The sequence below is a fragment of the Methanococcoides burtonii DSM 6242 genome, from assembly GCF_000013725.1.
Taxonomy (GTDB): domain Archaea; phylum Halobacteriota; class Methanosarcinia; order Methanosarcinales; family Methanosarcinaceae; genus Methanococcoides; species Methanococcoides burtonii.
This window is the reverse complement of sequence record NC_007955.1, coordinates 2244143-2301813: the sequence shown is the minus strand read 5'-3', so window position 1 is coordinate 2301813 and position 57671 is coordinate 2244143. Positions and strand designations below refer to the sequence as shown.

Sequence of the window (57671 nt, the reverse complement as noted above, 5' to 3'; positions counted from 1 at the left end):
CCTTGGATCGCGGCGTTCCTCCACACCCGTACGGAAGAACTTGCGAGCAAGCCTTGTTATTTCAACTTCAGAGTCCTCTTCTACAAAATGAGGAATGTTAATGTTCAAAAGATCGACATTTTCAGGCAGACCGTTTTTAAGGACTTTTTTTGCAACACCGTTCACAAATTTGATACCAACATCGAAGTCATGCTGGAAATCCCGGAGGTCATCGAATTTCAATCCCTCTTCGGTCACCTGCAAGGATGCGGCAATGGCAGGAACACCATAACTTGCACCTTCCAGTGCAGCTCCGATGGTCCCGGAGGTCGTAATAGTGTCTGTGCTGATGTTCTCACCTATATTGAAGCCAGAAAGGATCAGGTCGGGCAATTCCTTCATGATAGTAAAGATACCCAGAATAACAGAATCAGTAGGAGTCCCACCGATCGCATGTACCTCAATACCGTCAATGGTAGTACGAGTAATACGCAGTGGTTCGAATATGGATATGGAACGACCCACACCACTTTGCTGCTGAGCTGGTGCTGAGACAGTAACATCACCAAGGTCGGACACGCTGCGGTAAGCTGCTCTGATACCGGCAGCATACACACCATCATCATTGGTAAGAAGTATTCGTTTTGACATTGTGCATTCTTTGTTCTTTGGAGTGTTATAGTTAATGGAACAAGAATGAAAAAAAGAAGGAGTAGGAATCTAAAATTAACAGGAACAGAACAGTCCCAAGCAAATTTATTTCACATTGAGTGCAGTAACTCCATCTCCGGCTTCACCTTGTTATAGTGTGCATTGAAGGAGCTTTCAAGAAAACCAACGAACTGACCACCATTTGCCTCAAGCTCATTTTCATTGATAGATTCCATTACCTTAGGATCATCGATAATAGGATCGCATATATAGATCTGAAGATCACCGGCAGCATCCATAAAAACAGATGGTCGGACACCCGTATTGTCGTATTCTTCTACTACGCCTCTGAAAACCAATGACATATATTTTACTGCTTGCATCATGGACACTTCCCTTCCTACTTAAGTTACAGAATCTATGGACATGCATATATCAAGCGTGTCCATGAAACGAAGACAATCGTAGCAAATTGTGTACACATATGTACACACCGAAGAGAGAGGACATTGATTATCGCTATCTTGCGCCATTGACAAGAAATATACAAATGTAAAGTTTTGAAGATAGACTACTCAAATGAGAAATGTATTTAAACCATTGAAGGATACGGATAGAACACGTTTCACTAATTATTTAATTTACACATTATGATTATAGAATAACGACTACAGTTGGAATCATTATGCTTGAAGATGAATATCAAATCGATTTTTTCTCTGATAACGGTTTTGTTAGAAAACAGTGCCCTACGTGTGGTAACTTCTTTTGGACACGAGACATAGAAAGGTCTACGTGCGGAGATGCGCCATGCGACCCTTATTCATTTATTGGAAATCCAGTGTTCAAAAAAGAGTTAGAGCTTCCAGACATGCGAGAGTTCTACCTGAACTTTTTTGAAGAGCAGGGCCATACCCGTATAGAAAGATACCCAGTCATCGCCAGATGGAGAGATGATATATACCTGACAATTGCGTCAATTGCTGATTTTCAGCCATTCGTTACATCAGGCCAGGTTCCCCCACCGGCAAACCCATTGACGATCTCCCAGCCATGCATAAGGCTTTCTGACCTTGATGCGGTTGGGAAGAGTGGAAGGCACCTTACAACTTTCGAGATGATGGCACACCATGCCTTCAACACGAAGAACGAGGAAATATACTGGAAAGAGCACACTCTTGAACTGTGCGATGGACTTCTCAATTCCCTTGGCGCAGACCCTATGGCTGTTACCTATAAGGAAGAACCATGGGCAGGCGGTGGAAATGCAGGAGCATGTGTTGAAGTACTCATTGGAGGACTTGAGGTCGCAACCCTTGTGTTCATGAATCTCAAGAAGGACAAAAATGGAGATATCGACATCAAAGGTGACATGTATTCCAAGATGGAAAATTACATCGTGGACACTGGGTACGGACTTGAAAGGTTAGTCTGGGCTTCAAAAGGTTCACCAACCATTTACGATGCAATTTTCCCCAGTATTGTGAACGAACTTATGGGACTGGCAGGTATCGAACACGAACTGGAGAACAATGAATATTCACATATCCTCTCACAGAATGCACGCCTTGCAGGACTTATGGACATAAGCGAGAAGGCAAACCTATTGGAACTGAGAAAACAGGTTGCGGCAAGCATTGGCATCACTGCGGACAAGCTCAGCTCCATCATGGAGCCTGTGGAAAATGTCTATGCCATAGCTGACCATACAAGATGTCTGACGTTCATGATCGGTGACGGCATCATACCATCCAATGTGAAAGCCGGATATCTGGCAAGACTTGTCATACGCAGAACTCTCAGAATGATGAAGGACCTTGGTATAATGATCCCTATTTCTGAGATAATACAGATGCACATCAACAACCTGCCCGAATATCCGGAATTCCAGAAAAGGTTCGATGTAATCAAGGATATCCTGGAACATGAGGAACGTAAGTTTGCAGAAACTCTCGAACGTGGAAGAAGAATGATGGAGAAATCCGCCAGACATTACAAAGAGAGCGGTGAGAAAATGCCACTGGAGACGATCATCGACATGTATGACAGCCATGGCATACCACCAGAGATATCGAAAGCAGTAGCATCTGATGTAGGTGTCGAAGTCGATCTGCCAGACAATTTCTATTCACTTGTTGCAGACAAACATAGCCAGTCCGAAGAGAAAGAAGAGAAAGTTGTGCCTTTTGCTGACAAGATCGCGAGGTTACCTAAGACAAAGAGGTTGTTCTACGATGAGCCTAACAGAATGGACTTCGATGCTGTTGTCCTTGAAGTGTTCGATAACCATATCGTCCTTGACAACACGCTCATGTATCCGGAAGGAGGAGGACAGCCTGCAGACCACGGAACCCTTACTGTCGAAGATGTTGTGCTGAAAGTTGTTGATACCCAGATGTATGATGGCGTAGTTGTACACACCATAAACGAGATAGAGGACGAACTGCACATACGAAAAGGCGATATGGTGGTCGGCAGAGTCAATGAAAAGCGCCGTATGGCACATGCAAGACATCACACTGCAACCCATATAATCAATGATGCTGCAAGAGAAGTTCTGGGTAGCCACATTTGGCAGACAGGTGCACAGAAGTTCGCAGACCGTGCACGTCTTGACATTTCACATTACAAACGTATCACCCAGGAAGAGGCAAACCAGATCGAGATTATTGCAAACCACACCGTTATGAAGAACAAGCGGATCATAAGCGACTGGATGGATAGGACAGAGGCCGAACAGAAATACGGTTTCCGACTGTATCAGGGAGGAGTTCCCCCGGGAAAGATGATACGTGTACTTCAGGTAGGAAACGATATCGAGGCATGTGCTGGTACACATTGTACGAACACTGGTCTGGTAGGTCCAATAAAGATACTGAAGACAGAGCGCATACAAGACGGTGTCGAACGCCTGGAATACGCAGCAGGAGAAGCAGCTATTATTGCCATGCAAGATATTGAAACCCTTGTGCGTGATTCATCTGAAACATTGCGCGTATCAGCAGAACAGCTTCCTTCGACCATCGAGAGATTCTTCGATGAATGGAAGGAACTTAAGAAAGAGAATAACAAACTCAAAGAAGAGCTTGCTCACTCAAGGGTCAGCCAGCTTGTCAACGACGCTGAAGATGTGAACGGAATTCGTATCATCACAAAAGCAATACCACATGCAGACAGTGAAGAGCTTACAAAGACAGCCGGAGAACTCACACAGGAAAGTAATGTTGTCGCGATCCTTATCAGTGAGATGGATGGCGTTAAGATCGTTGCAACTGCAGGAGATGATGCTGTGAAAAGGGGTGTTAACGTTGGTGCTATCGTCAAGGAGATGTCAACGATGGTCGGTGGAGGCGGCGGAGGCCGTCCTAACATGGCACGCGGTGGAGGAACAGATCCTTCAGGCATGGACAATGCATTATCACGCAGTGTCGAACTTTTGAAAGAACAGCTCAATTAAGAACATTGGTAAGATACATAGGTACCTTTATTGGTAATTGAAGCCAAACGCCCACAGGTCAGTGTTCCTGACCTGAAGGCACTTTTTTATAATTATATCGTTGTAATGCAAATACATTCTTTTCTTTGAGCCATATGCCCCAAATAGATCATTCACAAATATCTTATCGATATAATGGAATATTTGTTGCCGATCTGAAAGTGTATATTCACATCTAAAAAGATAGGTTTTTTTGAAAAGGTTAATATTACAAAAAAACAATAATGACCTAAGTAATTGGATGAGGGTAAGATGTCTGTAGAAGAAACAACTAAGATCATAGAAACACTTTGTGAAGAACTGGCATCGAAGAACACACTGATGCTGGCGCCTTTGAATGTGTTTAGCGAGAGGATGATCTATTTCTACACGTATTCTGCACTGAAATGCAATCCAGAAAGGAACATTGTGTGGTTATGCCTGAAGACCTCAAGGAAACATGTGCTCGAAAAGTTCGAGGAGTACGGGTTCAAGATCAATGACCACATTGAGAGAATGTGGTTCATTGATATCGAAGGACCAGGCAAGAACGACCCAAATACCTTCTATTGTGGTTCTGCAAGCGATTACATCAAGATAGGGTCACACGCATCGAGGATATTCGATGATAAGCCGGGTTCCATCATGGTCCTTGATGACCTTACAGTACTCTCAAAGGATAACCTCCAGGTAGTTGAGAATTTCATCAAGTTCCTCGAGAGAAAAGTTCGTGATACCCAGGGAAGTATTATTTCAATGCTTGGCAAAGGCATACTTCCACCCGAGACAGAAGGACTCATGCGCTCGTTCTTCGATATTATAATAGATATTACGGAGAAAGGCAACTTCCACACTGATATTGGAATGAAAAGCCTTGATGTTCATTACACCATCGTGGACGGGAAGATAGATCTCGAATATACCCAGAAGAAGATAGATAAGGAAAGGCTCAAGATACTTGTAGTGGATGATGAGCCGGACATCCCTGAACTTATCAGGCTTTCACTTGCAACTGAACCTTACGATTTCATTGTGGCATACAATGGAGAGGATGCGGTCAAGAAATCCATTGAGGAGCTTCCAGACCTTATATTATTGGACATTATGATGCCGGACATGGACGGATATGAGGTTGTCGAAAGATTGAAAGAAGACCCATATGCAAGGGATATTGCGGTCATAATGGTATCTGCAAAGACCGAGATAGAGGACAAGCTTAAAGGAATGGAGCTTGGAATTGATGATTATATCTCAAAACCGTTTGACAAGAGGGAGATCAATGCCCGTATCAAGATGGTCATGAAAAGATTTGGCTGGGAACCGGAACTGGCCGAACAAAATTAATCATCTTTTCAACTTTTTTGGAACAAGCAATGATAATGTGCAATATTTGAGTTCCAACCAGATATTTTAAATATTCTAAAACCTCTCAATCTATCAAAATACATAGATACTTTTCAATAATAATTGGAGTGTTTTAATGACAATTCCTAAAGAATACGATTCTCACGAAATAGAAGAAAAATGGCAAAACGACTGGGATATGTCAATGTATCATTTTGACTGGAAAGACGAAAGTCGTCCCCAGTATATCATTGATACCCCACCCCCATACCCTACTGGAAATTTCCACATAGGAAACTCTCTTAACTGGTGTTATATCGATTTTGTTGCCCGATACAAGAGGATGCAAGGCTTTAATGTGATGTTCCCGCAGGGCTGGGACTGCCACGGCCTCCCTACCGAAGTAAAGGTAGAGGAAAACCACGGCATTACAAAGAATCAGGTACCACGTACAGAATTCAGACAAATGTGTGAAGAACTGACCGTAGGCAACATCGACAAGATGAGAAAGACAATGCACCGCCTCGGTTTTTCAACTGACTGGAGCAATGAGTTCGTCACAATGGAACCTGAGTACTACGTCAAGACACAGACATCTTTTGTCAAGATGAAAGACATGGACCGTGTGTACCAGTCAGAGCACCCAGTAAACTGGTGCCCAAGATGTGAAACAGCGATTGCTTTTGCAGAGGTCGAATACGATTCAAGGGATACCAAGCTTAACTTCCTGCACTTCGACAAGCTGGAGATAGCCACAACAAGACCGGAACTGCTTGCGGCATGTGTTGCCATTGCCATCAGTCCGGAAGATGAGCGTTATAAGCAATACATTGGGCAAACAATGAAAGTACCACTGTTCGGTCATGATGTAGAGGTCATAGCTGACAAGGACGTTGACCCAACATTTGGTACAGGTGCAGTCATGATCTGTACCTTTGGTGATAAACAGGATGTCAGATGGTGGCTAGAACACAACCTTCCGCTGAGGAAGGGAATTGACAAGAGCGGGATCATCACAGAGATAGCCGGTAAATACGCAGGAATGACAATACCTGAATGTAAAGCTGCTATTATCAAAGACCTCAAGAGCGAAGGAAATCTCTACGAGCAAAACACGCTCAAACAGAACGTTGGAATGTGCTGGAGATGCAAGACACCTATAGAGATACTGTCCGAGAAGCAGTGGTTCGTCAAGATCGACAATGATGAGATACTCAGGACAGCAGACGAGATCGAATGGCTGCCTGAATACATGAAGGTCAGGCTTCAGAACTGGACCAACACCATGGAGTGGGATTGGTGTATCTCACGCCAGAGGATCTTCGCAACCCCAATACCTGTCTGGTATTGTAAGAAGTGTGGCGAGGTCATGGTCGCTGAAGAGGAATGGCTTCCTATCGACCCAACACAACAGCAGCCACCTGTGGCATGTAAGTGCGGCTGTGAAGATTTCGAGCCTGAAGAGGATGTCCTGGATACGTGGATGGATTCATCCATCACTGCATTACATGTTGCAGGATGGCTCAGCGATAAGGAGATGAGAAACCCAACACAGTTGCGTCCACAGGGACACGACATCATTCGTACATGGTCTTTCTACAGCATACTTCGTTCAATGGCACTTACTGGCAAGAAGCCCTGGGAGTCCATACTCGTCAACGGAATGGTTCTCGGAGAGGACGGACATAAGATGAGTAAATCCCTCGGAAATGTCATCTCACCTGAAGAGGTCATCAAGGACCATAGTGCTGATGCATTCAGGCAGTGGGCAGCAGTAGGTGGCTCCACGGGCTCCGATGTGATGTTCAGATGGAAAGACGTAGTATCAGCATCCCGGTTCTTTACTAAGATGTGGAGTATCTACAGGTTCTCCATGTCACATATCGAAGACGAGCTTGCAGAGATCACGTCCGGCAAACCGGAGAAACTCAATGTCATTGACAAATGGCTTTTGAGCAATCTTAACAGGCTCATCAGTTCGGTCACCGCAAGTCTTGATGCATACCAGTTTGACGAAGCATACAAATCCATAAGGGGATTCGCATGGGAGACCCTTGCAGATAACTATATCGAGCTTGTGAAGTCCAGGCTGTATGGTGAAGATAAGGAAGCACGCAGGTCAGCACAGTACACACTGTATGTTGCCATTGATGGACTCTCACGCATGCTTGCACCATTTGCTCCGTTCTTTGCAGAGGAGATGTACTCAAGGATAGGTGAGAGAAGCATACACGTTCAGGAATGGCCAGTTGTTGATAAGACACTCATCGATGAGGCTATCGAGAAGGACGGAGAGCTTATCAAGGACATTGCAGGCAGTATCAGAAGATACAAATCCGAATCTGGCATGGCGCTCAACGCACCCCTTGAAAAGATCGAAGTATATGCATCCCTTGGAGATGCTTCAGACCTGACAGGTGTCACGAACTCGACCGTAGAGGTAATTAGCGGGGAGCCGGACTTTGAGCATGTGCCTGTGAACGTTAAGCCTAACATGGCCATCATAGGCCCGAAGTTCAGGAAACAGGCAGGAGCCATAATCAAGACCCTGACATCCATGGACCCTGTGGAAGTTGCAAATATCATCTCAAAAGGGAACATCAACATCAATATAGATGGCGAGGATATCGAGCTTGAGCCGGAAAGTGTGGCCATTGAGAAAGAGGTAATCTCTGCCGGAAGGGCTGTTGATGTCCTTGATGTCAATGGAACTGTCGTAGTGATAGTTCGCTGACCAAAACAGTTATTTTCTGCCCCGCGATAGTTTTCTATAACTATTGCGGAGATATTATTATGAATTGTAAAGAATATAAAACTATTTTGATAGCTACCGACGGGTCTGTAAATGCAGAGAAAGCCGTAATGTCGGGTTTGAAGATCGCATCATCGTGCGGTGCCAGTGTTCTTGCGCTGTACGTTATAGAGATAAATTCCGTCGGGATAACTCCTGAATCAGTGCACAGAGACAATCTCACTGCAATGGAAGTCGCTGCCACTGAACACATGACAAGTGAGCAGTGGAGGGAATTTGCCCGTGTCGCAGATGAGAGATGGAAAACTGAAAGGCACAAACTTCTTATGGAGAAGGGAGAGAGGATAACCGCCTATGTAAAGGACATGGGAAAGCCCCTCAATATAGATGTAAGGACAATTATCGAAGAAGGACACCCGGCAGCTACGATCCTGAACACAGCCAAGAAAGAGAATGTGGACATGGTGGTTATCGGTACGCTTGGAATGACCGCAGACGGTACGTTCAAACTTGGTAGTGTCGCTGATAAAGTTATCAGGAACTCACCAGTGGAAGTACTGGCAGTCAGATAAAAAGAGAAGAAATGGATAATAGCAGGCTCATTTTAAATTATGCCTGCTCTTTTGTAAGACGTGCTGCGATCTCCAGAGCAATTCCTGCCACTTCCACTGCATCCCTCCCGAGTACACGGACCATTGGTTCTTTGCCCACACCGCCTTCATCATAGATGATGACAGGCACACGACCATACGAGTCGATGGCATAGGTCACACCCCAATCCATGGTGTGTGTGTCCTCAGGCTCTTCCTGACGACTGAAAGATGATATGGAAAGCCCCATGTCCTCACAGATGGCAAGCACGTTCTTAGAATAGGAGATATTCACTGATGCACGCATATTGGAATCGAATTCCATCGCAGCCAATACTATGCGTGCCACATGACTGCTTGCCCCTAAGCTGACACATCCTACGACCTTGGGTTTGCCCTGAAGCTTCACGATCCTTCCATTCACTGCAGCTACATCCTTCACTTCCATGGCATGAGGTATTGCCATGGCGATATTACAACCGACCTCTGCAACAAGGCTGGCGAAGTTAACATCATCTTCCAGCATCCTGACAGCTTCCCCGGTGTTCCTCAACACACTTTCTTTTGCTGCCATTGTATGGAGATAGCCCATCTGGTTCACCGGACCCACGCCTTTGCCAATGTTCTTGCTCAAAAGGATGCCGGATTCTACGAACTCCTTGGCACCAATTGCGGCATCCTGAAGGGAATAACCCCTTGCAAGATAGGAGGTTAGCGCTGCTGAATAAGTGCAACCTGAACCATGGGTCCCACCTTCGATCAGTTTACCAGATACTTCTGTGAACTCATCAGTAACTGAATCATAAACAAGGTCCACCCCATCAGAATGACCGCCAGTGATGATAACTGCATTCAATCCAAGGGAAGCTATAGCTTTTGCAGCTTCCATGGCATCCTCACGGGTAGTTATAGACATACCAGAAAGAATCTCTGCTTCGCTGATGTTAGGAGTTACAGCATAGCTTATGGGTAAAAGTTCGTCTTTAAGGATAGATACAGCATCCTTCTCGAGAAGATCTCCACCTGCCTCTGCGGCCATCACAGGATCAACGACAACTTTAAGGCCATACTTTTTTACACGATCTGCAACTGCCCTGACAATATTAGCAGATGAAAGCATACCGGTCTTTGCCCACCTGACGTCCATATCAGTGCATACTGCATCCATCTGGTCGGATACCACGGTTGGAGGTAGCTCATAAGCACTCTGAACACCAGTTGTGTTCTGCGAGGTCACTGAGGTAATAGCACATGCCCCATGTACATACAGGGAAGCCAGAGTCTTGATATCAGCTTCAATGCCTGCACCGCCGCCGGAGTCAGAACCGGCGATAGTCAATACAACGGGAATGATCCCCACCTCATCCATTTTTAAGCCTTCTCTTATCATAAAGTCTAAGATTGAACTTTTTGGATAAAAAACAAGTGGTTATTTAGAAGTGTAATTAGTAACTCGAAGAGTAGGAATGATATATGACCTCAACTATAATAGGTTTGAAATGATATTGCGTATTTCGATAGGTTTATATATTGTATTTACAACATTGGAGCTTCAAGTTAAGAACTAAACGCTTATCAAGTTCAAATACAACATAAGGAACTATAAATTATATTTTCATTACCACAATTGGGGCAATAGATATGGGAAACAGACCTCTGGATATATTGAATGATGCATTGAACACATCAGTGATTGTAAGATTGAAGGGCGCAAGAGAATTTAGAGGCGTACTTCAGGGATATGATGTCCACATGAACCTTGTTCTGGACGAAGCAGAAGAATTAAAGGACGGAGAGATCGTTCGCAAGATAGGTGGAGTTGTTATCAGAGGGGATAACGTAGTCTACGTGTCTCCGTAACCTATATGAACAATAGATGCGTCAGGAGAAATCCACGTCATTGTTATTACAATTTATCAGCAGTAGTGATAGGCTGCAAAATACATATTATATAATACAAAAGGGTGATTAAAAGATGTCAAAAGGTACTCCATCAATGGGTAAGAGGCAGAAACGCACACATGCAAAATGCAGGCGCTGTGGAAGCGTTTCACTCAATATCCATACAAAACAATGCACATCATGCGGATTCGGAAGAACATCACGTATGAGAAGCTACCAGTGGCAAAGAAAGTGCAAATTCTAAATCGAGTTTTCTCATTTGGAGCATAAATGAAAGAAGAATGTGGTGTTGTCGGCGTATTAATGCACAAAGCTGATACGAAGGCAAAACCCGCTTCACTCCAAATATATTATGCACTCTATGCATTGCAGCATAGGGGACAGGAATCCACAGGAATTACGGTAAAGAACGGTGATAAACTCAAGTCCATCAAGGGTATGGGTCTTGTCCCGGAAGTATATTCCAAGGATGAACTGTTGAAGCTTGAAGGTAGGCTCGGTGTCGGACATGTTCGATATTCGACCACCGGAGATTCTAACATAGTCAACTGTCAGCCTTTAATGGTAAACTACAAGAATGGAAATCTTGCAATTGCGCATAATGGAAATCTTGTGAACGGACAGGAACTTCGGGATGAGCTGGAATCCGAAGGACGCATTTTTATAACTAGTTCTGACACAGAGGTCATAGCTCACCTTCTTGTCAAAGCATTGCTAATACACGACCCTCTTGAATCCATCAAGGAAGTCATGTCAATGCTCAAAGGTTCATATTCACTCGCCATTATGATAGACGATCGACTTTTCGCTGTGAGGGATCCACTGGGATTCAAGCCACTATGCGTAGGAGAGATCGACGGCGGATATGTAGTTGCATCGGAAAGCGTTGCCATCGACACACTCAACGGTAAATTGACAAGGGATGTTAAAGCCGGCGAAGTTGTGGAGATAACGGAAAATGGTTTTGAAGGCCATCAGATGCTAACGGAAAAGAACTGTGCTCATTGTGTTTTTGAGTACATATATTTTGCAAGACCGGATTCCATCATTGATGGTCAGCTTGTTTACAAGGTTCGTGAGCAGATAGGCAGAGAACTTGCAAAGGAACACCCAGTAGATGCGGATATCGTTTCCCCTGTACCAGACTCAGGCATCACCTCTGCAATAGGTTATTCTGATGAGTCAGGCATCAATTATCGGGAAGGATTGATGAAGAACCGTTATATAGGACGCACTTTTATCCTCCCGGGACAGGAAATGCGGGAAACAGCAGTTCGTCTTAAGATGAACACAATCTCTGAGAACCTCAGGGATAGAAAGGTCATCATCCTCGATGACAGTATCGTTCGCGGTACAACGTCCAGACGCATAATCGAGATGGTACGTAACGCAGGTGCAAAAGAGGTACATGCAAGGATAGGAAGCCCTGCCATTATCGCACCGTGCTATATGGGCATCGATATGGCTTCAAGGGAAGAGCTCATTGCCGCTAAAAAGCCTCTTGTTGACGTGAAAAATGCTATCACAGCAGATTCACTCGGATACCTCAGTATAGAAGGTCTTATTAAATCAATAGGAATTCACAGGGACGAACTTTGCCTGGGATGTCTTACAGAACGATATCCGATAAAGATAGTTGGCGAAAAGTGTTCTCGCTAACAGCTCAGATCTGAAATATCAGAGAGCAAAATCAATTAATTCACATACTCTTTTTTTGGAAATAGGCTTCAATTTGTAACCATAAGTAGCCTATCATTATACCGAGCACAACTCCTGCCATCACGTCAGAAGGGTAATGCACACCTGCAAACACACGACTTAAAGCCATTGCAATTGCACCTGACCAAATAAGAATACCATATTTTATTGCCACATGATGCAAGAACATCGCTGTTGCAAAGGCAGCTGTCGAATGTGCACTTGGCATTGAATAGCCCGAGGATTCCACAACAAATCGAACATCTTCGGGACGGGGTACCATTAACTGTGATTTGATCAATGCGACCGCCCCCACCAGGAAAAGCATCATCGAACAATAATAGAGAACTTTCTCCTTTGAGGTCGATAAGAACAGAATAGCAGCTATCAATATCCACAATATATCATCCCCTGCCACTGACAAAAATACCACAATGGGGTCAAAACCGGCATAAGAGTTCAGGATATGCAGTATCTGAACATCCAGGGATGAGAACAACATAAATAATTGTAAGAGCTGTATAGATAAACAATTTTGCAAGATATCGAGGTTTAACATGTTCGAAAAGAACAGATGGCAATTCTGGATAGATAGGGGAGGAACATTTACAGACGTTATTGGCAGATCCCCCGATGGAACTATCGTCACCCATAAACTACTTTCGGAAAACCCGGAACATTATGAAGATGCAGTAATTGAAGGGATACGCCAGATGCTTGACCTCGGGGCAGATGAGCAATTGCCAACAAGGGAAATTGAATGCATAAAGATGGGAACAACAGTGGGCACAAATGCACTTCTTGAAAGAAAAGGCGAGAAATTTGCACTTGTGGTTACCAAGGGGTTCAGAGATGCCCTAAGAATAGGATATCAGAACCGACCGGACATATTTGCACTTGACATCAAGCTCCCCGAAGTCCTTTATAAAACTGTGATAGAAGCTGAAGAGCGCTACAGCTCCAGGGGTGAAGAGCTGATACCCCTTAATGAAGACAAATTAAGGAGAAACCTTAAAGAACTTCATGATTCCGGAATATATTCCCTTGCAGTAGCTCTTATGCACTCTTATCGTTATCCGGAGCATGAAATTGCCATTGAAAGGATTGCAAAGGAGATAGGATTTACACATATTTCCCTGTCCCATAAGATCAGCACCCTCATCAAAATGATAGGACGCGGGGAAACGACCATGGTGGACGGGTACCTTTCGCCTGTATTAAAGCGCTATGTTGACAGGATACATTCAGCATTGCGATCCAATGGAGATGACACCAGCCTTTTGTTCATGCAATCCAACGGAGGGCTGACACAGGCTACCTCTTTCAAAGGTAAGAATAGTATCCTGTCAGGTCCTGCCGGAGGTATCGTGGGGGCAGCAACTGTATCAGAAGTTGCCGGATTCAAGGAGATCATAAGTTTCGATATGGGTGGGACTTCCACGGACGTAGCACACTATAACGGAGAATATGAGCGCTCATTTGAGAACGAGATCGACGGAATACACTTATATTCCCCGATGATGCACATCCACACGGTCGCCGCAGGTGGCGGGTCTATACTGCACTATGAAAATGAAAGATTCCAGGTAGGACCCGATTCTGCAGGATCCGAACCCGGACCTGCGTGTTACAGGAAAGGTGGACCATTGACGGTCACTGATTGTAATGTGATGCTGTCAAAAGTAATCCCGGAATATTTCCCACAGGTTTTCGGCGAGTCAGGCACATTGCCCCTCGATACAGGAACCGTTCACGCAAAGTTTGAGGAAATAGCATCGAAGGTCTCGGAAGGGTCGGGCAAGAGCATATCCCCCGAAGAAGTAGCAGAGGGATTTTTGACGGTCGCTGTCGAGAACATGGGAAATGCCATCAAGAAGATATCAACACAGAGAGGATACGATCTGAAAAGCTATACACTCTGTTGTTTTGGAGGAGCTGGTGCACAACATGCCGGCCTTGTTGCTGATTCACTGGGAATGAGCAAGATCTTCATCCACCCGTATGCAGGAGTCCTTTCAGCATATGGCATGGGGCTGGCAGACCAGAGAATGATACTTGAAAGGTCCGTGGAAAAGGACCTGAATGCCGACACCACCGAACAAATGCGAGAACTCTTCATTGAAATGGAAACTGAAGGATATCAGTCAATGCAGGAGCAGGGTGTCTCACCTGACAGGCTCATCGCCAAAAGGAAAGTGCATGTGCGATACAGCGGCACGGACACTCCCATGGAGATCGAGTTCGGCAGCACGAAGGACATAAGCATAAGATTTTATGAGGCCCACAGGAAGCGTTTTGGTTTTGTAATGGAAAAGGAACTTGTGGTTTCAGCAGCATCCGTGGAGATGATCGGAGCAAATGAGGTCCATGTGGAAAGGAACGAGATGAAAACTTCCGAGAATGGGTCAGGACCATGCGGAACAGTACAGATGTACACCGGCGGGAGATACCAGACCGCAAATGTTTACGAACGCTGCTGTCTAGATAATGAACATTCAGTAACAGGACCAGCCCTTATAATTGAAGATAATACTACGATAATTGTGGAACCAATGTGGAAAGCAGACATAACTGCTCTTGCCAATATTGTACTCACACGTACAGCGCCTCCAGAGGAGCATGTTGCCCTCGGCACAGAGGTCGATCCGATCATGCTCGAAGTGTTCAGCAACCGCTTCATGTCAATTGCGCAGCAAATGGGATATAGCCTTCAGAACACCGCATATTCGGTCAATATCAAAGAGAGGCTTGATTTTTCCTGTGCGATCTTCGACCATGAAGGTAATCTCATCGCTAACGCCCCTCACATACCGGTACACCTGGGATCGATGGAAGAATCCATCAAAGCAGTGATCAGGAACAGAAAAGGGAGAATGAATAAAAAGGATGCATATATGCTGAACTCCCCATATGCAGGCGGCACACACCTTCCTGACATCACTGTTGTATCCCCGGTATTCTGCGGCTGCGATGAAGTGCAGTTCTATGTTGCATCAAGAGGTCACCATGCCGATATCGGAGGGATCAGCCCGGGGTCGATGCCACCTAAGAGCAGGTCCATCTTCGAAGAGGGGATATTGATAGATGATATCAAACTCATGGACAGGGGATATTTCAGGGAAACGGAAGTTACCGAACTCCTGAATAGTGGTGAACATCCCGTACGCAATCATCATCAGAACATAGCAGACCTCAGGGCACAGGTCGCTGCGAATGAAAAAGGCATACAGCAACTCGAGCAGATGGTGGAGAAATATTCGCTGCCAACAGTTGAGGCATATATGCAGCATGTGCAGGATAACGCCGAAGAAGCTGTAAGGAAGGTCATAGAGGTCCTGCATGACGGAGAATTCACTTACAAACTTGATGATGACAGCCATATCCACGTAAATATAAAGATCGATAAGAATGAGCGTTCAGCAACCATCGACCTTACAGGAACGTCACCGCAACAGGAGAATAATTTCAATGCCCCTGCATCAGTATGTAAGGCTGCCGTACTCTATGTTTTCCGCACGCTTGTAAAGGACAATATCCCATTGAATGCAGGATGTCTGAAACCTCTCAATATAATAATACCGGAAGGATGTTTACTGAACCCGTCCCACCCCGCAGCAGTTGCAGCAGGAAATGTGGAAACCTCGCAGTATATCGTGGATACCCTTTATGGAGCACTGGGGATCATAGCAGCATCACAGGGAACCATGAACAACTTCACCTTTGGAAACCAGGAAATCCAGTATTATGAGACCATCTGTGGCGGTTCAGGTGCAGGAGACGGATTCAATGGTACCGATGCCGTACAGACCCATATGACAAACTCCAGGATGACAGATCCCGAAGTCCTCGAATTGCGTTTCCCGGTGCTCCTTGAAGAATACTCCATAAGGAAGGAAAGCGGAGGGGAAGGAGAATACTGCGGAGGAAATGGTGTTGTCCGAAAAGTGCGATTCCTTGAGGAAATGAAAGCAGCAATAATATCCTCGCACCGAAAATATCCTCCTTTTGGTTCAAATGGCGGTTCCGAAGCGGAATGCGGTAAGAATATGGTGATCAGGAAGGATGGAAGGAAGGACACAGTAGCTGGAACCAACCGCCGAAGTGGACATGAAAGAAGGGGATGTGTTCGTTATAGAAACTCCCGGTGGCGGCGGATTCGGGAAAAGCATGGGAATTAAGCCATCAGCTTGCAGGGAAGAGAAAAACGATTGAGTTTAGTAAACCTGTTTATGTGGATGAAAGGGATGATACTGATTTACTGAGGAAGATGATCATTGACATACCTTATGCTAAATGGAAGAAGATGGGTTTCTCTAAAGGTACTTTGCATTACATGAAGCAGAAAGCAAAGAGTGTAAGCCGTTTACTCTCAATGCTCATGTTCGGGAGAGATTGGAGAGTTGGGAATGTAAATTATAATGTTTGACAACATCTCCAATCTAAATAGCTTATTTGATTTTCGCTAAATTTTTTAATGATCTCTTTGCAGCATCCTGCACTTTTTTGTGCTTATCATTCAGACATGCTTTAAGTGGTTCAATGGATTTCGGATCACCCATTTCTCCTAGTGCGAGACAAGCAGATTCTTTAACAAACATGTCTTTAATTGAAAGAGCTTTAATGAGCGAATCCACGACTTTTGAATTTTCGATGAAACCCAAGGCATTTACAGTTGCTCTTAAAAGTCTCTTTTTACCGAAAGTGTTTTTGTCATCCAAAATTTGAACCAAGGGTTCTATACTATCTTCTCCAATGTTTCCTAGTGCTTGAGCTGCATAATTCCGAATACGAATATCTTCATCATCTAAAACATAAATAAGTGGTTTTATTGCCATCTCATCAGCAATTTCAATAAGACCCATGGTTGCATATTTTCGAACATTAACGTCTTTATTTGCCAGAGCTTCTATAACAGAGTCAATGTTTTGTTGATCGTATAAACGATCCGAAAAATAGAGAGCGTTTGCTGCAGATAAACGAACTCTTTCGTCTTCGTCATTCAATGTTTGGAAAATCATTTTAGTTGCTAATTTACTTTCAGACTCACCCATTCCCCCCACAGCATTTTTTCGGACTTCTACTTTTTCACTTTTTAAGTTTTGAACTAAGCCTTCTAATGCTTCTGGAGTATCTATCTTCCCAAGCGAGCATGCAGCATTTCGCTGAACAATTTTAGATGGATCATTGAGTGATTGAATAAGAGCATCTACTGATTTTTTATCATTTAATTCATAAAAACATTTAGAAGCATATTCCCTAACTTCATCGTTTTCATCATTCAAATATTCTATAAGGGGGTCAATTGATTTTGATTTCTCGAATGTTCGGAATGCGTTTACAACATTTTTAAGATGTTTCGGAATTTGACTTTCATGATATTTATTTAATTCCTCTGTTGCTCTGTCATCATCAAATTTTTCAAGTGCCTCTTCTGCATAATATCTTACCTCATGATATTTATCATTTAAAGTTTGTACTAGTGGGTCGATTGCTCTTGAATCGCCGATACATCCAAGGGACAATGCTGCTGAGCTGCGGGCTGCCCAGTATTTATGAGATAGCACTTTTATAAGTGGATCAACTGCTCTTTTGTCTTGTAAATTCCCAAGAGACTCTGCTGCATAATCTACCACGCATTCATCTTCATCATTCAAAGATTGAATAAGAGGTTCTACAGCCCTCAAGTCATCACATCCACCAAGCACTCTCGAAACGAATCGTCTTATGTTCTCATCATCACTTTTCAAAGCTTCGATAAAAGTTTCAAGTTCATTAAAATTTGCGACTTCATCAAAAGTTTCTTCTGCTTGGAATCTAATTTCAGCGTTACTATGACTTAATGCATTGAGTATTCCTTTAAGGTCTTTATTATTTACTAAAGATTGTATATCAGGGTCTATAATTTCATCAATTGAATCCATGTTAAATTCATATATTACTTATTAGATATTAAAATTTATAACAGACACAGAATTAAAGTATTATTTTCCTCAAAAATGTATATTCTAGATTTTCATATTGAAATATCCATCATTAAACAGATCAAATTAAAAGTAAGAGTTCCGTTTTTTGACGTTACCTATATCCCCAACTTTCTATGCGGGGATATAGGTAACGTGAATTTTTTGTACGGTCTTGTGTGAATTCCTTGCATAACTGTTGTTCAAACATCTAAGAGAAACTGCCTTTTTTTGTAGACTATTGTGATATCTACAAAAGTTGAACATTTACTTTTGATCAAATCACACTATAGATCTCTTGCTAACAACTTTGTGTGCCTTAAATCTAAAAGATTTTTTTCAAAAGAATTATATCCAAAAAAATGTTATTGTTTAGCGATTCAAATGGAGACCGAGAAATTATTCTATAAATATCTAAAATTTAAAGCTGATGATGAGAATCATACTATTGATAACTTAACCAAAAACCAACTATATTTTAGTGATTCTACCAAATTTAATGATCCATTTGACTGTAAAGTTAACCTTGTTTATCAAGGCAAAATAGAAGATTGGGATAATTTGTTAATAAGGAAAGGTTTTCGTCCTAATAAGTCAAATGAAATTAAATCTCCCTATATTGAAAAAGATGGTGATTTATTTACATTTGATCCAATGAATGAAGTCTATCATTCCAAACATAAAACTGTTCTTCACGGCGGCATAAATAAGAAACATTTGCCAAGAGTTTGCTGTTTTAGTGAAACAAATAATAGAGAATTGCGATTAACTGCTGATTTTTTTCAAAGCAAATATTTCCAGCTAAAATTTTGAGCTTTTCTCTCTATTTCCAGCAGTTTGCTAGTATCTATTTATATACTTTCCAACTTTTTTGAATAGCTACCGCTATTCATCCTAATGATTTTCTTCTTATTGTCCTCAATTGATAGAGATTATAGCTGAATGCTGTAATCGCCATTTTGACATTTACTCTTGCCAACGTTGTTACTCTTACAAATCCTGACGTAAACACATTTTTGATAACAGCATAAGGTCTTTCTCCCTTTGCTCTTTTCCTGCTTATTCTTTTGTTTCTCATCTTATCCCTAATACCAATAGGGTGCCCTCGTACTCCCCTTTGCATAGTTGCATCATATCCTTTTGAAATTGCACCAAAGTAACCTCTATCTCTGTAAACAACTTCGCCTTCTTCAGAAAGATCCACCTGACTATCATGAACTGAGGCAGTAGTTGTCCTATATCTCCTTATCAGATCATATTCGGTATCTTCAATGGTATGTAGTTTATATCCAAAATGTGACTTAGATGCCTTTTTTGTCCATGTACCGTCCTTACATCTTCTGGTCTTTGCTTCATTTCCACGAGGAGTATCAAGATTTGCATGTCCTGGATCAGCATGTATAAATGTTGCATCCTGAATCATACCTTGCTTGATCTTCAGACCTTTCTTATTAAGTTGTCTTTGCATTTCATTCCAGATTTCATCTTCTTTTCCTGCCTGGGAAATTCGTTCTCTAAATGCCCAAACAGTAGTATGATCTGGAATTTTTGCAGGAAAGCCCAAGAATTTCCTAAAGGAAATTCTATCAGTAGCTTGTCTTTCAAGTTCAGGGTCAGATAGGCCATGCCATTGTTGCAATACTAACATTTTGAGCATGACGATTTCATCAACGTTTGGTCTGCCACCGAACTCTGTTTTATTGATATACATCTCTGCTATAATTGGACGAAATGGTTTCCAATCGATGAGAGATTCAATTTCAGAGAGCTTGTCACCGAGATTTTCAAGACGTTTGTACTCTTCTTTAAAAGCAAAGTTTGTTAAGGACATAATACAAAATTATTGTAATAGGTTATAAATATTGCTTCTGTTTGAGGGGTTTATCGGAATTCTCAATAATATCTTAATGTGGAGTCATTATGCCGATAACCATAAAGGTATTTGTATTTGTTTCAGATCTAAAAAAGCAAAAGATGGACATTATTTACATCTAAAATCATCTGCTAAATTAGTTTCAAGCCCGTTTTTTGATATAAACTATGAAGACAACCTTCCACCAGCAATAAACATGTTTGGTAATCAAAATCTTACCATATTTTTGTTAACTAAATACACTGAGTGGGAATACGAAAAAGAATTCCGAATGTTAATTTTTGAGGATGAATTTGATGATGGAATTACAAAATATGAAAAAAATGATTTAGAAGGAATTATTTTTGGTTTGAAAATAAACCGAAAGACTGTTGAACAAATTCATAACGTCATTAATGAAAATTATCTAAAAGAAGGAATCGATGTACATTTTTATGAAGCTAAAGAGGTTCAAGGAAAGTACAAAATACAAATTGAAAAAATTAATGATTTTGATGCATATTTAGAGTCTTTAGAATAAATATAATAATCTCATCAATAACTTTTTGGATTCGCCATTCAAATCATCTTCCTTTGCTTTTTTCTTCAGATAAGCTAAGCACTCCTATGCTTGATTCCAATCTCTCTTGCTTTTTCAGGTATAAGCTTCAGAATGAAATCATAGACTAAATTCTCATCAACAAACTCTGAGCATTCTTCACATCCAATTCCTGTTCATTAATATTGTTAGCTTCCTTCCCAATGTAAACCACAGAATCAGCATAAATATGCTTTCTTTCAAGAACTCCAATCTCACCAGTGAAAGAAAAGAATATGAAATATATACTTCAAAAATGATATACCACTCTATAGAGAATTCCGATAAACCTCGGAAACAGACGCAATATTTATAATATATTACAATAATTTTGTATTATGTCCTTAACAAACTTTGCTTTTAAAGAAGAGTACAAACGTCTTGAAAATCTCGGTGACAAGCTCTCTGAAATTGAATCTCTCATCGATTGGAAACCATTTCGTCCAATTATAGCAGAGATGTATATCAATAAAACAGAGTTCGGTGGCAGACCAAACGTTGATGAAATCGTCATGCTCAAAATGTTAGTATTGCAACAATGGCATGGACTATCTGACCCTGAACTTGAAAGACAAGCTACTGACAGAATTTCCTTTAGGAAATTCTTGGGTCATGTTAAATCAGAGATTTAACAGGAGTTGCAGATTATCAATCTGCAACAATTTCCTGCAAAAATTCCAGATCATACTACTGTTTGGGCATTTAGAGAACGAATTGCTCAATCAGGAAAAGAAGATGAAATCTGGAATGAAATGCAAAGACAACTTGATAAGAAAGGTTTGAGGATCAAACAAGGTATGATTCAGGATGCAACATTTATACATGCTGATCCAGGACATGCAAATCTTGATACTCCTCGTGGAAATGAAGCAAAGACCAGAAGATGTAAGGACGGTACATGGACAAAAAAGGCATCTAAGTCACATTTTGGATATAAACTACATACCATTGAAGATACCGAATATGATCTGATAAGGAGATATAGGACAACTACTGCCTCAGTTCATGATAGTCAGGTGGATCTTTCTGAAGAAGGCGAAGTTGTTTACAGAGATAGAGGTTACTTTGGTGCAATTTCAAAAGGATATGATGCAACTATGCAAAGGGGCGTGCGAGGTCATCCTATTGGTATTAGGGATAAGATGAGAAACAAAAGAATAAGCAGGAAAAGAGCAAAGGGAGAAAGACCTTATGCTGTTATCAAAAATGTGTTTACGTCAGGATTTGTAAGAGTAACAACGTTGGCAAGAGTAAATGTCAAAATGGCGATTACAGCATTCAGCTATAATCTCTATCAATTGAGGACAATAAGAAGAAAATCATTAGGATGAATAGCGGTAGCTATTCAAAAAAGTTGGAAAGTATATAAATAGATACTAGCAAACTGCTGGAAATAGAGAGAAAAGCTCAAAATTTTAGCTGGAAAAATTTGCTTTGAAAAAAATCAGCAGTTAATCGCAATTCTCTAGATTATAAATTTTAAAAAAGTAACATTTTTCAAAATAAATATAGGAAGTTTGGTTTTTGTTTTTACATGCATATTCGACTTGGTAGTAAGAGGAAGAAATACAAACCTTTGTATCGAATATCAAAAGAAATTTGTCAGAATTTTTGGACATATGTTTTCATGCAAGTCCACATGCACCAGAAACTGCCGGTGGCGGCGGTTTTGGTAGAAAGGAATGATACTGATTTTCAGAGGAAGAAGATTCTTGCTATCGGTTACAAAGAATGGAAGAAAATGGGATTCTCTAAAGGTACATTACACCACATGAAACAGAATGTTAAAAGTGACAAGCCGTTTACTTTGAATACTGTCTCCGTAAAAGTTAATTAAGAAGAAGAGACCTTCATAGAGAAGGGAAAAAATAAAGGACTTGATCATAATGAAACTTCAAAATATAACAGTGTTTTTTAAAATTATAGCAGTAATCATGCTAGGAATTTATATTGCTTATCATATTAAGATTGCACTAAACTAATTATTGATATCCTGCCAATATTAAAAGGGAAATTATAGCCAACACAAAGAGTTTTCAGTTCGAAGATTTCATTGTAAAACACTCATCAATAATTTTATTCAGAGTACAGAGTGGCATATCATTTTTGAAGTATATATTTCATATTCCTTTCTTTCACTAGTGAGGTTGGAGTTCTTGAAAGAAAGCATATTTATGCTGATTCTGTGGTTTACATTGGGAAAGAAGCCAACAATATTGATGAGCAGGAATTGGATTTGAAGAAGGCTCAAGAGTTTATTAATAAGCTAGATATCATGGAAAATATTCTCAATATTTCACAAAAGCAGGCTGGAGCATTAGGGATTTCAAAGAGCAGGTTTCAGGGGATTAAGCAGAGGATAAAGGAAAATGGAGATTTGAATTTGAATACTCCAGCGGTGAGGAGGTTAATAAGCCATTCACTCTAAATGCTCATGTGAGGGATAGGTTAGGGATGTGGGTATAAATTTTAAAGCTAGAGTTCCATGCTCAAAATTGGTTGGAAACAATAAAAGACTCAGCACTGGAAAGTGCTTAAGAAAATATTTATGATTTGTTATCACACCGATAAAAATAAACTTTAATATCAGATTTTTGAATGCCAGCATCACTGTATAGCGGGAAATTAGCAATTACATACTCTCTTGCTTCATATATTTTATTCCGTTCACTATTGGATGCTTTATCATCAATACATTTTTTTGCAATTCTAAACTGGCGAGCAAACATTAACAAATCATTTGATGAATTGAAACCAGATGTATCTAAGAAATCAAAATACTGTTCAAGATCAGCTTGTTTCCAATTTAAATCCATTATTACATTCATGTCTTCAACATTATCAAGTACAAACGTTCTGTTTGCATCAGAACGGTTCATTGGAACATTAGCCTGTATCATACTATCTCTGAATTTAGCCCACGTGTCTATTATTTTAAAGGCTCCTCTTAACCTGTCTTCATGTTCCTTTGACATACAATGATTTAAAAGGATGTTTCTGGAATATATGATACAATTAAGTTGTTCACCATCAACACCATACATCGGTGTAAATGCAGAGGATACAATTGAATTTAGATGAGACCTGCTATAATTCAGTTCACCAAACTCTTCGATTTTATTCAAATCAATAAAATGAATTGGTGTTCTATTAAAGTGGATAATTGCTTCTGTGTACTCTACTTTAGCCCTTTCACTTTCATTCATATAAAAGACTTCTTCATCAAACACATAAGCTACATTAGGCTGACTATAATAATCCATTACTTCCATTTGGCATATATATGATGCCATATCTCCGGCTTCGTCAAGTTCTTTATAATTATTATTTATAAAAAGTATATCTTCTTCACTGGTGATATCTTCCACACTTACTTCTTGTTCGTTTTCTATACATCCCATGCAAAATATCACTAGAACAATACATATTGTACATCTGAACATTTTGTTCACACTTAGCAACACCCTTGTATTTTTCTTTATAAAATTATGCAAAGTAAATAAGATTTGATATGCCTTAAACCTTTTGAGAATTATTTCCAAAATTTGATTTAATCTTTTTTACTTTACTATTTTCTAAAGAATGTAATTTGTGAATAAGTTATTTAGTCCCATTTTGTGGATTTTCAATTCAACAATACATAATAAATTTTGAATAAGAGTTCCGTTTTTTCTTCTTACCTATATCCCCGACTTGCTATGCGAGGGGAGAAATCCGAACCTTCGCATCCTAATATCAAAAGAACTCAGCCAGCGTTTTCTGACCCTTGTTCTCATGCAGGTTCCCCACACGCACACCAATGCGGCGTATATTGACAGTACTGCTATCCAGCAATTCCCCCATTATCTGATAGGAAACTTCCCTGAGCACTGCCTTTTCAGCCATTGGATGATTGAGCGTATGGCTTTTGGTAACGGTCTTGAAATTAGAATATATGACTGTTACAGTGATCGATCTGAATGAAACATTTCTTGCAGTGACCTTACTGAACACATCATCCAGAAGCTCATCAAGCAGGGAGAGCACCAGATCGCTTTTGCGGGTATCATGGGTAAGAGAGGCCATCCTGCCGATCTGGTCAGAACTTGTCTTCTCCTTCACAGGGTCGTCATCGATGCCTGATGCAGCCATCTTGAGCCACGTACCCCGCGTCTTCCCGAAAGCGGAGATCAGTTCCTGAACATCGTGGCCGGCAAGGTCTTCCACGATATCGATACCCATATTGGCAAGTTTTTCCTCTGTGACCTTTCCGATACCCCATAATTTTGCCACAGGCATCTTCCTGAGGAAACCATCCACCTCATCCTCCCTGATAACAGTGATACCGTCCGGCTTCTGACGGGATGATGCCATCTTGGCGATTATCTTGTTAGGACCTATGCCCACCGAACAGGTAAGACCCTCCAGCTCCTTTACATCATCCTTGATGCTCTGTGCGATCTGTTGTGCCTTATCAATATCTCCCCTAGAGGTGGCCGTCACTTCAAGGAAAGCTTCATCGATGCCTAGCTTCTCAAAAAGTTCCCCGTCATTATCAGCATAGGACCTGATGATCTCCATTATCCTTTCCGAAACCTCAGAATAGAAGGTTTTTCTCACTGGCAAAAAAACAGCATCCGGTTTGACAGCCTTTGCAAGACGACAGGGCATGGCGGAGTGAATACCTGCATCCCTTGCAACATAGTTGCAGGTACTGACAGCACCTCCTTCCTCGCCACGATTGGAATACATACAGACAACGACCGCTTTTCCCTTAAGGGAAGGGTCCTCACGCTCTTCGATGGCAGCGTAGAAATAATCCATATCTACATGGAGGATAATGCGGGACATTGTAAGAACTAGTATGTGTAAAGGCAGTTTAAAGGATTTGGTATGTGGAATGAAAGTGGAAAAAGCTACGAACTCCACTCTTAAAAAGTAGGAAAGGAACAAGCATTAACAGAGAAATGCTTGTTGAGGTCCCTGACGATCACTCTGTTACTACCACACTTGCATCCTTATCGAACGGATTGGTCCTCATTGCAAGGGAGAACAAATAGGGATAATTGGCTTTCTGATATTGCATATATTTCAACCAATCGCGGGAAAGCAAACTGTATACCCTTTTGACATCCCCTGAAAGATGGAGCCTGTCAGAATTGGGAAGAGATGAAAGATCTCCGCGATATTCCAGCTCTTCGGTCAGATGGAAAACAGCCCTAAGAAGTTCAGTAAAGGATTCATGCTCGAACATCACAGGATTCTGGAGCAGGGACACAAGGTAATTTCTTTTACTGATAATAGATGAAGCAAAAGGAACCAGATCTATCTTATTCATATCAACTTTATAGATGTAGCCTTTGAGAAAGACCTCAAAATCAGCAAACTCCTTTTCTGACCATACATCCTTTATCACGAATTTTTCCCTTACATGGTCAAGGTGGGGATCAGCATCAGAGATGACAGCCAGAAGATCATTACCGACCTCACTGAAAAAACTTCCAATTATCATGTTGAGCTTTTCCATCTTATGCTTGTTCTCGATACGTTCAAGAAAATGATGGATTATCAAAGAAGCCAGCAGTACCTCTATGGGAACGAAGGCAATCCTCCCAATAAGATAGATAGAAATGTGATGCATGTCATGGAAGATCAGATAGTGGATCAGGTGGATGACAGCCGATACCAGCACAAGAGCAGAACCAAATATCACATATTTTGAACGCATATTCATTTTATTACCACAGATCCATTTTCAACTTACAGATAATTTATAAATAATTTACAGATAATTTACATATGAAACATATTCATTCAAACCAGACTCGAAGGGCATAGCTTCGAAAGCAGACAAACGATACACTGAGGTTTTTTTGCATCACATACCCTGCGTCCATGAAGTATGAGTGTCATTGACAGATCTTCCCAGTCCTTTTGTTCTGCAAGCTTCATAAGGTCCTGTTCTATCTTCTTCGGGTCAGTGTTCTCAGTAAGCCCCAACTTTCCAGAAACCCTTTTCACATGCGTATCCACTGCAATGCCTTCCACCTTGCCGAATCCCCTTGCAAGAACGATATTGGCCGTCTTTCGGGCAACTCCCGGAAAGGTTGTAAGTTCTTCCATTGTGTCAGGCACCTTGCCATTGAAATCAGAAAGTATCAGTTGAGATGTCCTTTTGATGTTCTTCGATTTAGCACGGTAAAAACCGGTGGAATATATCTCTTTTTCAAGCACGTCCAGATCAGCCGCTGCAAGAGCCTCCACATTCGTGTATTTCCTGAACAGCTCATTTGTCACTTTATTGACCTGCACATCGGTACACTGTGCTGAAAGGATAGTAGCTATCAAAAGCTCGAACTCATTGCTGTAATCCAGCTCAGGTTGAGGGTCAGGATATTCTTTTTTCAGGATAGACCATATACGATCAAAGTTTGCAGTATTGTCCATCGCTATCGCCGGAGAATCTTTGTTCATGCTTCCCCTTCCACCACCTTCACCCAAGGATGCGACTTGATCTGTCGGATGCACCCCTGAATCTCTTTATCATTCTTGAGACGCTGGTACACCCTTTCGATAACTGTCATGTTCCTCTCTTCTAACGCCTGCTTTTCCTTCATTTCCACCCCGGTCAGTTTATCTTTGAATTCGAGTTGCGCCCAACGGTCGTAGTTTATTGGTTCGAGGTAGGAGGCAATTTTATCTACGAGGTCTGTGGGGATGCCAACGGTGGTAAAATTAGAGGAGAAATAGAGAGAATAAACGAGAGAGTCAAGAATATATTGATCAAAATAATTTGATATAATAGCATTCTTGTTTGGCGGATTAAAGAGTAAATAGTAAACAATCTTAACAATTGAATCTGAATAACTTAATTTAACTTTGGTAGATATTGGAAAATTTCGTACATGCTGAGGATAAACATGCGAATATGAACCCTGAAGACTCCCAGTTGCATAAACGTTTGCGTAAAAAAAAGACATTAATTTGGAATTTAAGATTCCTAAAAGCAATTCAATCTGGTAATTGTGTTTAGAATCAACTGTATAATCCGAAAAAGATGTTCGGTTTTTACTATTTAAATTTTCATAATCTGTGGACATGATTAATCCATGATCGCTATAATATCCCATTTTATCAATGGTGAAAATTAATGAATCATTTTTACCGGATACATGCCGTGTTATTAATTTAGGAGATTCAAAAAATTCAGGAACCCTTGGACCATACATCATTTTTGGCAAGTAATCTAAATAGAGTCCTCGATCACTTATTGAATATCTGGATAAATCTTTTCCTTCAATAAATTTCTTCGGATTTTCTTTTGGATCTTTTTCCAAAAGATATTGCTTTCCAAATTTTCCTTTTTCTTTGCTGGATATTTGTGCACCGTAATTTACATAATAGATATTCCCAAGCCGAACCTTTAATTTATCAATGTGCGAGATGATATCAAATGATGTAGAATCCATTTCATATCTAAACTGACACTGAAAAAGATTGTTCCAGTCTGATTGTTTAGTGGAATTAAGAATTGAAATGTTATTATCTTCATCGATGTAATTTATAGAAATAATATTATCTACCTTTTTAGGCTTGCTATTTTTTATAATCAACACAATGCTTTGACGTGAAACGCCTTCGAAAACATTTCGCACCCCGGATGTTAAAATGTTTTTAATGTTTGTGTTCTCTAAGATATATTTACGAACCTCAATCCCATACTTTTCCCTACAAATGGGATTTGGCAAAATATATGAAAAATACCCTTGCTTACTATTGATTTCTAATGCTTGAATGATAAAAGGAATATATAAATCCCAATGTGATTTAAGTGGGCATTTGTCGTTAAATAATTTTGGTAAAATAGTACGTATTAACTTGCTCCCCTCTTCCATTTCCCAAGCATTTACATATGGCGGATTCCCAATAACCACATCAAACCCACCTTTCTCAAAAACATTCGAAAACTGCATCACCCAGTGGAACGGTTTGAGCTCCTTCAGTTTATCCTCATCAATATCAATCCCCTTATTCTGTAACTCCTTCAACAGCTTACCATCTAACAGTCTATTGAATTCATCTGTCATCTGCTTGATTTCAGACCTCAAGCGCTCAGCCCGTTCTCCGCTTGCATTCCTGTACTCCCTGATTTTATCGTTGCGCTGTTGGAATAAATAAAAAATCCCCTCTTCTCCCCAATTATCTATAGTAAATTGTTTGTGGGTTAGAGTATCCCAGCGCGCTTTTGGTTTATTTTTAGGCTTAAGATCTACAACCTCTTTTTCATCCACATACCCAATCAGCGAATTTCCCTCAAAAACATTAAATTCAATATTCGGCAGTGCCTCAATCTCTTTCTTGGTATCCACCGAGGCAATCAACCACAACCACAACCTCAGCATACAAATCTCCACAGCACCTTCCATGATATCCACGCCATGCAAGTTGTTTATGATAATCTCACGGCGCAGGTGGTAATCATCCAGTTTTTCCCTACACTTGCGCCTCCAGTCGAACAGTATGTCCGCAGCAGCCATCGGGAACGCACCGCTGCCAACAGCAGGGTCCAAGACCTTGATATGCTTCAATGCTTCATTAAACCGATTTAATGTATCTGCATCATTATTGTGGGCTTCATGGAAATCAGCAAAATTCTCGTATTTTTTATCAAGTTCGAGTTTATCCATCGCAAATGGGAAAATCGTGTTCTCAGCAATGTACTTAGTAATTGCTTCTGGAGTATAATATGCTCCGATCTTCTTGTTACCCTTCTTAAGCTCGCCTTCCTTTGTTTTTTTCAGGTCATCAACATCAACATCGTCAAGTTCACTCACTGAGATAACAAACTTTTCGTAGATATGACCAAGTATCTCAGGCGTCAGGTTGCCGATTGTATCCTCAGCTTCAGTATCCGTGTATCCGTCAATGATCCAGTTGTACTCATTAAGTGCATCGATGAGATCGTTCCATTCAAAACCTTCAATTTCAAGTTCAGACTCTCCAATGGATTCACCAGTAGGGGTTGTAATTTGCCGCTCCCTGAACAAACCACCGTTTAAGTACGGAATAAACAGAGAGTAACCCTCAGCACCTTGAATTGGCATATCGTTTTTCTTAGAATCGTTAAGATAATCAAAAAATAACACATTTAAAAGGCTGTGAAAGTCTCCAGAAACCTCTATCAGATACCTAAAGAGATTTCTGGCACTGAGTTCCTGCCGGTTGCCTCGCTTATCTATACCATATATAATCCCTTTCTCTGCAATGAAGTATGTAAATATCAACCTATCCAGAAGCCTCTGGGCAGCAAGAATCTTGTCTCGATCATCCAATTCATTGTTTACTGCCTTTGCAAGCTTCAACCTTAAATTCCACAAGTTGCGGTAGAATCGTAAAATGACATCTTTCACATCAAAAAGTGCAGTTGGATTATCAGAGGAAAACTTGGAGAGCTTATCCTTCTTGCTCTTTATGTATTCAGTTTTCCTGCTATGCTGGGTATTAAAAATAAACTGCTTATTTTCTCCAAATGTGCGGAATGTGTAAATTCTGCCTTCCTTCCAGAACCAGTAATAATCAAAATTGCGTTTTTCTCTTAAAACCTTGAGAATAGAAGCAATGTCTTCCACATTAAAATCAACAAAATAAGCCAGTCGATTCTTAGAATCAAAAAGATAAGAAACAAACTTTACAGTTCCTTCTGCTGTATCGTACTTATCCTCCATGTTAATTGAAGTTTCTAAAAACCCTTTTTCCTTCAGGAAATCCAGATCATATTCTGTCATTTTAGCCACCAGTGTATTTTATAAATGCTTTAAGTTCAATCCCAGCAACAGATAAAGACTTTCGGGAAATCTCAGTAAAATCATCCCAGTCCTCTGTATTTCTAATAGAATCATCAACGCTCTCTTTAAATATAGACGGATGCGAGATTATGTGCTCAACCACTTTCTCAACCTTGCCAGATTCATCCGGCAAAAGTGCCTGTTTCTCGACAAGTTCCCGCACCCTATCCAAGCAATCGCACATATCCTGAGATTCAAGTTTCACTTTTGCTTCTTTTATATTATTCAGAAGTTTTTTTGATTTCCTCCCTATCAAACTACTGGAGGTCCTCTCTTTTTCAATCTCTGCATTTGCACTTGTTATTTGGGACTCGATTTTCGAGTAATCAGCAGAAGCCAACCTGCGCGCATCTTCAGGCACATATTTAAGGGATTCCCTGATCTCATTAATCGTCTTAATCCTGCTACCCGTTTTTCCTATCAGGAACAGGTCATCTTCATCATTTAGCACAGTGTATATGGGCTTTTTAATTTCAGGATTTATAACTTCAAGAACATCCTCTGTAATATGATATCTAAGGATTGCTTTTCTCAGCACCTTATCCAGTTTTGACTCATCCGGTAGAGTTGCAGAGAACAATTTATCTGGATCTGTTGTAGCGAGCCTCTCCTTGTACTCGCCGAACTTTTCAAGATACTGCTTTTTCTCCTCTTCGTGCACCTCCTTAATGTTCTTCTCATCCATCAGCCATACAATAAAGTCCAATCCAACAATATCCAGAATTGTCTTTAAACGAACTTCGAGTTTATCATAAAGTGCGAGCTCCTTATCAATTTCGGCCTCTGGTTTAAAGTTGTATATCAAAAGTTTCTTTGGATTTGTGATTCTGAGCGCTCTCCCTGCTCTTTGCACAAGTAACACAGGATTATAAGGTAAATCAAAATTAATGATTGACACTGCTCTTGGTATATTCACACCCTCTGAAAGAATATCAGTCGTAAGAATAATATCGACATCCCCTTTCTGGAATTGATCTATCAATTTATCCTTTGATTTGTCACTGCTACCGTGGATGTAATCAATCTTTTCGATATCACCATTCAATGACTTGTAAAGATAATCAATAGTATCTTTGTACTGAGAAAATACAATCGTCGGTTTTCCATCACGCAGGTTATTCTTAAGTATATCTTTTAAGTTCTGGATCTTGTTATCATCCTTATAGGGTATCTCTTCAAGTTCACCAAAAACTTCTTTGAGCGTATCAAGCATCTCATCTATTGATGCAAGATCATTGGAATGATTAAATAAAATCTGTTCTTGGATCGAACTGTCCTGTTCATGGAACGAATCAAATATCACACGGTGACGTGTTTCATCAATAATAGCGTGATACTCTTGTTTGCCAAGTTCAAAAGGCAGGATATCCAGATTATCCCCATTTATCCATGTACCTTTCTCAAGAGATTCTCTATAAAGAGCAAAACGAATTTTCAGGTAATATACGCTTTTGTAGAACGCATAAAGACTGCTTTCAAGTCTTTTATATAACTGCCATTTGTACCAAAATTGCAGATTTTTATCATCTTTATAGCCCTGCCCATCCCACAATTTGGCTGGCTCATATTTTAGATTCTTCAGAAAAGTTACTATGTTATCAAATATTTTCTCTTTATATTCATCAGGATAAGTAAATGATACTTCTCTTATATCAGGTTCTTCATATTTCGATTTCACCCCTGAAAGTTTCCATAGGTCTTCTTTAAAATGATCCTGCACAATGCGCCACGTTATCTTCAGGTTTAGTTCCTTTTCAATTCTCTTAATCTTTTCAAGTAAATCCTTATTGAATTTATATTTAGAATCTTTGAGTTCCCTGCTGGTCGTATCATAAAGTTCCCGAATTCCCTGACTTTCAAAACGTGTAACATTCTCACCTTGATAGAACAGATCGATTAGGTTGAAAAGGTCCTTCGAACTCAAATTGACCGGAGTTGCAGTTAGGAGAAGCACCTCTGCTTTTCCATTGCTCTTAATAAGATTTACAATATTTTTTCTTCTGTTATTCTCATTTCTGTAGTGGTGTGCTTCATCAGCCACGATTAAAGAATATTTATCTGTATATGCCCTATGATCAAAAATCCCCTCGTCTGCTTCCCCATATGATGGTTTCTGAAGGATTCCCATCGAAATCATGTCCACCTTATCAGATATCCCAAACTCTTCTAGATAGCTATTCCATTCCGTTTTCATTCTAGGCGGATAGATAAGCAAACACTTTTTATCTGGATTTTGCTTAAGATAAGCTTTCATAGCCTGCCCGGCAACATAGGATTTACCAAGGCCCACAGAATTTGCAAGAATATAACCACCGTATTTCTGAAGGCGCTCCATTACTATGTAGTAGCTCAGGTTTTGGAATTCGAGGAGGATATTCTCATCGCCTTCAACTTCATCCTCAAGCAGATATCTTTTGTTCAGCAGGTGAATAAGTTTAGTAAAAAAGTTCATGGGATGTAGATAAATATACTTAGACTCTTTTACATCCTTGATGATAGTAAGGAGATTCAAATCTTTATTTGCCTTTCTCCAAAGTACATCGAACCACTCTCTGAACAATTCCCGCGTCTCTCCAGTGACATTCATTGGTATGCAGAGTTCAATATTGTCAGTTAGCCCGCCTTTTGAGAAATTTGCAGAACCTGCCCATAAATCATCTGGAAATACACTACTTTGATAATAAAAACTAAAAATCTTCACATGGAATTTTCTATCAAGAAACACCCTGAACTCAATAAGATTATTTTTAATAAGATACTCAAGCAATTCAACAGTTTCATCATCATAAGTACTTATGTCGTCTTTAATAATAGACAATAAAATTTCCTTTGTAAATTTACTTGTCTCACGCCCCATTACAATTCGTATTGGTGCTTTACTATCCCATTCCTCGTCATCTGTAATCGTCTTTAGAACCTTATTATCAATAAGTCTTTTAAAAACATCATGCGTCTCTTTAAAGCCAGAAAAAAAAAGATAGCCTGTTCCTATATCCATTCGAAAAAAAGAATCTACTCGTTCTTTGAGATGCACACCTTTTTCAGCATAATGTTCAAAAATATCTACAACTGAACCCTCTTTATATTTATCAAGCAACCCAGCATTATTATCAAATACTTTCATCGATAGGTCAGACATCTTTCATACTCCTGCTATCTAAAGAAAATCAATTTGATTATATAATAACTTTTGGAGATTCTTCTTTTGGTTTGTTCTATACCATTATTAAATCTCCAAAACTAAAAGATAAGTTATATGTGAGGTAAATGTCGTCAAACTAGACGGGGAGGATTTGTGAGTGAATTTGAAAATCTCAGAGAATTGCGATTAACTGCTGATTTTTTTCAAAGCAAATATTTCCAGCTAAAATTTTGAGCTTTTCTCTCTATTTCCAGCAGTTTGCTAGTATCTATTTATATACTTTCCAACTTTTTTGAATAGCTACCGCTATTCATCCTAATGATTTTCTTCTTATTGTCCTCAATTGATAGAGATTATAGCTGAATGCTGTAATCGCCATTTTGACATTTACTCTTGCCAACGTTGTTACTCTTACAAATCCTGACGTAAACACATTTTTGATAACAGCATAAGGTCTTTCTCCCTTTGCTCTTTTCCTGCTTATTCTTTTGTTTCTCATCTTATCCCTAATACCAATAGGATGACCTCGCACGCCCCTTTGCATAGTTGCATCATATCCTTTTGAAATTGCACCAAAGTAACCTCTATCTCTGTAAACAACTTCGCCTTCTTCAGAAAGATCCACCTGACTATCATGAACTGAGGCAGTAGTTGTCCTATATCTCCTTATCAGATCATATTCGGTATCTTCAATGGTATGTAGTTTATATCCAAAATGTGACTTAGATGCCTTTTTTGTCCATGTACCGTCCTTACATCTTCTGGTCTTTGCTTCATTTCCACGAGGAGTATCAAGATTTGCATGTCCTGGATCAGCATGTATAAATGTTGCATCCTGAATCATACCTTGCTTGATCTTCAGACCTTTCTTATTAAGTTGTCTTTGCATTTCATTCCAGATTTCATCTTCTTTTCCTGCCTGGGAAATTCGTTCTCTAAATGCCCAAACAGTAGTATGATCTGGAATTTTTGCAGGAAATTGTTGCAGATTGATAATCTGCAACTCCTGTTAAATCTCTGATTTAACATGACCCAAGAATTTCCTAAAGGAAATTCTATCAGTAGCTTGTCTTTCAAGTTCAGGGTCAGATAGGCCATGCCATTGTTGCAATACTAACATTTTGAGCATGACGATTTCATCAACGTTTGGTCTGCCACCGAACTCTGTTTTGTTGACATACATTTCTGCTATAATTGGACGAAATGGTTTCCAATCGATTAGAGATTCAATTTCAGAAAGCTTATCACCAAGATTTTCAAGACGTTTGTACTCTTGAGAATTGCGATTAACTGCTGATTTTTTTCAAAGCAAATATTTCCAGCTAAAATTTTGAGCTTTTCTCTCTATTTCCAGCAGTTTGCTAGTATCTATTTATATACTTTCCAACTTTTTTGAATAGCTACCGCTATTCATCCTAATGATTTTCTTCTTATTGTCCTCAATTGATAGAGATTATAGCTGAATGCTGTAATCGCCATTTTGACATTTACTCTTGCCAACGTTGTTACTCTTACAAATCCTGACGTAAACACATTTTTGATAACAGCATAAGGTCTTTCTCCCTTTGCTCTTTTCCTGCTTATTCTTTTGTTTCTCATCTTATCCCTAATACCAATAGGGTGCCCTCGTACTCCCCTTTGCATAGTTGCATCATATCCTTTTGAAATTGCACCAAAGTAACCTCTATCTCTGTAAACAACTTCGCCTTCTTCAGAAAGATCCACCTGACTATCATGAACTGAGGCAGTAGTTGTCCTATATCTCCTTATCAGATCATATTCGGTATCTTCAATGGTATGTAGTTTATATCCAAAATGTGACTTAGATGCCTTTTTTGTCCATGTACCGTCCTTACATCTTCTGGTCTTTGCTTCATTTCCACGAGGAGTATCAAGATTTGCATGTCCTGGATCAGCATGTATAAATGTTGCATCCTGAATCATACCTTGCTTGATCTTCAGACCTTTCTTATTAAGTTGTCTTTGCATTTCATTCCAGATTTCATCTTCTTTTCCTGCCTGGGAAATTCGTTCTCTAAATGCCCAAACAGTAGTATGATCTGGAATTTTTGCAGGAAAGCCCAAGAATTTCCTAAAGGAAATTCTATCAGTAGCTTGTCTTTCAAGTTCAGGGTCAGATAGGCCATGCCATTGTTGCAATACTAACATTTTGAGCATGACGATTTCATCAACGTTTGGTCTGCCACCGAACTCTGTTTTATTGATATACATCTCTGCTATAATTGGACGAAATGGTTTCCAATCGATGAGAGATTCAATTTCAGAGAGCTTGTCACCGAGATTTTCAAGACGTTTGTACTCTTCTTTAAAAGCAAAGTTTGTTAAGGACATAATACAAAATTATTGTAATAGGTTATAAATATTGCTTCTGTTTGAGGGGTTTATCGGAATTCTCTCTTCTTTAAAAGCAAAGTTCGTTAAGGACATAATACAAAATTATTGTAATATGTTATAAATATTGCTTCTGTTTGAGGGGTTTATCGGAATTCTCCTCAATATATCCACAGAAAACATCATTGAAATAAATATACTTTAAGAGCTTATAGAGAAGAACTATGGATTTACTGAACCTTTTTGCTGCCGAAACTGGTATTCTGAAAAGCATTGACGAGATAGTATGGGGCATCCCCCTTCTTTCACTACTGGTCGGGACCGGGATATATCTTACATTGAGCCTTGGCTTCATACAGATATTCAAGTTACCATTGGCACTGCGTTATGTTGTCAAGCCGAACATATCAGACAGGAAGTACACCGGAGACATTAGCAGCTTTGCAGCCCTTATGACCGCACTTGCTGCTACTATCGGCACAGGGAACATCGTGGGAGTTGCCACAGCTATTAAGATCGGAGGTCCGGGAGCATTGTTCTGGATGTGGCTGGCAGCTTTTTTTGGTATGGCCACCAAATATGCCGAATCCATGCTGGCTGTCAAATACAGAAATATCGATGAGAACGGACAGATGTCCGGTGGTCCGATGTACTACATCACAAAGGGACTTGCCGGTAAGTTCTATGCACGCCCTCTTGCGGCTTTCTTTGCATTCAGTGGGATAGGAGTTGCATTCTTTGGGATAGGTATTTTCCCACAGGTAAATGCGATCGCGGATTCAGCTGCGATCACATTCAATGTGCCCCCTATCTACACAGCTGCTGTTGTTACAGTTCTTGTGGCATTGGTCACCATCGGAGGGATAAAGAGCATTGCAAGAGTTGCACAGGTAGTTGTCCCGTTCATGGCAATAACTTATGTTCTTGGTTGTCTGCTCATCATCTTTACCAATCTGGACATGCTCCCTGACACCATAAGACTGATAATAACATCTGCGTTCACCCAAACAGCAGCCACAGGAGGCTTTTTAGGAGCTTCGATGTTACTTGCGGTACAGATGGGGATTGCAAGAGGGGTATTCTCCAATGAATCAGGTCTTGGAAGTGCACCCATAGCAGCCGCAGCAGCAAAGGTGAAAGAACCTGCAAGACAGGGGCTTATTTCCATGACAGGAACATTCTTTGACACCATCATCGTCTGTACGATGACAGGAATAGTGCTTGTGATGACAGGCTCCTGGACAAGTGAATATGAAGGTGCCTATATGACCTCATACGCATTTTCCACAGGGCTTGAGAACGTTGGAGCCTATATTGTAGGCATAGGTCTGATCTTCTTTGCATTTACCACCATACTTGGATGGAACTATTACGGGGAAAGATGTGTGGAGTTCCTTGTTGGTGTCAAGGGCATACTTCCTTACAAGATAGTTTACATATTGCTAGTTGGAGGTGGGGTCTTCCTTACCCTTGAGACCATCTGGATACTGGCAGATATCGTGAACGCATTGATGGTGATACCCAACCTCATAGCCCTTCTTGCTTTGCGGAAGGTGATCGTCAATGAAACAAGGAAATATTTTGAAGGTCTAGAAAAAGAGAACTAAAGCTACTGATATTATTGAGAATTGATAGAACTGAATGTCGATAGGAAAAATAAGAAAACAAAACGAAAAGAGGAACGGGTTTACTGTAACCCGAACTTCTCAATATTAGCGTCAGCGAGTGCCTGTATCTTCTTGATCATCTCGTCTCCACCTTCCTTTGTGAAAAGGTGTTTGAAACGGCGCTGCATCTTAAGATAATCCTCGACTGGTTTAGGGTTCTTGATCTTCTTAGCCTTGGTGAGCTCACCATCTTCCATTTCATAGAGTGGCCAGAGACATGTTTCGACTGCCAGCTTTGCGATCTCTATGGTCTTGGAGGTGTCGAATCCCCATCCGGTAGTACATGGTGAATGTGCATGCACATAGGTAGGACCTTCGACATCGACAGCTTTCTTGACCTTCCTTATCATATCCTTTGGATATCCGATGGATGTTGTTGTAACGTATGGAGAACCATGTGCTACCATGATGGCTGGCATGTTCTTCTTTGGACGAATGTTACCAAAGGACACCTTACCTGCAGGACTGGTTGTGGTCGAAGCTGCAAATGGTGTTGCACCACTTCTCTGTACACCGGTGTTCATGTATGCTTCATTGTCGATACAGACATATGTGAAGTCATGTCCACGCTCGAATGCACCGGATATGGAACGTATACCGATATCAAGGGTTGCACCATCACCACCCATTGCAATGATCTTGGTCTTGCCTAACTCGCCCTTCGCTTTGAGAGCTGCCTCAATGCCTGAAGCGACTGCTGCATTGTTCTCAAAGAGGGAGTGTATAAATGGGACATTCCATGAAGATTCAGGATATGGAGTGGTCATGACCTCAAGACATCCGGTAGGACTTACAACGATACAGTCCTCACCTGCTGCCATGAGAGTGAACTTTGCAGCTATTGCGTCACAGCAACCTGCGCATCCCCTATGTCCAGATTCTAAGAGTGATTTCATAACAATTCCTCCTTCAGGTCAGTGAACCGGCTTTCGACAGTGATACCTGAATCGATTACTTTCTTTGCTTCGTCAACGATGAACTCCATGGTGCTCATTGGGATATCACGACCCCCATGACCTATCATGAAACCGATTATAGGAATATTGATATTTGTGTTGTACAAGCTTCCCTTTGTCTCGGTGAACAGTGCACCCTCATTAAGACCAAGAGAAATGTTCTTGTCAAGCGCAACAACTACTTTAGCACCTTTGATAGCGTTCTTAATAGCTTCTGCAGGGAACGGACGGAAGGACCGTACCTTTAAGAGGCCTACTTTGACACCCTGTGCCCTGAGCTTGTCAACAACATCCTTGATGGTACCAACGATAGAACCCATTGCCATGAGAATGATATCAGCATCTTCTGTCTCGTATGTGTCGATAAGACCACCATAATGTCTGCCAAAGAGATCATAGAACTCATCTGCAGCATCCCCTATTGTCTTCAATGCTTTGTTCATTGCCTGCTGCTGCAGGTATCTGAACTCAGTGTAGGAATTAGGATCTGCAAAAGCACCGAAGGTCTTAGGGTTCTTCGGGTCGAGCTTGAACTTTGGCTCAAAGGGTGGCAGATATTCTGCTACGAGATCTTCGTCAAGAAGGACCACAGGTTCATAGACATGTGACAGGATAAAACCATCCATACATGCCAATACAGGAAGCAGTACATCCGGATCTTCAGCTATCTTGAATGCCTGTGCGGTCATGTCAGCTGCTTCCTGAGTATCCTCTGCGTGAAGCTGTATCCATCCGGTATCCCTCTGGGAAATGGAATCCTGTTGGTCGTTCCAGATGTTGATAGGAGCACTTACAGCCCTGTTCACAACGGTCATTACAACAGGTAACCGCATACCTGCGACGTTGAACAGAACCTCGTGCATAAGTTCAAGGCCCTGTGATGTGGTCGCAGAGTAACTCCTTGCACCTGCTGCGGAAGAACCGACAAGTGCGGAAATTGCGGAGAACTCGGATTCCACATTGATGTACTCACAGTTTGGTATCTCGCCGTCAGCAATGAACTGGGAGAGATCCTCTACAATATGAGTCTGTGGTGTAATAGGATATGCTGAAATGACATTTGGTCTGCATGCTTTTACAGCGTCTGCAACAGCATACGATCCTTCAACAACAACCATGTTCTTCTTGTCATTCTCAAAATCACGTTTCATTTATTTCTCCTCCAGAACCATCTCAATAGCGTCCGTTGGACATTCGTTCGCACAAATACCGCATCCTTTGCAGAAATCGTAGTTGAACTCAAAGAAACCGTCATCTCTTGCATCGACTGACATGTCCGGACAAAGGAGCTCACAGAGTTTGCATTTGATGCATTTGTCATAATCGAAAACTGGTCTGAATGTTCTCCAGCCACCGGTTTTGTTGACAAGAGTGGATCCTGGTTCACAAACGCCGCCTGGTGTAATTGTCATAATTTAAGCCTCCGTCATCATATCGTAAGCTTTCTGGATAGCCTCTGCGTTCTTTTCACCGATTTTACCCGGGAAACGCTCCTTAACAGCATTCTTGATGGATTCCGGATCGATAAGACCGGAAGCACCGGCGAAAGCACCTAAAAGAACAGTGTTAACAATAGGTCTGCCGATGATGTCAAGAGCGATCTTCGTAGCGTTGACGGTCATGATCTTTGCATTTGTGTTAAGATCGAAATGTTCCGGCTCAAAGTCACTGTTAATAAGAATAACACCATCATCTTTTGCACCGCTCTCTACATCGACCACTTCAAGAAGGGTCGGGTCCTGAACGATAACATAGTCCGGCTCGTATACCTGTGCCCTTAGCCTGATTGGGTCGTCATTGATCCTGGTGAATGCCTGAACAGGTGCACCACGGCGCTCAACACCGAATGCTGGAAAAGCCTGGCTGAACTTTCCATCAGCGAAAGCTGCAACCGCAAGCAATTCAGCAGCAGTAACGGAGCCCTGTCCACCCCTACCGTGTATTCGTATTTCTTTCATGTATTATTCTCCTATGACAGTGCGTGTATAATTGTACGATATTAGCAGTCAAAGTGTTTTTCAGATGGCAACGGGTCAATAGCCAAGAGGAATCGGCAAAAAAGTTACCATCGTGGAGTTGACTGTTCCTCCACATACATAGACTGCCAAAAATACATATAGCAGTCTAAATGCAATGTTTAATTGTGTACAATCCTAATCTTATTTAGTCTTTTGGTGAATTGATCGAACAAAGTTCTCAGAAAAAACATCCATTTTTGTTCAAAAACACAATGTAAAGACCATGTTAGACAATAACACGCATATACACGGGAATAATATAAAAATACACCAAAATATCACACCAATTCTTTTTCACACATATTCTTAACAAACTCTACAATAGAGTCTCGTGAATCCGCATATCCAATATCGGAACGCATCCTTCGACTGCCCTTCAACCCTCTCGTGAACCACTGTACATGTGCTTTCAAATTAATATGTGAGGATAGATCGAATTTCTCCAGAAGATCAAGATATTCCAGAAGGTCATCCCTTTTCTGCTCACATCCACACCCAATTACCTCACCATCATCCAAATATCTGGATATACGATGGAACACGTGAGGGTCACCCATTGCAGCCCTGCCTATCATCAATCCATCACACCCAGTATATTCCAGAACCTTTTCAGCAGACACACCATCCCTGATATCGCCATTGACGATCACTGGAATGGAAAGTTCTTCTTTGATCAGTTTTGCATAACTATGGTCAGCAGTCCCACTATAACCCTGTTCGCAGGTCCTTCCGTGAACGGTTATAGCACAAACCCCCGCATCCTCGAGCCTATGTGCCATATCAAGAGTAGCTGCACGACTCTCCAGCACACGTATCTTTGCAGTTACAGGAGTATCCACCCCCTCACAAAGAGTTGAGAATATATCACTAACAAGCTCAGGAGATTCAAGCAGTGCAGAACCACATCCTGCATTAGTGATCACCGGAGCCGGGCATCCAAGATTAATATCGATCATATCTGGATAGAACATGTCTTCGAGAACAAGTGCAGCTTCTGTGATCACTTCCGGAGAATTGCCGAACAACTGCAAACCGAAAGGACGCTCTTCATCACAGGTGATCCCACGCATAGCGGAACTGGCATTTCCATAAACAACAGCGTCCGAACTTATCATTTCGGTAAAACAAAGGGATGCACCATATTTCTTACACATGAGACGGAATGCAAGATTAGTCACCTCAGCCAATGGTGCAAGCAAAAGATTTCCGGGAAGATCAACTCTGCCAAGTCTCATATTCAGTTCACACAAAGACATACTAATATATAAAATCAAATACTTGACAGTTCCATTCACCCTAATATACTATAATCCATACAAATGTAGTATAATAAGAGAACTACAGGTATAACCATTGCAGGATGTGCTAAAATAAAGATCATAGCTTTTGTAGGAATGCCGGCATCAGGAAAATCCGTAGCATCCGAAGTAATAGTCGATTCAAATGTCGATGTTGTTAACATGGGCAATGTCATACGCGAAGAAGTGAAAAAGAGAGGACTTGAGCCGACCGATAGTAATACAGGCGGTGTTGCGAACGACCTTAGAGCAAAGGAAGGAATGGATGCAGTTGCCAAACGCTGCGTTCCAATGATAGAGAGCCTGAACAAAGAACTTGTTGTAGTCGACGGAGTAAGAGGTATTGCAGAAGTGAATTTCTTCAAGGAACAATTCGGAGAAAACTTTACCCTTGTTTTTATCGATGCACCCCTGGAATTGCGTTTTGAAAGGGTTGCCAGTCGTGGAAGAAGCGATGATATGACCGACATTGAAGCTCTGAAGAAAAGGGATGAGCGCGAACTTGGGTGGGGATTGGCAGAAGCTATCAAAGTGTCCAATATCACCGTTGATAACATCAGTACTATCGAAAATTTCAAAGCAAATATAAATATGATACTGGAGCAAGCATGATCAACGTCAGGGTCAGTGTTATTGTCAATCCTACAGAAAATGAGGGAAAAGTTGCCAGCGCTACCGGGAACATGTTCCCGGAAATAGAGCTCGAGATGCATGAGAGAAAATATGGCAATTTCCTTGAAGGAGAAGGGGATATCAATTCACTGAAGAATATCCACGATCTTTTTAGAAAGGAGCGGATCATAGACACCGCTCGGACCCAGATACAGAAGAATCGATGGGGAGAGCCTGAAAAAACCTTTTTTATGATCAACAAGCAAGTTGCTACAATTGGAAGACTGAACTTTCCGGCAAAGGAAGAACCCCTCGGTTCCATCCAGATCGAGATAAATGCAGATAATGAAGAAGCAATGGATATTCTCATGGAGTGGCTGACACCACCGACCGAGGACGGAGTTCCCCTCTTTGAGCCAGACATGCCGGAGCTATAAGGTACTAACATGAACATCGAGAATCTGAGCTTTTCCTCTAATTCCGTCCTTAGCGACCCTTTCGAGTGGGTCTATGAGCTCGAGGAAATCGGATATACCGGATGGGAGATCGTTCAGGAAGGAAGCCAGTGCATCAACCGTGAGAACCTGCATAGGATAGAGGAAGTCCTCGAGACCACCAACCTCTACCTCACGATGCATCTGCCATTCTCTGACATGAACCTCGCAGGGCTTAATCCCGGCATACAGGGAGAAGTGCTCAGGCAGATGAAGCACTACCTTTCAGTGGCATCAGACATTGTTGAACTTGCAGTAGTTCACCCGGGATATCTGTCCCCCTATGGCGGAAAGATACCTGAGAAAGCGTGGGACATGAACATAAGCTCCATACAGGAACTCTGCGACACTGCTGATGAATATGGGATGTCGATAGCTGTTGAGAACATGCCGAACTTTCCCATGATATTTGGCAGGGAACCCGATGAAATGCTCAGGATGCTTTCAGATGTCGATAGAGACAATGTAGGAATGACACTGGACGTAGGTCATGCCAACACCTCTGCAATGGTAGAAGGATTCCTTAAAAAATGCAACAAGGAGATAATTCATGTGCATATCCATGATAACATGGGAAAAAGGGACGAACATCTGCCCACAGGAAGTGGAACCGTCAACTGGGAACATGTGAAAAAGGGATTGGAAAACTATGAAGGAAGAATGGTGACCGAACTGAGCGATCTAGAGGAAGCAAGAAAGAGTGTTGAGTTTCTCAAACAGCTCTGAAACTGCCTTGATCAATACCTTGAAACCCAAAAACGACCCTTATCAATATCTCAATCATCCATTCTGCCGTGACGCCTGTCTATATCATCCATCATATCCAGCATCTTCCTTATAGCTGTACGGATGGCATCGGACTGGTTCACAAACTTTTTATCATCACCAACGTGCTTGTTAAGATCAGCAAGCAGCTCCTGGGGAATGTCGACACTTACTTTTGGCATTGTTCTCACCTTAGTTCAAAAGAATTTAAAGGAATTTTGTTCTATTATAAACAACGATATATTATAATAATATGCCATAACGAAATGTAAAAACTATACGTATTGGCAATTGTGATATGAAAAATGATGTAAACTATAATGCATGGAACAAAGATAAAAGAAAACCACATAAATTAAGCGGGCCGGAAGGGATTTGAACCCTCGGCCGATGGATTAAGAGTCCATCGCTCTGCCTGACTAAGCTACCGGCCCACGCAATGATTGAGTAGTCCCCCCATACGTATTACCTGTATATATACATATCGGGAATGAGGAGGAAAATCCCCTCAAACATGTTTCACAACACACGTCGAAAGACCGATTATCTCCACAACATCACTGTTGTCCGGGCTCTGAATGATCATTTGGCCTTTTTTAAGATAAGGGATGCGTTTCTCATACTCTTTCTTCACTTTCATAGCAGTTATTGCTGCATCGTTTGAAAGGTTCAGGATCACCCTGGAATTGATCTGCTTGAAAACCGTATCATCGATATCCTGAGGATCCTGTGTGATAAGGAACAGCCCCAGTCCCTCTTTACGTCCCTGACGAGCAGCATCTGCGAACTTGGAAATGATGCGCTTTGAGTGTTCCCCCGAACCTCTTGCAAGGTAACGATGAGCCTCATCCAGCACCAATATAAGAGGAGTTTCCTTTACGACCGTCTCACCGGAGGTATTCAATTTGTTATCCACAGCTACGGTCATAAGTGTCAGAGTGATGAGATCACGTATTCTCGTGCTGGAGATATATTCAGTTGGGAAGACACATACCTGCCCTTCTTTGAAGATATCGGCAAGCATTTCGGTTATAGGGGTTGCCGGCTGGTCGAACACCCTTTTGAACGAATTGTTATTCACCTTCCTGACAAGACCATCATAGGAGGCTTCATGAACCTTTCCACTATCGATATAAGTGCCTCTGACACCCTCATCACTGATGTGGTCGATAAAACCACCATAGGTATGAGCTCGCGGTCTTTTAAAGAAATCCTCAAGCAACAGTTCCAGTCCGATGCCCTGTAGCTCCGTGAGTCCGGCAGCAGCTATGAGCCAGGAATTGTTCCTCACCATCTCGAAAGGAATGGTGAATTCCACTTGCTGTGCACGGGACCTGCCATTGTATGAATGACCATCCACCTTCGCTACGAAGGTCTTTGTGGAAGGAACGCCACCAAACTCCACATCCTCCGAGTGCATGTTGTGCTCATCCGAAGAGCTTATTTCCGGATTGTCCTCAAGGAACTGCGAATATTCATCCTGCGGGTCCATTATAACGACACATGGACGCAGCTTCTTCTTGCTGCCGTCACCGGTATCGCGGACATTATATCGGTTATCCGGGCTCATGAACTGGCGCAGGATGTTCTTTGTAAGGAATGTCTTTCCGGTACCTGTACTGCCACAAACCAGCATATGCCTGAATATCAATGGATCACCCATTGAGTAGTCGTTCCTAAGATAGTAAGGCACTGTAGGAGGGGAAGCGAGGGTTCGCACGACCTCACCACCGACACTCAAGTGCCCGAGGAATATACCTTCCCTTGGAATGTTCAGACCGGTCTGTATCTTCAGTTTTTCCGTCACAGGCAAAATGGGTGTGTTCGGACGCGGGATACGGTCTGCCATGCGGCGCGTCAATGAATCATCATTTCCCGGAGACTGTTCGTATAGTATGCAGATGGGTTCAAGGTATGCAAGGAACTTGTAGTCCAGTTCTGCCGTCGTATTGCTTTTGAGCATACGGCGTGAATGTATCTCGGTAGCGTCATCGACTTCGAACTGCTGCTGATATTGAAGCTTCCATATCCTTGCAAAAAGATTCTCATCGCCATAGGGAACGATCACATATGTCCCCAGACGCACCACATTCCTGTGGGAAGTGGTGATGTAGCCAGCGATCTTTGAACCTGATTCGGTGACCTCCAGAGGTTCGAACCCGGTGGTCACGATACCAAAAGCAGCATCTACATCACTTGCATCATGCGTCACTTCAACACTATATTCCTCGAAGTCGAAATTACCGGTCTGTTCCGGTGCATCCTTTGCATCCGACCCAATGCTATTGTTCTTCGCATAGGCCAGCAGGTCTGAATTATCATTCATCTGTTAGGTCACCCCATCTCTCTATATTATAAGTATTGTCGAACCGTTGCCCTTTGAACATACCTTTTATCAACTCCTTTTCCGACCGTCCGATCTTCGCAAGGGAATCAACCTTTGAGAGAGTTAGAGGAATGCCATTGACAGAAATATCAAAAAGAACTTTACGGGTTATGAGGTCACGTACCGATTCATCTTTCGTGAAACCGTAGGGAGCCTCTACTTTGAAAAGGACATCAAGCATTGGAACATATAGCATAAAAAAAGTTATAGCGTAATCCTCCGGATCAAGATCATGCCGGAGATCAATGTCTAACATCGGAGATGTGCTGTTTATCATACCTTCATAGAATTGGTTAGGTTGCAGGAACCAGTTGGTATAGGTTATCCAACGACCATTTCGACCATTATCCCCATTTCCGAGAGACAGAACATTCTTAAAGAACTGAGAATCCCTTAGCCAGGGAAGGTGTTTCATTCCTTTTTTATCCCGTAGGGTTATCATGATCTGCATGTCTTCGGGATTTTTTACAAACCCGATGAGAGGCATGCCTTTTTTCATTTGATAGTCCATGATATCAATGTAGTTCTGGAGGATATTCTTTGCGACAGGGTCCTCTTTTATCCTTACTTCTTTCGATTCCACCACCATCCAGTACATTAACTGTTTAGGGTATATCGGACCATCCATTATGAAGAAGCCTTTGCTGTCAAAACTCTCCATCATCCAGAGAATGTGCTCTGACTCACAAAGATATAGTGCAACGTTATGCACCATACGATCGACCCTTGTTTTGAGCAGGTCTGCTCCTATGCGAACTATCTTTGAACGTCCCTGCCCCTCATCAAAAGTATCCCATCCGGAAGTCGTGTCTATGGTCACCAGAGGGCTTGGTGAATATGTTGCCGCTACGATGGTCCGTTTGGAATGCAATTCTAGGTCAGAAGGTGTCGATGCAATTCCACCATGGCAGATGTCCACATAAAGCCCGCTTCTAAATGCCATGGGGTTAGTGCTACCACTATCACAGGAATATGTTATATCGAAAGGGTCATTTGTAAGGGACATGTTGTCGATGTTCACTTTTGAACGAAACGTTTTCCCAAGGGATCTAAGGATAAGCTTCCCATCGTGTTCCAGTTCATTGAGTATATTTAGAAGATCGGGGAACTCATCAGTGCTATCATCCTCTGCGGACATCCCTATGCGATCTGCCATTTCCGACATGATCTTTATGTGAACCGGTTCAAGGGTCATGGAATGTAGATGTACAGGAACATAGATATATTTGTTTATTCTGTTATAGAATACTAATATATGGCAATATGACACTAATTGATGTCAGAACACAATACAAAAGTCCCGTAAAGTTTAACTATAAACATTACATCTAAAGGAAACCTATAGCATTGAGTTTACCGGTCACATTTGTACGTTTGTGACCATTAATACAATAATAGACATCATGAGGCACTGAGTGCCTCAAACATATGATTAATAATAAAACTATAATGAGGATTGATAATGGGTAAAACAGGCAGCATTAATTGGGTTAAGGTAAAAGGAAGGAAAGGAAAAATAATCAAAGTGCAGAGAGCTTTCGGAGCAAAGGCACACCCAGGACCAGCACAGAGATTCAGCAGCAGCGGTGCTAAGAGAAGGTTCCTCAAGAGATCACCAAAATCTATTGTAAATTGATCATACTATTTTAAAGGGCTGCATTGCAGTCCTTTACACAATAGCTCCCTTAATGGGACTAAACTTTTTTTGAGCGGAAAGATTCCGATTATTGCATTTCCAGTAGCAGTTGCTTTGCATCATTAGCAGTAGCAGTAGTAAGGCCACAGTTAGTGAACACTATGATAATGATATATGAAAGAAGCTTCTCAAAAATATAATAGCCCACACCTCAGTAAGCTTTATATAGAACTACAAACATGTAAAAACGACCTGAATTCCAGGAAATTATATTGATCTATGTTTAATATAGGAGGTTAAAACACATGGCAGGACAGATGTCAGGACAACCTATCTTCATTTTAAGAGAAGGTAACCAGAGAACAAGAGGCAGAGATGCTCAGAGCAACAACATCATGGCTGCAAAAGCAGTCGCTGAGGCAGTAAGAACAACACTTGGTCCAAAAGGTATGGACAAGATGCTTGTTGACTCCCTTGGAGATGTAGTTATCACAAACGATGGCGCAACTATCCTTAAGGAAATGGATATCGAGCACCCAGCAGCAAAGATGATCGTAGAGGTCGCTAAAACACAGGACGATGAAGTCGGAGACGGAACAACTACCGCCGCTGTCATTACCGGTGAGCTCCTCAAGAAAGCGGAAGAGATGATCGAGCAGGACATACACCCAACAATCATCGCAGCTGGTTACAGAATGGCTTCAGTAAAGGCAGGAGAGATCCTCAAGAGCCTTGCAAAGAAGGTAACCATCGACAACAAGGACATGCTTATCAGCATTTCCGACACAGCAATGACCGGAAAGGGCGCAGAAGCAACAAAGGACATACTTTCAAAGATCGCTGTTGACGCTATCATAAGCATCGTTGACAGGGACAATGGAAACACTGTCGATATCGAGAATGTCAAGGTCGAGAAGAAGGTCGGCGGACGTATCGATGACTCTGAGCTTATCGAAGGTATGATCCTTGATAAAGAAAGGGTACACACCAACATGCCAAAGAAGGTAGAAGGCGCAAGGATCGCACTCCTCAACAGTGCTATCGAGCTCAAGGAAACAGAGGTTGACGCTGAGATCTCTATCACGTCTCCTGAACAGCTCCAGTCCTTCCTCGACCAGGAAGAATCAATGCTCAAGAGCCTTGTCACCAGTATTACAAAGACCGGTGCAAACGTTGTATTCTGCCAGAAAGGTATCGATGATATGGCACAGCACTACCTTGCAAAGGAAGGTATCTTTGCAGTAAGGCGTGTCAAGAAGAGCGACATGGAGAAACTTGTACGCTCCACCAGTGCTAAGCTCATCACCAACATCGAAGAGATGACAGCAGAAGACCTTGGTGCAGCAGAACTTGTCGAAGAGAAGAAGATCGGCGGCGACAGCATGACCTTCATCACAGGCTGTGTCAATCCAAAGTCAGTATCCATTCTCCTTCGCGGCGGTACAGAGCATGTTATCGACAACATCGAGAGAGCACTCAACGATGCACTCCGTGTAGTCGCTGTAGCTATCGAAGATGAAGAGCTTGTTGCTGGCGGCGGAGCACCTGAAGTAGAGGTTGCGCTCAGACTCAACGAGTATGCATCAACCCTTAGCGGAAGAGAGCAGCTTGCAGTCAAAGCATTCGCAGAAGCACTTGAGGTAGTTCCAAGAACGCTTGCAGAAAACGCAGGTCTTGACCCCATAGACATGCTAGTAGAACTTCGTGCACACCATGAGAAAGGCATAAAGACCGCTGGTCTTAACGTCTACACAGGCACTGTCATTGACATGTGGGAAGCAGGCGTTGTTGAGCCACTCAGGGTAAAGACCCAGGCGATCAACTCCGGCACAGAAGCAGCAGTAATGATCCTCAGGATCGACGATATCATTGCATCATCCAGAGCACCACCAATGCCAGACGGCGGCATGGGCGGAATGCCTCCAATGATGTAAGATCAATAAAACAATAACATATCAGGGCGTATTTTACGCCCTGACCTACTTTTTTTATTAATACAAAGCTGACTAAGTAGCTGTAGCTTTATAGTTCCAATAAAGCAAAAAAAAACAGATAAAAAACGTAAATTGGAAACAGTTCAGGAACTATCCCCAAGCTCTACCTCTATCCCAATTGGACAGTGGTCCGAACCCATCACATCAGACAAAATATAAGCAGACCTTATCCTGTCCTTTAGACTTACACTGGCAAAGAAATAATCGATCCTCCACCCAACATTCCTATCCCTTGCCCGAGTCTTCATGTCCCACCAGGTATAATTTCCAGATTCCGGTTCGAACATACGTAAAGTATCAAGATAGCCATGACCCAGGAATGTATCGATCCACTCCCTCTCCTGTGGAAGAAAGCCCGATGACCTCTCGTTCTGTTTAGGGCGTGCGAGATCGATCTCTTTGTGAGCAGTGTTCACATCACCACAAATAATTACGTTCTTACCGGCATCTTTCATCGAATCGGCAACTTCCATGAACGCATTATAGAAATCCATCTTATATTCCAATCGTTCATCTGAAGCCTTTCCATTCGGAAAATAGATATTGAACAAAGCAAAATCCTCGAACTCTACAATGAGAGTCCTTCCTTCCTTGTCGAACCGTGGAACTCCAAGCCCATACTTGACCTCGACCGGCGGGACCTTAGTATAGATCCCAACACCACTATATCCCTTTCTTTCAGCAGAGAAAAAGTAAGGTACATATCCATGAATATGCCTCAGCTCTTTTGGCAGCTGTGTTTCTGTAGCCTTCGTCTCCTGAAGACAGAGAATATCCGGTTGTGTAGCTTCCATCCATTCGACAAAACCTTTCTTTAACATTGACCTCAGGCCATTCACATTCCATGAAAGAATATCTATCGAAGTAATTCACTCACCCTCATCCAGCTTTCCATTTTTCATTCCAGCCTTACCATCTGCTTTTGAAAGAACTACTTCCGTGGACTTGATAGTTGCAAATACCTCATCACCTTCCTGGACATCGAGTCTTTCCAGAGCCTCGGAAGTAATGATAGAGGTCAAAACGTCAGGATCTATCTCGACCTTCACTTTAGAAACGATATTCCCTTTGTCGATCCCAACGATCCTTCCGGACAACTTGTTGTGTGCAGACAATTTGAAAGATATGTTCTCCAGAGAGGTTTCATCCCCGAAAGTAATATCAACAAAGGACCTGCTGTCCTCATACTCACTAATGAGCTGTTTCCCGTAATCGGTCAGAAAGGTTCCTTGACCTTTTCCACCCCTTATAGTGGTCACCACTTCATGACCAACGCGCTCGTTCATTTTTTTAAGGATCAGCCATGCGTGTTTGTAGGAGATATCAAGTTTTGAACAGGCCTTCCTTAAAGAACGCTCTTCATCGATAGCTTTTAGGAGTTTTACCTTCCCGGCACCAATGATGGGTTTTCCATCCTCGGTCAACCAGACCTTAGTTCTCATTTCCAGAAACAACATCCCCTTTTACTCAAGGCATTTTAGGATGTCTTCCGGTTGATATCTTGGTTTTATTATACGAGTCCTGCCACGCATACCCTTACCGGAAAAATCAGCATCCACATACCTTGCTTCACTAAGCTTATTGACCATATCATAAAAACGTGTGTATCCTAGATCGGTCTTTTCGTGAAAAAGTATATAAAGATCACCCGTTTGCACATCCTTGTTCTCTGCTATCAAACAGAGCAATAGCTTCTCATCCGGTGTGAGAGACTGGACACTTCTGCGAAGATGCAGCAATCTGGAGGTCTCATAGGCCTTTTCCACATCTTCGACCAAGATGGTTTTGCTTGCTCGCCTCTCGGCATTCAGACCGGAACGCTTCAAAAGATCAATTCCCACACGCAGATCCCCTGTAAGATCGACATATTCAACTATCGCATCCCTCACATCATCCATCACTACATTTGGATAGAATGCAAGATCGATCCTGCCTCCGATAATATCCTGAAGTTCACTGAAATTATACCGGGGAAAAGCGATCTCCTCAGGAAGAAAAACGGAATTTACTTTAGGATCAAACTGATAGAGCTTTCCCGTATCACTCACAATTGCAATGACGCCTACTTTTGCACCCGGATATTGTTCATGTGCTCTTAGAAGGGAATACATGACCTCATCCGCATGCCCTTCATGATAGAGATAATTGATATCATCAAGACAAAGCACAAGCGTCTTTTCCTTCTCTATAAGATAGTTCATCACCTTTTCGAACAGTTTTATGAAAGCAACACCAGAAGACGGAGGTGACACATTAAAAAGACCTTGATATACCCTCGTGATGACAGCAAATTTTGTAGAATCCATCTGGCAGTTCACTTTGATGAAAACAATATCTTCCGAATGCTTTTTCATCTCCTCGAAGACCTTCAGCACAGTTGTGGTCTTTCCAGTACCCGGAGGACCACTTATCAAACTATTGATCGGACGCATACCACGAAGAGCTGGACGCAGACTGTACATCAGTGACTGCATCTGTGACTCACGGTGTGAAAAATGGTCGGGAAGATAATCAAGTTCAAGCACATTTCCATCCTTGAACAAAGTCTCATCCCACATCAGCATATCCTTACCCATGTACAGTATCTCCTAAAATTAAAGTTCTAATATATTAACTGTGAAAATACATAATAGCCTTTTGCCTCTCCGGGATAAAAACGTTCATTCAAACTCTGAAAAGTGACCAAATATCAATGTTTTTAAACGCATGTGAATAAATATAAAAAGCTTTTGGGAATTTATTATATAGAAGTTAGAAGATGGGAATACAAGATGTTATGACATGCAGAGGAAGACCAAGAAACCCCAGAAGAGTGGAATGTAACCCCGATATACTCTATTTCAAACCAAGAGGAGTAGCACTTACTGAACTGGAGGTAGTTTCTCTTGCATTGGAAGAGCTGGAAGCCCTGAGGCTGGTAGATCTTGAAGGCTTGCAACAACAGGAAGCAGCAACAAAAATGGGGATCTCAAGGCGTGCATTCTGGGAAGACCTGAAAAATGCAAGGAAAAAGCTAGCACTGGCATTGACCACAGGTAAAGCTATTGAGATAAAGGGAGGAAACTATGTCAACATCAATGACCAGAAACAGTCAGAGTAACATAACAGAAACAACATTATCACAAGGAGAATGAAAATGTCATCCAATATACAATCATCAGAAAGTCTACTAAATACCAAACCCGAAGAACCAAAGCTCGTTACCAACCTAAGAGGAATTAAAAATAAGATAATGGTTATGAGCGGAAAGGGTGGTGTTGGCAAAAGCACTGTTTCAGCCAACCTTGCTGCGGCCCTTGCAGACCGCGGATACTCAGTCGGCCTTCTTGACAGTGATATTCACGGACCGACCATACCAAAGATGTTCGGCGTAGAGAATGAGAAACCCATGGTCAATGAAAAAGGTATTGTTCCCGTAAAAGTTAATGATAATCTGAAAATAATGTCAATAGGACTTCTTCTTGACAGCAATGATTCTCCAGTAGTCTGGAGAGGACCTGCAAAGATGAGTGCCATCAAGCAGTTCCTCGAAGAAGTGGACTGGGGAGTGCTCGACTACCTTATCATCGATCTCCCCCCTGGAACAGGGGATGAACCATTGAGCATCTCACAACTTATCGGTAACCTTACCGGTGCTATCGTTGTCACAACCCCGCAAGATGTGGCCCTTACCAGTGTAAGAAAATCACTCAATTTCGCAAAAATAATCAAAGTACCGGTAATTGGAATGGTCGAGAACATGAGCGGGATCGTCTGCCCACACTGTGATGAGAAGATATATGTGTTCGGCTCAGGCGGAGTTGCAAAAGCAGCTGAGGACTTTGACGTAAAAGTGCTTGGTACATTACCCATAGAAACAGAAGTTGCAGCTGCCGGAGACAACGGACACGTACACATTGATATTAAGCGCGATTCAGAATGGTACATCGGCTTTAATAAGGTAGTAGATGCTGTGGAAGAGTTTGTTAAATGATATTAAAAGGACATGCCACTTTGTAAAATAAGTGCATGTCATCAATTCTTTTCTTTCTTTCTTTCTTTCTTTCTTCTTTTCCCTCATTCATTTGTTCATTACCAACCAATCATTCCCCATTTCCACCTATCTGAATAATTATATAAGTCTTGACCTCCAGACAATTAATCATGGGTGGGAGTAAAGAAGAGGCCAGTATAGATCATCTTGATTTTAAAGACACAAATGAACTGATAGACGATGTATTATACAATAGGAACTGGCTGTTAAAAGAGAACGCGAATACACGCTTCAGCCCTTCTGTTATTGATATGCACGTTGCATCACAGATCAAGAAAAGATATGCTCTTGAGAACCTCTACTCAAAAGAAGTTGCAAAAGCCCATACAAAAGGAAATATCCACATACATGACCTGAGCAATCCTTTCAAACCTTATTGTAATGGTATTGATGCAAGGATCTTCCTGCTTGATGGACTGAAATTCCCGGATTCCAGAAGCAGTCCTGCAAAGCGATTTGATGCAGCCATATATCACGCAATGTCATTCATGCTCCATTCCAAGCATTTTTTTGCAGGAGCGCAGGCCATTGATATGTTCAACTGGTTACTAGCACCACATCTTCACTATTCCGATATTGATGAAGAAGAACTGCTCCAGATAGTACAAGGGTTCATGTTCCAGATGAACCAATCAAATCGTATCGGTGCACAGAGTGCTTTCACGAATATAGGGCTTCGTATCAATTGCCCGTCCTCACTTGCGAACGAACTGGCCGTTTACGGAGGAGAGTTCATTGAAAAGACGTATTCCTGTTTTGAGAAAGAGGCACGTGCGATCTACGGCGCATTCATGGATATTGCAGCAAAGGGTGATGCTGATGGACTGCCATTCACATTCCCACTTATCACAACTGCCATAACAAAGGACATTGACACTGAAGACACGCTGTGGAAAAGAACAATGTATGCAACCTCATCCACAGGAGCCCCTTATTTCCTGAACCTGACAACCGATTATCTTGAAGAGAATACCACACAGGCAATGTGCTGTCGCCTTCTTGCCAGACACTCGGGAGGAGTGTGGACAGCAGGAGGGATGGGAAGCGGTTCCAATAAGATAGTAACTGTCAACCTACCGCGAATTGCGCTGGAAGCGGAAAATAGAGATCGCTTTTTTAAAAGATTGGATGAGATACTGGAGATCACAAGGAAAGCACTGCTCGAAGGGCAGGAGATCGTCAGGAGGTCGCTTTATGAATGGAAGATCCTGCCCTGGCTATTGCAAAGAACTGAAAATGACCTGCCATATTTCGACCATAGTTCACGACACCTGACCTTCGGGACGGTCGGCCTCAATGAGTGCCTTTTGAACCTTACAGGACAGGACATGATAGAGCAACATGACCTCGGAATGGAAATAATCCGCCATATGCTTGGAAAAATAGAAACATATTCAATACAGGACGGAATTGAGTATACTTTCGAGCAAACACCTGCTGAAAGCACTGCACATCGGCTTGCCACCCTTGACAGGTCTGCATATGGTGAAAAAGCACATGTCCAGGGCAGCCACGATGCAGCCTATTACACGAACTCTACCCATGTCCCCTACAGTTCAAAAATATCCCTTGCCGAAAGGATAAAAATAGAATCCCGTTTCCACCCATATTTTACCGGAGGCACTATCAGCCATATTTGGATGGGGGAAAGCTTTCCTGATCCGGAAGGGATGAGCGAACTAATCGAAAAGCTATCAGGAACAGACCTCGCTTACTTTTGTTTCTCACCTGATTTTACAGTATGTGAAAACCGACATGTTTCCCGCGGGATGAATCTCAAGTGCCCTGTTTGCAATGAGCCGGCAGTAGATCATGTATCAAGAGTTACCGGTTATTTTGGTCATGTAGAACAATGGAATCCGGGAAAACAGAAAGAGTACGAAGAAAGGCACAGGTATATTCTTCAGAGTAAAAACACTAAATAACGATGCAGACATCTTTTAGCGCATGGAAGAGATGATAAAAAATACATTTGGGTGGATAAGAGAACAGGAGATCACCACTGCAAAGGGATTATCACGCCTCATCACTGCATACGAACTATGGGGTGTGGAAAATGACTTTCCTACAAAGCTCATCCAGCTTAAAAGTGAAAATAACTGGGACAATTCAATAAGAGAGACTGCGAGAGCTTGTTCCAGCCTTGCATCTTCCAACTTCGATCTTGAGAAGTGCGGGGAATGGTTGCTTTCTAAAAGAGAGAACAACGGTTCATGGGGAAACGATGTTTACGACACAACCTATGCATTGATCGCCCTTGCTGAGATGGAGATCCATGAAACGAAAGGGTGCAAATGGCTTGTCGAGAACTATGGTGAAAAATGGGAACACGTAGGCACTACATCCCTCATTATCACTACTCTTGCAAAGCAGGAAGCTCTGACAAAAGATAAGCATTTCACTGATTTTATAGAAGAACGTGCCAGATGGATATTGTCGGAGAGAGCTGAAGAAGGTGGTTGGAAATTCATCTCTACCAGCAATCTTGTAATACAGGCATTGGTTATTGTCGGTTTGAAAGAAGAACTTAAGCAATCACTCAACTGGCTGATTTCCAGGCAGAACAACAATGGTTCCTGGGGAAAGAATGAAGGAGATATTACTGCAACAGCACTTTCGCTCATCACTTTGGGATATGCACATAGACAGTAGTCCCAACAGACTCCTTACTTTCCACATGCACATTCCCACCATGCATATCAGCGAACTGCCTGACAAGTGTAAGACCAAGACCAGCTCCACCATAACGGCGTGAAGATGAAGTGTCCACCTGATAGAAACAATCGAACAAATGACCGATCTTGTCCTCCGGAATACCAACCCCATTATCCCGAACACATAGTTCCAGCATATCATCGATTATCTGTGTGTGGATCTTCACATAACCATTTTTGGCCGAAAACTTCAATGAGTTATGCAGGAGGTTGTACAGTATCTGCTTGAACTTCGTCCTGTCAGCAGTGATCAGGGAGACCCCATTATTGTTGACCGTTACAGAAACCTTTTTTGTTGCTGCAAAGTCCGACATCGATAATACCACTTCAGTGACAGTAGACGGAACAGAGAACTTCTCATAGGTAAACCCAAGCTTTCCAGCTTCTATTTTAGAAATATCTAAAATATCCTGTATCAGATTGAGCAGATGATTTCCACTGAAAGAAATGTTTTTCAGGTACTTGGTCTGCTTGTCGTTCAAATTACCGAGAATTCCGATAAACCCCTCAAACAGAAGCAATATTTATAACCTATTACAATAATTTTGTATTATGTCCTTAACAAACTTTGCTTTTAAAGAAGAGTACAAACGTCTTGAAAATCTCGGTGACAAGCTCTCTGAAATTGAATCTCTCATCGATTGGAAACCATTTCGTCCAATTATAGCAGAGATGTATATCAATAAAACAGAGTTCGGTGGCAGACCAAACGTTGATGAAATCGTCATGCTCAAAATGTTAGTATTGCAACAATGGCATGGCCTATCTGACCCTGAACTTGAAAGACAAGCTACTGATAGAATTTCCTTTAGGAAATTCTTGGGCTTTCCTGCAAAAATTCCAGATCATACTACTGTTTGGGCATTTAGAGAACGAATTTCCCAGGCAGGAAAAGAAGATGAAATCTGGAATGAAATGCAAAGACAACTTAATAAGAAAGGTCTGAAGATCAAGCAAGGTATGATTCAGGATGCAACAT

General features: G+C 41.7%; 49 protein-coding genes, 1 tRNA gene and 2 pseudogenes (2 of these 52 running past the window's edge). 25 read left to right on the top strand and 27 right to left on the bottom strand.

Annotated elements, in window-relative coordinates; genetic code table 11:
- Both surE and MBUR_RS11290 read right to left on the bottom strand, forming a co-directional pair.
- On the bottom strand, positions 1-630 hold the 5' portion of the coding sequence (surE, locus tag MBUR_RS11295; RefSeq protein ID WP_011500189.1) for a 5'/3'-nucleotidase SurE. It extends 156 nt beyond the left edge of the window; the window shows 630 of its 786 coding nt (coding positions 1-630); the start codon lies at positions 628-630; its stop codon lies beyond the left edge, outside the window.
- Positions 631-740: 110 nt separating this feature from the next.
- Entirely contained in the window at positions 741-1016 is a 276-nt protein-coding gene (locus MBUR_RS11290) for a hypothetical protein (protein WP_011500188.1), read from the bottom strand.
- 299 nt (positions 1017-1315) lie between these two features.
- On the opposite strand from MBUR_RS11290, the gene alaS reads away from it, so the two are divergent.
- From alaS to MBUR_RS11270, 4 genes are all read left to right on the top strand, one after another.
- Positions 1316-4087 (top strand): alanine--tRNA ligase, encoded by a 2772-nt coding sequence (gene alaS / locus MBUR_RS11285; protein ID WP_011500187.1) that lies wholly within the window; start codon positions 1316-1318, stop codon positions 4085-4087.
- Positions 4088-4378: 291 nt separating this feature from the next.
- Complete coding sequence (locus MBUR_RS11280; protein ID WP_011500186.1) at positions 4379-5449, top strand: response regulator transcription factor; 1071 nt, start codon at positions 4379-4381, stop codon at positions 5447-5449.
- Between the two features lie 136 nt (positions 5450-5585).
- Complete coding sequence (locus MBUR_RS11275; RefSeq protein ID WP_011500185.1) at positions 5586-8183, top strand: valine--tRNA ligase; 2598 nt, start codon at positions 5586-5588, stop codon at positions 8181-8183.
- Between the two features lie 59 nt (positions 8184-8242).
- A complete protein-coding gene (locus MBUR_RS11270) occupies positions 8243-8773 on the top strand; it encodes a universal stress protein (protein ID WP_011500184.1) in 531 nt (176 codons plus the stop codon).
- Between the two features lie 37 nt (positions 8774-8810).
- On the opposite strand, the gene thiD is transcribed toward MBUR_RS11270, so the two are convergent.
- The gene (gene thiD / locus MBUR_RS11265) at positions 8811-10181 is read right to left on the bottom strand and encodes a bifunctional hydroxymethylpyrimidine kinase/phosphomethylpyrimidine kinase (protein ID WP_011500183.1); all 1371 of its coding nucleotides are present in this window, start codon (positions 10179-10181) and stop codon (positions 8811-8813) included.
- A 251-nt stretch (positions 10182-10432) separates the two neighbouring features.
- Here thiD and MBUR_RS11260 point away from each other — a divergent pair, with 251 nt between their 5' ends.
- The 3 genes from MBUR_RS11260 (at position 10433) to purF (ending at position 12352) form a co-directional block, all read left to right on the top strand.
- Positions 10433-10651, top strand: a complete 219-nt coding sequence (locus MBUR_RS11260; RefSeq protein ID WP_011500182.1) for an LSm family protein — start codon at positions 10433-10435, stop codon at positions 10649-10651.
- A gap of 115 nt (positions 10652-10766) precedes the next feature.
- Entirely contained in the window at positions 10767-10937 is a 171-nt protein-coding gene (locus MBUR_RS13580; protein ID WP_011500181.1) for a 50S ribosomal protein L37e, read from the top strand.
- A gap of 26 nt (positions 10938-10963) precedes the next feature.
- Positions 10964-12352: an amidophosphoribosyltransferase gene (gene purF / locus MBUR_RS11255; RefSeq protein ID WP_011500180.1), complete on the top strand. Its 1389-nt coding sequence runs from the start codon at positions 10964-10966 to the stop codon at positions 12350-12352.
- Between the two features lie 40 nt (positions 12353-12392).
- Here purF and MBUR_RS13145 read toward each other — a convergent pair whose 3' ends face one another.
- Complete coding sequence (locus MBUR_RS13145; RefSeq protein WP_011500179.1) at positions 12393-12893, bottom strand: phosphatase PAP2 family protein; 501 nt, start codon at positions 12891-12893, stop codon at positions 12393-12395.
- A gap of 55 nt (positions 12894-12948) precedes the next feature.
- Here MBUR_RS13145 and MBUR_RS11245 point away from each other — a divergent pair, with 55 nt between their 5' ends.
- Both MBUR_RS11245 and MBUR_RS11240 read left to right on the top strand, forming a co-directional pair.
- On the top strand, positions 12949-16569 hold the full coding sequence (locus MBUR_RS11245; RefSeq protein WP_011500178.1) for a hydantoinase B/oxoprolinase family protein: 3621 nt from the start codon (positions 12949-12951) through the stop codon (positions 16567-16569).
- Positions 16536-16817: a hypothetical protein gene (locus MBUR_RS11240; RefSeq protein WP_011500177.1), complete on the top strand. Its 282-nt coding sequence runs from the start codon at positions 16536-16538 to the stop codon at positions 16815-16817. The genes MBUR_RS11245 and MBUR_RS11240 overlap by 34 nt, the downstream gene beginning before the upstream one ends.
- Before the next feature lie 22 nt (positions 16818-16839).
- Here the strand turns inward: MBUR_RS11240 and MBUR_RS11235 are convergent, their stop codons facing one another.
- Positions 16840-18312, bottom strand: coding sequence for a HEAT repeat domain-containing protein (locus tag MBUR_RS11235; protein ID WP_011500176.1), 1473 nt, complete (start codon positions 18310-18312; stop codon positions 16840-16842).
- Positions 18313-18594: 282 nt separating this feature from the next.
- Between MBUR_RS11235 and MBUR_RS11230 the strand changes: the two genes are divergently transcribed.
- Positions 18595-19164 (top strand): hypothetical protein, encoded by a 570-nt coding sequence (locus tag MBUR_RS11230; RefSeq protein ID WP_048063397.1) that lies wholly within the window; start codon positions 18595-18597, stop codon positions 19162-19164.
- 76 nt (positions 19165-19240) lie between these two features.
- Here MBUR_RS11230 and MBUR_RS11225 read toward each other — a convergent pair whose 3' ends face one another.
- The gene (locus MBUR_RS11225; RefSeq protein WP_011498312.1) at positions 19241-20182 is read right to left on the bottom strand and encodes an IS5-like element ISMbu1 family transposase; all 942 of its coding nucleotides are present in this window, start codon (positions 20180-20182) and stop codon (positions 19241-19243) included.
- A 31-nt stretch (positions 20183-20213) separates the two neighbouring features.
- Here MBUR_RS11225 and MBUR_RS11220 point away from each other — a divergent pair, with 31 nt between their 5' ends.
- From MBUR_RS11220 to MBUR_RS11205, 4 genes and pseudogenes are all read left to right on the top strand, one after another.
- Positions 20214-20744, top strand: coding sequence for a DUF2971 domain-containing protein (locus tag MBUR_RS11220; RefSeq protein ID WP_157196723.1), 531 nt, complete (start codon positions 20214-20216; stop codon positions 20742-20744).
- A gap of 395 nt (positions 20745-21139) precedes the next feature.
- Positions 21140-22132: pseudogene (locus tag MBUR_RS11215) on the top strand (IS5 family transposase).
- 338 nt (positions 22133-22470) lie between these two features.
- Complete coding sequence (locus tag MBUR_RS13945; RefSeq protein WP_157196722.1) at positions 22471-22638, top strand: hypothetical protein; 168 nt, start codon at positions 22471-22473, stop codon at positions 22636-22638.
- A 348-nt stretch (positions 22639-22986) separates the two neighbouring features.
- A complete protein-coding gene (locus tag MBUR_RS11205; protein ID WP_011500174.1) occupies positions 22987-23229 on the top strand; it encodes a hypothetical protein in 243 nt (80 codons plus the stop codon).
- Between the two features lie 118 nt (positions 23230-23347).
- Here MBUR_RS11205 and MBUR_RS11200 read toward each other — a convergent pair whose 3' ends face one another.
- From MBUR_RS11200 to MBUR_RS11165, 8 genes and pseudogenes are all read right to left on the bottom strand, one after another.
- A complete protein-coding gene (locus tag MBUR_RS11200; protein ID WP_157196721.1) occupies positions 23348-24202 on the bottom strand; it encodes a hypothetical protein in 855 nt (284 codons plus the stop codon).
- A gap of 334 nt (positions 24203-24536) precedes the next feature.
- Positions 24537-25631 carry a DNA polymerase IV gene (gene dinB, locus MBUR_RS11195; protein ID WP_011500172.1) on the bottom strand — a complete coding sequence of 365 codons (1095 nt, stop codon included), beginning with the start codon at positions 25629-25631 and terminating at the stop codon, positions 24537-24539.
- A 139-nt stretch (positions 25632-25770) separates the two neighbouring features.
- Complete coding sequence (locus MBUR_RS11190) at positions 25771-26508, bottom strand: hypothetical protein (protein ID WP_232221905.1); 738 nt, start codon at positions 26506-26508, stop codon at positions 25771-25773.
- An 86-nt stretch (positions 26509-26594) separates the two neighbouring features.
- On the bottom strand, positions 26595-27254 hold the full coding sequence (gene nth, locus MBUR_RS11185; RefSeq protein ID WP_011500170.1) for an endonuclease III: 660 nt from the start codon (positions 27252-27254) through the stop codon (positions 26595-26597).
- Positions 27251-30565: an Eco57I restriction-modification methylase domain-containing protein gene (locus MBUR_RS11180; RefSeq protein WP_011500169.1), complete on the bottom strand. Its 3315-nt coding sequence runs from the start codon at positions 30563-30565 to the stop codon at positions 27251-27253. Before MBUR_RS11180 ends, nth begins: the two co-directional genes overlap by 4 nt.
- Before the next feature lies 1 nt (position 30566).
- Entirely contained in the window at positions 30567-33764 is a 3198-nt protein-coding gene (locus tag MBUR_RS11175) for a helicase-related protein (protein WP_011500168.1), read from the bottom strand.
- Between the two features lie 313 nt (positions 33765-34077).
- Positions 34078-35043: pseudogene (locus MBUR_RS11170) on the bottom strand (IS5 family transposase); the annotation flags it as partial.
- Between the two features lie 134 nt (positions 35044-35177).
- Positions 35178-36119 carry an IS5-like element ISMbu1 family transposase gene (locus MBUR_RS11165; RefSeq protein ID WP_011498312.1) on the bottom strand — a complete coding sequence of 314 codons (942 nt, stop codon included), beginning with the start codon at positions 36117-36119 and terminating at the stop codon, positions 35178-35180.
- A gap of 224 nt (positions 36120-36343) precedes the next feature.
- Between MBUR_RS11165 and MBUR_RS11160 the strand changes: the two genes are divergently transcribed.
- Positions 36344-37726, top strand: coding sequence for an alanine/glycine:cation symporter family protein (locus tag MBUR_RS11160; protein ID WP_011500167.1), 1383 nt, complete (start codon positions 36344-36346; stop codon positions 37724-37726).
- 80 nt (positions 37727-37806) lie between these two features.
- Here the strand turns inward: MBUR_RS11160 and porB are convergent, their stop codons facing one another.
- The 5 genes from porB to MBUR_RS11135 form a co-directional block, all read right to left on the bottom strand.
- Positions 37807-38682 (bottom strand): pyruvate synthase subunit PorB, encoded by an 876-nt coding sequence (gene porB / locus MBUR_RS11155; RefSeq protein WP_011500166.1) that lies wholly within the window; start codon positions 38680-38682, stop codon positions 37807-37809.
- Positions 38679-39893 carry a pyruvate synthase subunit PorA gene (gene porA / locus MBUR_RS11150; RefSeq protein WP_011500165.1) on the bottom strand — a complete coding sequence of 405 codons (1215 nt, stop codon included), beginning with the start codon at positions 39891-39893 and terminating at the stop codon, positions 38679-38681. Before porA ends, porB begins: the two co-directional genes overlap by 4 nt.
- The gene (porD, locus tag MBUR_RS11145; RefSeq protein WP_011500164.1) at positions 39894-40154 is read right to left on the bottom strand and encodes a pyruvate synthase subunit PorD; all 261 of its coding nucleotides are present in this window, start codon (positions 40152-40154) and stop codon (positions 39894-39896) included. It lies immediately after the preceding gene.
- Between the two features lie 3 nt (positions 40155-40157).
- The gene (locus MBUR_RS11140; RefSeq protein ID WP_011500163.1) at positions 40158-40700 is read right to left on the bottom strand and encodes a pyruvate ferredoxin oxidoreductase subunit gamma; all 543 of its coding nucleotides are present in this window, start codon (positions 40698-40700) and stop codon (positions 40158-40160) included.
- A 338-nt stretch (positions 40701-41038) separates the two neighbouring features.
- Positions 41039-41995, bottom strand: coding sequence for a tRNA dihydrouridine synthase (locus MBUR_RS11135; protein WP_011500162.1), 957 nt, complete (start codon positions 41993-41995; stop codon positions 41039-41041).
- 135 nt (positions 41996-42130) lie between these two features.
- Between MBUR_RS11135 and MBUR_RS11130 the strand changes: the two genes are divergently transcribed.
- From MBUR_RS11130 to MBUR_RS11120, 3 genes are read left to right on the top strand one after another with little or no spacing between them, the layout of a single operon-like run.
- Entirely contained in the window at positions 42131-42670 is a 540-nt protein-coding gene (locus tag MBUR_RS11130) for a dephospho-CoA kinase (RefSeq protein WP_048063395.1), read from the top strand.
- Positions 42667-43107, top strand: coding sequence for an RNA-binding domain-containing protein (locus MBUR_RS11125; protein ID WP_011500160.1), 441 nt, complete (start codon positions 42667-42669; stop codon positions 43105-43107). Before MBUR_RS11130 ends, MBUR_RS11125 begins: the two co-directional genes overlap by 4 nt.
- A gap of 9 nt (positions 43108-43116) precedes the next feature.
- The gene (locus tag MBUR_RS11120) at positions 43117-43890 is read left to right on the top strand and encodes a sugar phosphate isomerase/epimerase family protein (RefSeq protein ID WP_011500159.1); all 774 of its coding nucleotides are present in this window, start codon (positions 43117-43119) and stop codon (positions 43888-43890) included.
- A 50-nt stretch (positions 43891-43940) separates the two neighbouring features.
- On the opposite strand, the gene MBUR_RS11115 is transcribed toward MBUR_RS11120, so the two are convergent.
- The 4 genes from MBUR_RS11115 to MBUR_RS11100 all read right to left on the bottom strand — a co-directional run bounded on the left by MBUR_RS11115 (position 43941) and on the right by MBUR_RS11100 (position 47510).
- A complete protein-coding gene (locus MBUR_RS11115; protein WP_011500158.1) occupies positions 43941-44111 on the bottom strand; it encodes a ribbon-helix-helix domain-containing protein in 171 nt (56 codons plus the stop codon).
- A 178-nt stretch (positions 44112-44289) separates the two neighbouring features.
- Positions 44290-44363, bottom strand: a tRNA-Lys gene (locus MBUR_RS11110).
- A 74-nt stretch (positions 44364-44437) separates the two neighbouring features.
- The gene (locus MBUR_RS11105) at positions 44438-46255 is read right to left on the bottom strand and encodes an ATP-binding protein (protein WP_011500157.1); all 1818 of its coding nucleotides are present in this window, start codon (positions 46253-46255) and stop codon (positions 44438-44440) included.
- Positions 46248-47510 (bottom strand): DNA double-strand break repair nuclease NurA, encoded by a 1263-nt coding sequence (locus tag MBUR_RS11100; protein ID WP_011500156.1) that lies wholly within the window; start codon positions 47508-47510, stop codon positions 46248-46250. Before MBUR_RS11100 ends, MBUR_RS11105 begins: the two co-directional genes overlap by 8 nt.
- 267 nt (positions 47511-47777) lie before the next feature.
- On the opposite strand from MBUR_RS11100, the gene MBUR_RS14205 reads away from it, so the two are divergent.
- The gene (locus MBUR_RS14205) at positions 47778-47951 is read left to right on the top strand and encodes a DUF5350 domain-containing protein (protein WP_011500155.1); all 174 of its coding nucleotides are present in this window, start codon (positions 47778-47780) and stop codon (positions 47949-47951) included.
- A 305-nt stretch (positions 47952-48256) separates the two neighbouring features.
- The gene (gene thsA / locus MBUR_RS11095) at positions 48257-49885 is read left to right on the top strand and encodes a thermosome subunit alpha (protein WP_011500154.1); all 1629 of its coding nucleotides are present in this window, start codon (positions 48257-48259) and stop codon (positions 49883-49885) included.
- Positions 49886-50028: 143 nt separating this feature from the next.
- Here thsA and MBUR_RS11090 read toward each other — a convergent pair whose 3' ends face one another.
- Genes MBUR_RS11090 through MBUR_RS11080 form a run of 3 tightly spaced genes read right to left on the bottom strand, consistent with a single transcriptional unit; the run spans position 50029 to position 52521 of the window.
- A complete protein-coding gene (locus MBUR_RS11090) occupies positions 50029-50799 on the bottom strand; it encodes an exodeoxyribonuclease III (RefSeq protein ID WP_269479044.1) in 771 nt (256 codons plus the stop codon).
- A gap of 15 nt (positions 50800-50814) precedes the next feature.
- Positions 50815-51387 carry a molybdenum-dependent transcriptional regulator gene (locus MBUR_RS11085; RefSeq protein WP_332244209.1) on the bottom strand — a complete coding sequence of 191 codons (573 nt, stop codon included), beginning with the start codon at positions 51385-51387 and terminating at the stop codon, positions 50815-50817.
- Between the two features lie 21 nt (positions 51388-51408).
- A complete protein-coding gene (locus MBUR_RS11080) occupies positions 51409-52521 on the bottom strand; it encodes an ORC1-type DNA replication protein (RefSeq protein ID WP_011500151.1) in 1113 nt (370 codons plus the stop codon).
- Between the two features lie 200 nt (positions 52522-52721).
- Here MBUR_RS11080 and MBUR_RS11075 point away from each other — a divergent pair, with 200 nt between their 5' ends.
- The 4 genes from MBUR_RS11075 (at position 52722) to MBUR_RS11060 (ending at position 56630) form a co-directional block, all read left to right on the top strand.
- Entirely contained in the window at positions 52722-53045 is a 324-nt protein-coding gene (locus MBUR_RS11075) for a DUF134 domain-containing protein (protein WP_011500150.1), read from the top strand.
- Between the two features lie 36 nt (positions 53046-53081).
- Positions 53082-53918, top strand: a complete 837-nt coding sequence (locus tag MBUR_RS11070) for an Mrp/NBP35 family ATP-binding protein (RefSeq protein WP_011500149.1) — start codon at positions 53082-53084, stop codon at positions 53916-53918.
- A gap of 170 nt (positions 53919-54088) precedes the next feature.
- Entirely contained in the window at positions 54089-55903 is a 1815-nt protein-coding gene (nrdD, locus tag MBUR_RS11065) for an anaerobic ribonucleoside-triphosphate reductase (RefSeq protein WP_011500148.1), read from the top strand.
- Between the two features lie 22 nt (positions 55904-55925).
- Positions 55926-56630 (top strand): prenyltransferase/squalene oxidase repeat-containing protein, encoded by a 705-nt coding sequence (locus MBUR_RS11060; RefSeq protein WP_011500147.1) that lies wholly within the window; start codon positions 55926-55928, stop codon positions 56628-56630.
- On the opposite strand, the gene MBUR_RS11055 is transcribed toward MBUR_RS11060, so the two are convergent.
- Complete coding sequence (locus tag MBUR_RS11055; RefSeq protein WP_052286240.1) at positions 56602-57213, bottom strand: sensor histidine kinase; 612 nt, start codon at positions 57211-57213, stop codon at positions 56602-56604. The genes MBUR_RS11060 and MBUR_RS11055 overlap by 29 nt on opposite strands.
- Before the next feature lie 31 nt (positions 57214-57244).
- Between MBUR_RS11055 and MBUR_RS11050 the strand changes: the two genes are divergently transcribed.
- Positions 57245-57671, top strand: partial view of an IS5-like element ISMbu1 family transposase gene (locus MBUR_RS11050; protein WP_011498312.1) — the 5' portion only. 515 nt of this gene lie beyond the right edge of the window; the window shows 427 of its 942 coding nt (coding positions 1-427); it begins with the start codon at positions 57245-57247; its stop codon lies off the right edge, out of view.

What these genes read in the sequence shown, in the direction of transcription:
- thsA (WP_011500154.1), top strand. Translation starts at nt 48,257, where the DNA reads ATGGCAGGACAGATGTCAGGACAACCTATCTTCATTTTAAGAGAAGGT.
- purF (WP_011500180.1), top strand. Translation starts at nt 10,964, where the DNA reads ATGAAAGAAGAATGTGGTGTTGTCGGCGTATTAATGCACAAAGCTGAT.
- MBUR_RS11190 (WP_232221905.1), bottom strand. Translation starts at nt 26,508, where the DNA reads ATGCGTTCAAAATATGTGATATTTGGTTCTGCTCTTGTGCTGGTATCG.
- MBUR_RS14205 (WP_011500155.1), top strand. Translation starts at nt 47,778, where the DNA reads ATGGGTAAAACAGGCAGCATTAATTGGGTTAAGGTAAAAGGAAGGAAA.
- MBUR_RS11115 (WP_011500158.1), bottom strand. Translation starts at nt 44,111, where the DNA reads ATGCCAAAAGTAAGTGTCGACATTCCCCAGGAGCTGCTTGCTGATCTT.
- nth (WP_011500170.1), bottom strand. Translation starts at nt 27,254, where the DNA reads ATGAACAAAGATTCTCCGGCGATAGCGATGGACAATACTGCAAACTTT.
- MBUR_RS11060 (WP_011500147.1), top strand. Translation starts at nt 55,926, where the DNA reads ATGGAAGAGATGATAAAAAATACATTTGGGTGGATAAGAGAACAGGAG.
- porA (WP_011500165.1), bottom strand. Translation starts at nt 39,893, where the DNA reads ATGAAACGTGATTTTGAGAATGACAAGAAGAACATGGTTGTTGTTGAA.
- MBUR_RS11070 (WP_011500149.1), top strand. Translation starts at nt 53,082, where the DNA reads ATGTCATCCAATATACAATCATCAGAAAGTCTACTAAATACCAAACCC.
- MBUR_RS11180 (WP_011500169.1), bottom strand. Translation starts at nt 30,565, where the DNA reads ATGACAGAATATGATCTGGATTTCCTGAAGGAAAAAGGGTTTTTAGAA.
- MBUR_RS11200 (WP_157196721.1), bottom strand. Translation starts at nt 24,202, where the DNA reads ATGGGATGTATAGAAAACGAACAAGAAGTAAGTGTGGAAGATATCACC.
- MBUR_RS13580 (WP_011500181.1), top strand. Translation starts at nt 10,767, where the DNA reads ATGTCAAAAGGTACTCCATCAATGGGTAAGAGGCAGAAACGCACACAT.
- MBUR_RS11165 (WP_011498312.1), bottom strand. Translation starts at nt 36,119, where the DNA reads ATGTCCTTAACAAACTTTGCTTTTAAAGAAGAGTACAAACGTCTTGAA.
- MBUR_RS11100 (WP_011500156.1), bottom strand. Translation starts at nt 47,510, where the DNA reads ATGACCCTTGAACCGGTTCACATAAAGATCATGTCGGAAATGGCAGAT.
- MBUR_RS11260 (WP_011500182.1), top strand. Translation starts at nt 10,433, where the DNA reads ATGGGAAACAGACCTCTGGATATATTGAATGATGCATTGAACACATCA.
- nrdD (WP_011500148.1), top strand. Translation starts at nt 54,089, where the DNA reads ATGGGTGGGAGTAAAGAAGAGGCCAGTATAGATCATCTTGATTTTAAA.
- MBUR_RS11245 (WP_011500178.1), top strand. Translation starts at nt 12,949, where the DNA reads ATGTTCGAAAAGAACAGATGGCAATTCTGGATAGATAGGGGAGGAACA.
- porB (WP_011500166.1), bottom strand. Translation starts at nt 38,682, where the DNA reads ATGAAATCACTCTTAGAATCTGGACATAGGGGATGCGCAGGTTGCTGT.
- alaS (WP_011500187.1), top strand. Translation starts at nt 1,316, where the DNA reads ATGCTTGAAGATGAATATCAAATCGATTTTTTCTCTGATAACGGTTTT.
- porD (WP_011500164.1), bottom strand. Translation starts at nt 40,154, where the DNA reads ATGACAATTACACCAGGCGGCGTTTGTGAACCAGGATCCACTCTTGTC.
- MBUR_RS13145 (WP_011500179.1), bottom strand. Translation starts at nt 12,893, where the DNA reads ATGTTGTTCTCATCCCTGGATGTTCAGATACTGCATATCCTGAACTCT.
- MBUR_RS11280 (WP_011500186.1), top strand. Translation starts at nt 4,379, where the DNA reads ATGTCTGTAGAAGAAACAACTAAGATCATAGAAACACTTTGTGAAGAA.
- dinB (WP_011500172.1), bottom strand. Translation starts at nt 25,631, where the DNA reads ATGTCCCGCATTATCCTCCATGTAGATATGGATTATTTCTACGCTGCC.
- MBUR_RS11080 (WP_011500151.1), bottom strand. Translation starts at nt 52,521, where the DNA reads ATGGGTAAGGATATGCTGATGTGGGATGAGACTTTGTTCAAGGATGGA.
- MBUR_RS11225 (WP_011498312.1), bottom strand. Translation starts at nt 20,182, where the DNA reads ATGTCCTTAACAAACTTTGCTTTTAAAGAAGAGTACAAACGTCTTGAA.
- MBUR_RS11105 (WP_011500157.1), bottom strand. Translation starts at nt 46,255, where the DNA reads ATGAATGATAATTCAGACCTGCTGGCCTATGCGAAGAACAATAGCATT.
- MBUR_RS11270 (WP_011500184.1), top strand. Translation starts at nt 8,243, where the DNA reads ATGAATTGTAAAGAATATAAAACTATTTTGATAGCTACCGACGGGTCT.
- MBUR_RS11175 (WP_011500168.1), bottom strand. Translation starts at nt 33,764, where the DNA reads ATGTCTGACCTATCGATGAAAGTATTTGATAATAATGCTGGGTTGCTT.
- MBUR_RS11160 (WP_011500167.1), top strand. Translation starts at nt 36,344, where the DNA reads ATGGATTTACTGAACCTTTTTGCTGCCGAAACTGGTATTCTGAAAAGC.
- MBUR_RS11085 (WP_332244209.1), bottom strand. Translation starts at nt 51,387, where the DNA reads ATGAGAACTAAGGTCTGGTTGACCGAGGATGGAAAACCCATCATTGGT.
- MBUR_RS11290 (WP_011500188.1), bottom strand. Translation starts at nt 1,016, where the DNA reads ATGATGCAAGCAGTAAAATATATGTCATTGGTTTTCAGAGGCGTAGTA.
- MBUR_RS11140 (WP_011500163.1), bottom strand. Translation starts at nt 40,700, where the DNA reads ATGAAAGAAATACGAATACACGGTAGGGGTGGACAGGGCTCCGTTACT.
- MBUR_RS11125 (WP_011500160.1), top strand. Translation starts at nt 42,667, where the DNA reads ATGATCAACGTCAGGGTCAGTGTTATTGTCAATCCTACAGAAAATGAG.
- MBUR_RS11235 (WP_011500176.1), bottom strand. Translation starts at nt 18,312, where the DNA reads ATGGATTCAATTGATGAAATTATAGACCCTGATATACAATCTTTAGTA.
- thiD (WP_011500183.1), bottom strand. Translation starts at nt 10,181, where the DNA reads ATGATAAGAGAAGGCTTAAAAATGGATGAGGTGGGGATCATTCCCGTT.
- MBUR_RS11075 (WP_011500150.1), top strand. Translation starts at nt 52,722, where the DNA reads ATGACATGCAGAGGAAGACCAAGAAACCCCAGAAGAGTGGAATGTAAC.
- MBUR_RS11135 (WP_011500162.1), bottom strand. Translation starts at nt 41,995, where the DNA reads ATGAGACTTGGCAGAGTTGATCTTCCCGGAAATCTTTTGCTTGCACCA.
- MBUR_RS11120 (WP_011500159.1), top strand. Translation starts at nt 43,117, where the DNA reads ATGAACATCGAGAATCTGAGCTTTTCCTCTAATTCCGTCCTTAGCGAC.
- MBUR_RS11275 (WP_011500185.1), top strand. Translation starts at nt 5,586, where the DNA reads ATGACAATTCCTAAAGAATACGATTCTCACGAAATAGAAGAAAAATGG.